The sequence below is a fragment of the Pseudodesulfovibrio sp. genome, from assembly GCF_028692895.1.
Taxonomy (GTDB): Bacteria; Desulfobacterota; Desulfovibrionia; order Desulfovibrionales; family Desulfovibrionaceae; genus Pseudodesulfovibrio.
In genome coordinates this window covers 1-57671 of the sequence record NZ_JAQUWN010000018.1, presented here as the reverse complement: position 1 = coordinate 57671, position 57671 = coordinate 1, and the positions used below count along the sequence as shown (strand labels likewise).

The following is a 57671-nucleotide window of genomic DNA, read 5'->3' as shown; positions in this document are numbered from 1 at the left end:
CGCGCGGGGCCACGGACATCTCCCGGAGCAGGGCGATGTGCCGGTCCGACTGCTCCGCCATGAGGCTCGCGCCCCGGAACAGTTTCTTGACCATGCGGGAGGAGCTCTCCCGCTCCAGCCCCAATTCCACCCCGGACTCGATCATGGTTTCGATGAGGTAGAAGATGAATGCCGGGCCCGAGCCGATCACCGCGGTAAAGACGTCGAACAGCGGCTCCGGCAGGACGTGGACGTCTCCCGTGTGTTGAAACACGGCCCGCACGCCCTCTTTTTGCCGGTCGGTCAGGCCGGGGTCGTCGAAGCACACGGCGGTGACGCCCTCGCCGATCAGGGCCGGGGTGTTGGGCATGGTGCGGACGACGGGGCAGACGCCGTCCACGCCGCGCCGCAGGTCCTCCTGGGTCAGGCCCGCCGCAATGGAAACCAGGCACTTGTCCTTTGTCAAGGCCGGAATGGCTTCGGGCCATACCCCCTTGGCGTGCTGCGGCTTCACGGCCAGGACGACGATGTCCGATTTCTCCGTCAGCTCCCGAATGCCGGCGCACGGGATGAGCCCGGTTTCCTTGGCCAGCGCCTCCAGTTTGCTTCTGGTCTGGTTCACCCCGAAGACGGTGACGCCCTCCATGTCTCCGAGCGTCCGGATGATGGCCCCGCCCATGTTGCCCGTTCCGATGAAGCCGATGTTCATTGCCGTTCTCCTTTTCGTTGGGCAAGAATCGTTTCCGCCGCGAACCGGATTCCTCCCGAGGGGCCGGCGATGCGGCGCAGCTCTTGCAATTTGTTGCGGATGTTCAGCAGCATGCCGGGGTCGTTCAGCCATGCCGCCATTTGCGCGTGGCAGTTGTCCGCCGTGGCGCGCTCCTGGAGGTATTCCGGGAACAACTCCTCGCGGAACAGGATGTTGGTAAGGCTGATCCATTTCGACGTGGCCAGCCTGCGCAGGAGGTAGGCCGCCGGGGGATCGATCTTGTAGGCGACGATGGTCGGAGTCCCGATCAGGCCGGTTTCAAGCGTCGCCGTCCCCGACGCCGCCAGCACCATGCCGGACCGCCGTATCATCTCGAACCGCTCGTCGGGCTCCACGATGACGGCGGGGACGCCGTCCGGCCAGAATCGGCGCAGATAGCGTCGGCTGATGCCCGGGGCCCTGGCGATGGAAAAGAAGATCCAGGGCATTTCGCGGTGGAGGCGCGCCGCCGCCTCCGCAAATTCGGGCAGGAGGAAGGCGACCTCCTTTTTCCGGCTTCCCGGCATGATGCCCACCTGGTAGCGGTCGGGCGTGATGCGATCCAGGCGTTGCAGGGGGATCACGTCCAGGAGGGGGTGGCCTCCATACGCCGACCGGCACCCCTTGCCGCGAAGGAACGAGGGCTCGAAGGGCAGGGCGCAGAGCGTGCTGCGCACGCAGCGCCGAAGGGTGTTCAGCCCCTGCTGCTTCCAGGCCCAGAACTGCGGGGCGATGAAGTAGAGAACCGGGATGCCCATGGCGTGGGCGGCCTTGGCCAGCGGCAGGTTGAAGTCCGGGCAGTCGATCATGACGACCACGTCCGGGCGGCTCCGTTTCCATGCCCGCACGATCTCGCGGTGCAGGCGGAAGATGCCGGGCAGACCGCGGAGCACGTCGATGAACCCGGCGAAGCACAGCCTGGTCATGGGAAAGTGCACCTTGGCGCCGCCGAGCGCCAGCATCCGCCCGCCCAGGCCGCCGATTTCGAGCTGGGGGTCCAGGCGGAGCAGCTCGCCCGCCAGGGCCCCGGCGTACATGTCGCCGGACGCCTCGCTGCAATTGATCCAGATGTTACCCGGCATGTCGGGCCCGCTCCGTGGCCAGGATCAGGACGGCGACGAGGATGAGGGAGAACCCTGCCCACCCCGCCGGGGTGAAGTTCTCGCCGAAGAACCAGCAGGCCCACGCCGTGCCCAGGATCGGCTCCAGGTTGCAGAGTACGGCCACATGCACCTGCGGCAGCCGCCGCAATCCCTGGCCGTAGGCCCAGAACGCGAGATAGCCCGTGAAGAACGCCATGAGCACGACCATCGACCACGTCTGCGGCGCGTAGGGCGTGTGAAAACGGACGAAGGGCAGCATGGCCAGGACGCCGCCGATTTCCATGTAGGCGTATATCGTCTCGGTCCTATGATGCTTCTGCCAGTATTTGAAGAACGGGTATTGCATGGCGTAGCACAGCCCCGAGGCCAGGCCGCAGAGGATGCCGACCGGGGAGAACCCGCCCCGGATGCTGCCGCCGGAGAAACAGACGAAGGCCACGCCGCAAAGGGCCATGGCGATGGCGGTCCATTTCCGTCTCGAGACGTTCTCGCCCGAGATGTACCGGGAGAAGACGGCCACCCAGACCGGAGCCGTGTAGAGCAGTATCTCCCCCATGGCCGCTCCGTTGTACTGGATGGACGTCAGGAATACGTAGAACAGCCCGGCGACGCTCAGCACTCCCCAGAGGATGAAAAGCAGCGCACGGGCCGGCGGAATCCGCAGCGTGCGGAGGGAGGCGGCGGAGGCGATGAAGCAGAGGCCGCCGATGGCCGCCCGCCAGAACGAGATTTCCATGGGGGAGAGGCCCGCCGCGAGCATGGCCTTTGCGAACAGGGTCATCAGGGACCAACTGAAGGCGGCCAGGACGGTGAAGCCGTAACCGGAGGAAAGTGTGGACAGGTGCATGGTCCGGGTGGACATGGATAGTGACTCCGAAAAAAGGCGATGTCCCCCGGAGGAAGGCGTGCCGGGGGACATCGTGAGGACGGGTCATGCCGGGGTTAAGACGTGCCCGGCATGCTAGACGGAGGTTGCGGGTGTGGCTTGGGAACGGGCTTTCATGAACCGGGGCGAGGTCTCGGGCGCCAGGATTTGGCAGACGATGCCGCCGATGACCAGGGTGGCGATGCAGCAGCCCAGGGTGACGGTGACGCCGTACTGCTCCATGACGACCGGCAGCATCCAGGTGCCCATGCCGGCGCCGATGCGGCTGGCGGCAATGGTCAGGCCCACGCCGGAACCCCTGAGTTCAGTGGGGAAGAGCTCGGGCGGATACAGCCATTCGGCCACGATGGAGATGGCCAGCACGGTGGAGAAGGCGCCCAGCAGGATCAACGCGAGGGTGGGCGGCATGTTCTGCCAGACGGTCATGACGGTCAGGATGGCCGCGGCGCCGTAGAAGGTCCACAACAGGAACGCGCGGCGGGAGATGACGTCGGCGATCAGGATGCCGATGATGACGCCGACCATGGTGAAGCCGTTGTACATCATGCCCGAGGCGTGGGGGTTGGCGATGTGCAGCCCCTCGACGACCACGGGGAGGAAGATGGAGATGGCGAAGAAGGGCAGGACCTGGCAGAGGAAGAAGGTGCAGGAGGTGATGGTGTTGCGCCACAGCTCGGGGCTGAAGAGGCGGAAGAACGAGGCGGAAGGCGCCTGCTCCTTCTTTTCCGGCAGGGCGTAGCCCTCGCCGAGTTGGCGGTGGATCAGTTCGAGGGCCGCATGGGAGCCCCTCTTGGCCAGCGTCCAGCTCGGGGATTCCGGGGAGCCGACGCGGACGATCAGAGTGAGCAGGGCGAGCACGGCGGAGGAGGAAATGATCCACCGCCAGCCGTTTTCACCCATGTCGCCGCCCTTGGAGGCGATGAGCAGACCGGCGAAGTAGGAGATGATGTAGCCGAAGGTCCAGGCGGCCATGAGCCAGCTCATCATTTTGGTCCGAATCCGTTCCGGGGTCCACTCGCTGAGCAGGGCCACGCCGACCGTGTAGTCCGCGCCCACGCACATGCCCAGCAGGAAGCGGACCGCCACCAGGGTTGCGGGATCGGACAGGAAAAACTGCAGGACGGACAGCGCCAGGCTGAAGACCGCAACAAAAGAATAGGCGGTCTTTCTGCCGACCTTGTCGATGATGATTCCGCCGAGCAGGCTGCCGAGCAGGATGCCGAAGAGCGCGCCGGCTCCGATCAGTCCCATCCAGAAGCCGTTCAGCCCGAGGGCTCCCGTGGCATAGGTCAGGGCAATGCCGACAATGCCCAGGATGTAACCGTCGCAGATCTGGCCCATGAAGGTCCCGACCGCGATTTTTCTATGCACGGGCGAGAACGGGGCATGGTCAAAATTAACACCTCTCTGTCCATTAGGCACCATCGTACACCTCACAGTAAGGGCAGTAGTTTGTTGAAAGGTTGAAAGGCCACAACGCGTTTGGCATCTATTCCTTGTAGGCGACCGCATCCATTTCCAGCAGGCAGCCGTGGGCGATCTCGCTGGCCCCGAGGCAGAGACGCGCCGGGCGGTGGTCCCCCATGAACTCGGCGTAGACCTCGTTGAAGTCGTTGAAATCATCCATGCTGGTCAGGAAAACGGTGGTCTTGGCGATGTCGGTGATATCGAGGCCCGCGGCGTCCAGAACCAGCTTCAGGTTGAACAGGGTCTGGAAGGCCTGTTCCTTGATCGTGGTGCCCACGACCTGGCCAGAAATGGGGTGGAAGGGCACCTGGCCGCAGATGTAGTAGGTGTTGCCGGCCTTCACGCAATGGCTGTAAGGGCCTATGACTTCAGAACATTCGGGCGAATTGATGAACTCCATGTCAAACTCCTTTGGGCGTTTGACTCCTGCGGAAAGGATGCCGGAGGGGCTTCACGGCATCCTTTCCATATTGCAGGAGTGGGCTAGGGTGGTGTTAGATTTCCGTCTTGGCGTTGAACTCTTCGAACATGAGCCGGGCCTTGGCCCCCATGGTCAGGAAGGGTTCGGGGGGCAGCCGTTTGGGCGTGGATATTCTTCTGAGGAAGTCGAGGTTCTGGCTGCTGATGCCGCTGACCCATTCCGCCAGGTAGTAGCCGAGGAGGCTGGTCTTGGCGACGCCCGCCCCCTCGCCGCTGGCCGAGGCGAACACGGTGGGATGCTGCTGCATCATCAGGGGGCGGTAGTTCATGGTCATGTTGATCATGCCGCCGTACACGAACTCGAAGTTGACGTGCTTGAGCTCCGGGAAGCGGTTCTCGTAGGCCTTCCGCAGCTTGGGGATGGCCCGCTGGATGCGCTGGTGCGAGGTCGTGAGGTGGGTGGCGAAGGAGAAGCCGTTGCGCACGAAGACGCGATTGTCGCGGGTGAAGCGGACGGTCGTCCCGGCCGGATGCCCGGCCGTGCAGCCCCAGGGCTTGACCCCGGCCAGATGCCGCATTTCCTCGTCCGTGAACCGGCGGGTGAACGCGCCGTAGGAGAGGACGGGGCAGAAGACCTTCTTGCCGATGCCGAACTCGGGGATGAACGGGCCGCCGGTCACCAGGACGAACTTGCCCTTGACCCGCTTGCCGCTTCTGAGGACGATGCTGCTCGGGCTGCCCTCGTCGATGCGCATGACCGGGCATTCCTCGAAGACGTCGACGTTTTCCGGCATGACGCTGAAGAGCCCGCGCAGCACGTCCGCGGGGTTGATGAGCACGGTGCCGGACGTGTAGAGGGCCTTCTTGTAGTACCGCGTGCCGGTGCGCCGGTAGAGCTCGTCGCCCTCGACCACCTCGTAGTTGCAGTTCATGCGCTTGAGCTCTTCGATCTCGTGGTCGATGAGCTTGAAGCTCTTGGTCTCGGAGCAGCACAGGTACTTGCCGCAGTGGTCCCAGTCCACGTCCTCGATGCCCTTTTCCTTGATCGTGTCCTCCATCCACTTGATGATGAAGGTGTTGAGCTGGAAGTATTTCTGGTTCTCCTCGAAGGAGGAGGCTCCCTGGTCGCCGAAGTCGTGGGGCACGTCGATGATGAAGCCGGCGTTCTTGCCGCTGTCATTGTCGCCGATCTTGATGGCCTCGAACACGGCGATCTTCGCATCGGGATGGAGCTCGGACAGGTGCCTGGCCGCCCCCTGTCCGCCGTAGCCTGCGCCGATGACGATGTAGTCGTACTCGTCGCGCAGCTCGGAGTGGTCCTTGAACTGGTGGGACTTGTACCCGGACATTTCCAGCCAGCTCTGCCCTGTCGTTGTGGGAAAACGCTTTACGTCTTTCATGGTCCGACCCTTTGAATATAAAGTTTATATGGTGTTTGTTACCCGTGTAAAATGATTCTTGCGTCGGCGATGGACAGACCCTTTTCCAACGCAAAGACCGGGTTGAGATCGACTTCCGCGATCTCGCGCAGCTCCGACACGAGGTGGGAGATGATGCAGGCCGCCTCGGCCAGGGCCTCCAGGTCGCACGCCTTGCTCCCGCGAGCGCCCTGGAGCATGCCCAGTCCCTTGATCTCCCGGATCATGCTCCGGCAGGCGGGCATGTTGACCGGGGCCACCCGGAAGGCGACGTCCTTGAGTATTTCCACGAAGATGCCGCCCAGGCCGAACATGACGGTCGGCCCGAAGGTGTTGTCGTGGCTCGAGCCGATGATGCACTCGACCCCGCCGGGGAGCATGGGGGTCAGCATGACGCCGAAGATGTCGGCGTCGGCCTTGTAGGTGCGCCCGTTTTTCACCAACTGCGTGAAGGTGTCCCGCGCCTTGGCCTCGGAATCGATGTTCAGCGCGACGCCGCCGGCATCCGTCTTGTGCAGGATGTCGGGCGAAACGATCTTCATGACGACCTTGCCGCCGATCTTGGCGTAGAAGGCCGCGGCCTCATCCGCCGTGGTGGCCAGGTAGTCGTCCGCGATGTCGAGCCCGTAGCAGCGGAGGACGCTGCGGGCTTCGGTCTCCACGAGGTTGGTGCGGCCGGACTCCCGGACGGTCCTGAGGATGGCGGCGGCCATTTCCCGGCGGTCGGCGGGCATGTTCGGCAGCTCGTTGCCGGACTCTTCCTTGAGGGCCTTTTTCAGGTCGCTGTAGGTGGAGAGGACGCCCATGGTCCTGACGGCCGTGTCCACGTCGCCGAACACGGGAATGCTGTGCTCGCTGATATAGTCGAGGCATTCCGGATGCTGCGGCTGGTAGATGGAGTGCATGACCACCGGCTTGTCGCCCGCGGTGATCTTATCCACCATGCTCTTGGCCACGTCCATCTCCAGGACCCGGAACTCCTCGGAGAGGTCGGCGTATCCGCCGTAGAGACCCACGATGACGATGCCGTCAACGTCCGGGTCCTTCATGAGGACGTCCAGGCAGCGGTCGAAAACCCACATGTCCGCCTCGGGCGTGCCGGCCAGGTCCACGGGGTTCTTGATCGGGCAGTGGGGCATGAGGATTTCCCGCAGCTTGGCCTGGGTGGCTTCCGAGAGGACCGGCGCTTCGAGCCCGTATTTTTCGGCGAAATCCGTGGCCATGACGCCGTGCCCGCCGCCGTCGGTCAGGATGGCGATGCGCTTGCCCCTGGCGGGCTTGCACTTGGAGAAGGCCTCGGCGGCGTCCAGGAGCTGGCCGGGGCTGTCCACCCGGATGATGCCCGCCTGGCGGAGGGCCGCGTCGAATATCTTTTCACTGCCGGCGAGGGAGCCGGTATGCGAAGCGGCGGCGCGGGCGCCCGCGGCGCTGCGGCCGATCTTGATGGCGGCGATGGGCACCCTGGCGGCCGTCTTCTTGGCAGCTTCCAGGAATTTCCGTCCGTCTTCCTCGCTTTCGACCCGCAGGCCTTCCATGTAGAGGAGGAGCACCTTGGTGTTTTCGTCCTCCTCGATGTACTCCACGAAGTCGTGGAAGCGCATGTCCATCTGGTTGCCGATGGTGGCCCAGCAGCTATAGCCGAGGCCGCGCGACTTGGCGTTGAAGTTGATGTCGATGCCGAAGTTGCCGCTCTGGAGGACCAGGCTCATGGGGCCGGGGGCCAGGTCGATGATGCTCGCGTTCATGCTCTTGGCCGAGCTGTAGGTGCCCATGCAGTTCGGGCCCTGGACCCGCATGTTTCCCTTGCGGGCTATCTCCAGCATCTTGCGTTCGAGCTCCTTGCCCTCCGGGCCGGTCTCGCCGAACCCGGTGGAGACGACGATGGCGCATTTGACGCCCTTTTCGACGCATTGCTCCATGATGGGCAGGATGTGCTTGGGCGCGATGGCGATGATGGCCAGGTCCACCTCGCCGGGGACGGCGAGGATGTCGGGATAGGTCGGGCGTCCGAAGATTTCCCCGCCGGTGCGGGAAACGAGGTGGATATCGCCCTCAAAACCGTTCTCGATAAGGCTTTTCGCCGTCCAATACCCGTATTTCTTCGAGTTTGAGGAAGCGCCGATCAGCGCGACGCTCCTTGGCTGAAACAGGGGAACAAGATCACTCATGAATATACTCCTTGAATGGCGCCCGCGAGGTGCGGGCGCCTTGGGCGTTTATTGGTCTACGACGACACCGATGGCCATGTCGGGGCAGATGGTGCCGCAAATGTCGCAAAGCACGCAGTTCTCGGGGTGTTCCTGGACGACGTAGTTGTACCCCTGCGCATTGATCGCGGCGCCGAGGGCAAGAACCGCCTTGGGGCAGTTGCTCACGCAAAGCCCGCAGGCCTTGCAGCGGCGGGCGTCGATGACATGATGTTTCTCACTCATTCTACGACTCCTTCTTCATGGCGGAATATCCGCTGCGCAAAGCCTCGATGTTCAGCTCCACCAGTTGAGGCTTCTTGTTTCCGATGGTTTCCCGCACGACCTCTTCGACGGTCTCCAGCTTGAGCAGGCCGGTTCCGGCCAGCACCGCGCCGAGCATCACCATGTTGGCGCAACGGACGGTGCCGAGCTGGACGGCGGTGTCGGAAACCGGGAGGAAGACCTGCTTGAACGCGTCGCTTTCCTTCGGGTTGTCGACCATCGAGCTGTTGGTGAAGAGCATGCCGTCGGGAACCACCCCGGCAAAGCAGTTGCCGTAGATGGACTGGCTGAGCGCCACCGCGATGTCGGCGTCGTTCTCCACGATGGGGCTGCCGATGGGTTCGTCGGATACGATCACGTAGGCCGTGGAGTCGCCGCCGCGCTGTTCGATGCCGTAGGTCTGGGTCATGACGACCTTCAGGTTCTCCTTGATCGCTCCCAGGCAGACCATCTTCGCCATGAGCGCGGACCCCTGGCCGCCCGACCCCGAAAACATGCACTTATGCAACATCGCTCTGCTCCGTTTCGTCTTTGAAGACCTGAGGTTTGAAATAGTCCGTCATTTCATTGCCGCACCGCGCATAGGAGTCCTTGACGTTCATCTTGAGGCCGGTGGGGCAGGGGACGATGACCTCCACGAAGGCGTAGCCGAGGCCCTTGACCTGGCATTCGAACGCCTTGCGGATGCTCTTCTTGGCCTTGCGGACATCCTTGGGGGTGGCCACGGACTCCCGGGCCAGGTACTTCACGCCCGGCATGGCGCGCATCATTTCGGGCACCAGGAGGGGGTAGCCCTGGTGAGGGACCGCGCGCCCCTTGGTCGTGGTGGTCGTGACCTGTCCCTCCAGGGTGGTGGGGGACATCTGTCCGCCGGTCATGCCGAACACCGTGTTGTTGACCATGATGGTGGTGATGGGCATGCCCTTGTTTGCCGCGTGCATCAAGTCGCCGAGGCCGATGGCGCAGGTGTCGCCGTCGCCCGCGTAGGTGAAGACGATGTTGTCGGGCCGGGCCAGCTTGTAGCCGATGGCGAAGGACGGAGACCGGCCGTGAGTGGCCTCGATGGCGTCGATGTCCATGTAGTGGTGCGAGAAGCCGCCGCAGCCGATGCCGACGATGGAGATGGTCCGGCTCATGATGCCCAGGCTCTCGATGGCTTCGGCGACCAGGCGGGTCACGATGCCGTGGCCGCAGCCCGGGCAGTAGCTGGTCAGCTTGTCGAGGTTCAGCGTTTTTCCGTATTTGGCGCTCAGATTTTCCATGTGATTACTCCCCCAGGATCCGGTTTGCTTCGGCAATCATCTCAGCCAGGGTGTTCATGGGCATGTCGCCGCCGGTCTTGCCGAGGAAGTGGACGGGAATCCGTCCATTCACGGCGAGCCGGACGTCGTCGACCATCTGGCCGTGGTTCATCTCGACAACGAGGATGTTTTTCACCGAGTCCGGAAGCCCGGCGAAGGCGAGTTCGGGGAACGGCCACAGGGAGATGGGCCGGATGAAGCCAACCTTCTTGCCCTCGGCCCGCATCTTGGCGACCAGGTCCCGGCACATGCGGCCGTGGATGCCGAAGGCGACGACCACGATCTCGGCGTCCTCGGTCTGTTCCTGTTCCCACAACTGTTCCTTTTCGCGGATGGTCGCGTACTTGGCGCGCAGCTTCTCGTTGAGGTCATAGCCGTCCTGGTGGGAGTAGCTGCCGGTGATGAGCGCCCGCTTGGGGTGGTCCTGCGTTCCGGTGAAGGCCCAGCCGGCGGTGTCGAACTCGGCGGAGTAGTCGTGGTAGGCCGGCAGGGTGGTGGATTCCGTTGTCTGGGCGCTCACGCCGTCGATCACGAAGAGGACCGGCGTTCTGTAGGTGTACGCCAGCTTGATGCCGGTGGGGACGATGTCCGCGATCTCCTGCCCGGAGGAGGGGGCGAGAACGATGGTGTGATAGTCGCCGTGGGCGCCGCCGCGCGTGGCGACGTAATAATCGCTCTGGGCGCCGAGGATGTCGCCGTCGCCGGGGCCGACGCGCATGGAGTCGACCAGGAGACAGGGCAGTTCGGCCGCGCACATGAAGCCGATGGCCTCATGCATGAGGGTCAGTCCGGGGCCGGAGCTGGAGGTGGCCACCAGCTTGCCGGTGCACGCGGCGCCCGCAAGGGCGCTGGACACGGCCAGCTCGCTTTCCATCTGCATCATTTCCCCGCCATAGGCGGGCAGGATGACCGCCATGCGCTTCATCACGTCCGTCGCCGGGGTGATCGGGTACGCGAAGTGGTATTTCACTCCACACCGGGCCAGGCTCTCGGCGAAGGCCTCCGTGTTTTTCAAGAACAAAGTTTCTTGGGCCATATGCACCTCAATGAAATTTGTTGCGGTTTGCTTCAGTGTTTGCCTCAATCTAAAAACCGTAATCCGGTACGGCGTACCACTATTGCAGCGAAACGTTTAGAAGCGATGGGTTTACGTTCCGGAATGCGGTACAGTGTTTTGTAAAATCAAAATAACCGGGGCTAGGGGCTGCGTCAACCCATTTCGAAGAAAAAGTTGTCAAAAATGAATTTTGGCATACAATCATCTGAAAATCTTGTTATTTTGCTGCAAATAGTTCGCGAATGTTTTTTGACGAATCTTTTGCGGGTCACGGATTGACAACATTCGATTCATGCGGTAGGCCTACCACAAAGTGGTACAACGTTTCATGAAAATCGAATCACCATAGCCTTGTGAGGCGTATATCGCATCGTGTAAAGACGTCAGGTCCACGACCCGAGCGGCGTTTTACAGGGAAATAGGAGGCTCCTATGCCAGATGGGAAAACGGATGACGACAGAAGGTCGTTGAATCACTATACGTTTTGGCCCGGTTTTGTCCTGCTGCTCGGCGGCATAGCCCTGGGATTGATCTACCATCAGCGGCTTGCCGATCTGCTGGCGTGCGCCATGTCATGGATCCATGTGAATTTCGGATGGCTGGAGGTCTCCCTGGGGATCATCATCGTCATGTTCACCGCAGGGCTGGCCTTTTCGCCCATCGGCAACATCCGGCTGGGCGGCAAGGACGCCAAGCCGGAGTTCTCTTTTTGGCAGTGGTTCGCGTTGTCCCTTTGCGGCTGCATCGGCATCGGCATTCTGTTCTGGGCCATGGGCGAGCCCATCTATCATATGATGCAGCCACCGCTCAGCCTGCATATCGAACCCGGAACGAAAGACGCGGGCGTTTTCGCCATCGCCCAGACCACGCTGCACTGGACCATCGCCCAGTACTGTTTCTATTCGGTCTGCGGCGTGGCCATCGCCCTGGTCAGCTACAACAGGCACTATCCCCTGTCCGTGGCGGCCGGCATGTATGCGCTCTTTCCGAAAAGGCTGCGTCCGATCCTGACGCCGATGGTTCACGCCATTTGCCTCTTCTCGTTGTGCTGCGCCGTCGCCACCAGCATGGGCGCGGGGCTCATGCAGATAGGGAGCGGCACGGGCAGGATCTTCGACTACACGCCGGGCCCGGTGACCTGGGGCGTCGCGGCGGCCGTCATCATCCCGATTTACGTGCTTTCCTCGTATTCGGGGTTGAGGCGGGGCATGTGCTATCTTTCCACCGGGACCACGCGGGCCTTTTTCTTTTTCATGGCCATCGTCCTTTTCGTCGGGCCGACGCTGTTCATCCTCGGCATCGGGGTCGAGTCGTTCGGCTATTTCGCCAACAACTTCTTCCGGAACAGCACGCTGCTGAACACCATGCAGGGGAATGACATCTGGCCCATGCAGTGGCTCGTCCCCTACATGGAGATCTTTTTCATCTTCGCCCCGCTGCTCGGCCACTTCCTGGCGCGCATGGGCAAGGGAAGGACCATTCGCCAGTTCATCCTTATCAACGTCATCCCGCCGACCGTGTTTTGCCATTTCTGGATATCCACCTTCGGCGGGACCGCCGTGTTCTTTCAGTGGAGCGGCCTGGTCGACGTTTGGTCCGGAATCCACAAGTTCGGCATGGAGTCCATGGTCTACATCATCCTCTCGCAGTTCCCGTACAGCAAGATGCTGATGGGATTGTTCGTCGTCACCATCGTGTTTTCCTTCGCCACGATGACCGACTCCCTCGTGGCGACGCTGGCGATCATTTCGACCAAGGGCGTCCGCGCGGACGAGGAGCCTCCCAAGCGGCTCAAGGTGCTCTGGGGAGTCATCGTCGGGCTCGTGGCGTATGTCCTGTGCATAGCGGGCGGGATCGAGCCCGTCCGGGGGCTCATCTCCCTTGCCGGGTTCCCCATGATGCTGTTCACGTTCGGCATGTGCGTATCGCTTGTAAAAGATGGAATATATTTATTAAAGAAACCGAATTGGCTGGACAGTGAGTCCGGTAACGGCTAATATTCAAATGCCCTTCTCTCAACCGAAGGGCATTTGAATTCCCTGCCCTGCAAATTCGCCGGATAAAGAGCCTCTGAGGAGACGATGGCAACAGACGACAAGTATTACATGGTGCGTTCCCTGGAAAAGGCGCTTTTCGTTGCCGAAACCATGGCCACAAAGAGCAAATGGGAGCTGAAGGACCTCAGCGCGGTCTGCTCCATGCCCAAGGGCACGCTGCAGCGAATTCTGAGAACGTACGAGGATCTCGGCTATGTGCGCCAGGTCGAACGAGGCGGGGCCTACGCCCTGACGCTGAAGTTCTACAAGCTGGGAAAGCAGATCACGTCGCGGAACGACATCGTGTCCATGGTGCGGCCCGTCATGCTGCACTTGCGCGACAGGGTCAACGAGACCGTCAACCTGAGCGTGCTCTCCGGCGTGGACATGGTGGTGATCCACCAGAAGACATCCTACCACGCCCTGCAAATGGATTCGATTGTGGGAACGTCTTTCCCGGCCTACCTGTCGGCTTCAGGCAAGGCCTTTCTGGCCTTTTTGCCCGAGGAGGACCTGCGCAGCTTCATCAAGGAGCTGCGGCGGACCGATGCGGGAGTGGACAGCGACAAGATCAACTGGCTCTACAGGGAGCTGGAAGTCGCCAGGGTGCGTGGAATCGGATTGGATTTCGAGGAGTTGTTCAAGGGCATCCGCTGTGTCGCCGCGCCGGTGTTCGACGATTCCGGGCGCATTCTGGCGACCATAAGCTGCTCGGTGCCCACCGTTCGCCTGGACAGGGGCTTGTCCCGGAAGCTGCTTGAGGATATCCCCGCGGCCGCGGTCGAGGCCTCCCGATTGTTCGAAGCTCCGGCCCGCACCTTCACGTTGGATATCGATGACATTGCCGGCCAGCTTGTCGGCTCCTGATCCGGAGGGCCGGTCCCGGCCCTCCGCCTAACGCCCGCCGCCCGTCATCTCGCCAGGCCTTGGGGGGGGCGGCCTTCCCCTTCGTGCCTGCGGCCTTCTGCCGGAGCCCGGCCCGCAAGGCCGGGAGGTGGACCGCGCCGTCCGTGTCCGCCGTCAGCCCGCTTCTTCGCCGACACCGCGAACGCGGCGACCTGGCGCGCTTTCCGAACAACATGCCTCGGCGTTTCCGATAGGCTTGGCGTGGAATACGGCCATCCCGTGGCGATGTTACGCCCGTTTGCCGGTCGCCCGTCGGTGCGGACGGCGCGCAGGGCCATGGTGGTTCGCGGGGAGTGCGGAGGCCGCGGTTGCCGGGCGGCCATGGGGGGTTGACTTTTCGATTCGCCGGTTGTTGTCATCTTCCGCGGCAGCGTGTAGCTATCGTCAATAGTTCCAAGCCGCGCGTAAAGGAAGAGCCATGCTATACGATTATCTGGTCTTAGGTAACTGCCAGTCTAGCCGAATAGCCACTAGATTGACGGGACGCCATTCAGTTAAGAATTACATTCTTTCCTACCCTGGTTTTTTCCCGAATGCTGGCATCGACATTCAGCGTGAATGTTTGATCGAGGCTTTTGGCGAAACGTTGTATCGGATTTATATGAAGTCTGGAATAGTCTTGCCTATTCCGTCGTTGGGCGATCTGATAAAACACGATTACAAAAACATTGTCATAACAATTCCTCACAAGCGGGTAATACATAAGATCGGCGATGCGTATCTCGGGAGTAATTTCAATGTTTCAAAGCTTGGCATCGAGTGCGACCAATATGAACCGCCGATGGGGTATGTGGACTCGTATGTCAATTTGATCGACCAGTTGAAATCGGCGTACCCCTCTTCCCGGCTCACGGTTGTTGTCAGGGCGTCCGGGAAATGGTTTCAGGACGGATTGTGCACGTGTTGGTTTGACGATTGGGCTGACCATGTTGAGGAATTCAATCGCAAGGTCCTGAATAATAGCCGTTTTGACGGATTGAGATTTGTCTTTCTGGACGATTTCATTCCCGCCTGTCCCGGTCGGGACAGTGAGTCGTATGAGACCATCTATGTCGATGGAAGAAAGGTCGTTGATGTAGAGCACTTGCCGGGCGCCATATGGGATGACGTGGTGAAGGAGATCGTTTCTTCAAGGCCTGCCGCGGGCCGTGAGGTGGCCAGGGAGCCTTATGACAAGTTTATCCCGTTGAAGGATTTCACTGAATTCAAGGCGACGTGTACGTTGGCGAGGCTGCTTGTCAATTCCGGGATGGCTGAAGAAGCCTTTCGTGTATATGAAATCGCGACGAGGTGCAGTTCTTTCAGGGTCATTGACCTGGCTGGGGCCACATGCGGCATTCTTCAATATTACAACTGGGACGCCTGTTGCGAGGCCTTGAGAGACGTCATCGGCAAGGTCGGCGAAGGGGATGCCGACTTTTTGTTCGAGCGGATTTATTCGTTTCTGATTGATGCGAATCGGTTTGAGGAGGCGGAAGCGGTGTTTTTGCGGGCGAAAGCCAGGAGCTTCAGCCTGTTGCAGTCGCGGGGAGTCTATTTCAGGAAGAACGGGCAGTATGATGAGGCGTTGGAAGCGTTCAATAAGGCGGAAAATGTAGCTCGGGATGTCGATTCCCGGAATACCGCCATACAGGAGCAGAGCGTGACGCTTTTCGAGAACGCCAGGTTTGATGCTTCATTGAGGAATCTGGAAAGAATCACCCCCAAGACGAGCCTGCTGGACGGTCATGCCGTTGTCTGGGTTGGAGGGGATGCCGCTGATGTGCGGGACTGCTTGTTGATAGGGACGGCGCCGACGCTTTTGACAGGTTTTCTGGTGGATCGTCTCATGGGGTTGGGCGGTCGGGTCTCTTTGCTCGGCAGCAGCAGGACGCCGGATTCCATTCGTGAAAAGGTCGACTTTTTTGCTCCGCTTCCCGGCGGGAAGATAGAGCGCGGGATGGCGCTCGACGCGTCCCTCTCCGCGCTAAGGGGAAAGGCGTTTACGGCAACGGTAATCGCGACATCCGGCATCAAGGTCGAGCTGTACGCGAATGTGCATGATTTCGCGGCAATGTTCAAAGCCGAATCCATATACTATTATTCAATGAGCCAACTCCTGCACAGGTATCGGCTGGATCATTTTTTCCGGCGCAGAGCCCTTTGCTGATCGGCGGGCCGGGCAGGCTTGCACAGGTTTGCGTGTTTCGCCCAAGTGGGATAGGACCGCTCCTTCCGCCGCGTGACGGCGGGGAGTCACCGCTACCGAGAGGAAAGGAATGGGAAAGCACATCCTGGAAGAGGCGTCGCGCTGCCTGCAGTGCAAGAAGCCGCTGTGCAGCAAGGGCTGTCCGGTCTCGACCCCGGCAAACAAGGTCATCGCGGCCCTGCTGGAGGGCGACCTGCGCAAGGCCGGGGCCATGCTGTTCGAGAACAATCCCCTGACCGCCGTCTGCTCGCTGATCTGCCCGCACGAGAATTTCTGCGAGGGGCACTGCGTCCTCGGCCGCAAGGGCGCGCCGGTCCAGGTCAGCGACATCGAGCAGTACATTTCCCGCTACTACCTGGAGCAGGTCCAGCCCCAGCGGCCGGTCAACGGGAACAACGGCAAGCGCATCGCCATCGTCGGCTCGGGCCCCGCCGGAATCACCGTGGCCTTCCTCCTGGCCGGGCAGGGGTTCGACATCACACTGTTCGAGTCCAAGGAGCGCATAGGCGGCGTGCTTCAGTACGGCATTCCCGACTTCCGCCTGCCCAAGGACATTCTGGAGAAGCTCAAGGAAAAGCTCCTGGGCCTGGGCGTCAAGATCCGCCCCAACACCCTGATCGGGCCGGTCATCGGCATCGACGACCTGTTCCGCGACGACTACAAGGCCGTGTTCATCGGCACGGGCGTGTGGAACCCGAGGCCGCTCAAGCTCCGGGGCGAGACCCTGGGGCACGTCCATTACGCCATCCACTACCTCAAGAACCCGGGCGTCTATTCCCTGGGACGCAAGGTGGCGGTCATCGGCGCGGGCAACGTGGCCATGGACGTGGCCCGCACCGCCCTGCGCAAGGGCGCCCAGGAGGTCACGATCCTGTACCGCCGGGGCGAGGACGACATCTCGGCCACCCGTTATGAATACCAGTACGCCAAGATCGACGGCGTCCGCTTCCGGCTCCACACCATGCCCGTGGAGATCACCGACAAGGGCGTGGTCGTCATGGACACGCGAAACGTGGTGGGCGAGGACGGCCGAACCCGCGTGGAGCCCGTCGAGGGGTCCGAGTCCCTGTTCGAGGCCGACTCCGTGTTCATCGCGGTCAGCCAGGCCCCGCGCAGCAACCTCGCCGGACTGGAGGTGGGCAAGACCGGCCTGGTCATCACCGACGAGGAGGGCCGCACCACCCGCCCCGGCGTGTTCGCCTCGGGCGACGTGGTCACCGGGGCCAAGACCGTGGCCGAGGCCGTGAGCCTGTCCAAACGCTCTGCGCGGGCCATCATCGACTACGTGGCCGGGCTGGACGGCTGATTTTCGGCCCGTTTCCGCTTTGCCGACGCACCCCAGGGGGCTCCGGATTTTCATCCGGTGGCCCCTTTTTCTTGGCCGCGTCCGGGGAGCGGTCCGCCATCCCTGGCGGAACCCGGCAACTGTGCGCGGGGTTGAACAGGGACGAAAGATATTGTGCGGCATGGCGCACACATGAGGTGGGCGGCCCGAGAAGGGGTGGCGCATAACACATTGAAAAGATTTGAATGAAGCGCAGGCAGCGCGCTTGGTACGCTTCTTGTTTCCCTGGGGGCACGATGTCCCGTGGATTTTGGAATCACCTTTTAGGGAAACAGGAACATGCAACACGCACTCAGACTTCTGGCCATCACACTGGCCGTACTGTTCGCGCTTCCGGGCGCGGGCTGGGCCGCAACCGATCCGCACGGCCTTTCGCCGTCGGCGGACATGACCTTCCTGCCGCACCTGGCGGGACTGCGCAACAAGACCTACAAGAATCAGTACGGACAGAAGAAAAGCCTGTCCGAGGCCATCGTGCTGCGCGGCAGCGAGATCAAGGACGGCGCGGCCACGGTACAGCCGGGCGGCCTGTTCTACCTCTCCGAGACCTCCCATGACGCCCGGCCGCTCATGCGCGACCCGTTTCTGGTCCTGGGCGAGCACGCCTGCCTGGTGGACCTGAAGACCGCCATGCGCGAATACCGCGACGTGGCCCTGAACAAGGGCGACCGCGCGCCGCTCGGCGACTCCGGCTACCGGCTCTGGTTCGACTACTCCACCGACCACTACGAGGTCCCCTACGCCGAGTTCGCGGTCATTTCGCCCTCGGGCGGGTTCCCGCTGGAGTTCCCCATCGCCTCGGAGTTCCCGAAGCGCGAGGAGGTGCGCGACATCCATCTCGAAGAGGGGCTGAACCCGCAGTTGGAGAAGTTCTACCTGGACAACACCTATTATTTCGGGGCCAGCCGCTACGTGGCGAGCAAGGTCGGGTTCGACGACGCCGAGTTCTCGTCCATCGCGTTCCCGGAGATCACCGAGGCGACCTTCTCCCTGCAGCGGCCCGTGATCCTGGAGGTCCGGCAGGAGGACTACCGCTTCTATCTGAACAAGCGGATTTACGCCTTCCGCCGGCCGGACGGCTTCCTGATCCGGGTCACCAACTTCACGGGCGGCCAGGTGCTGGCCGAGAAGCTGGTCAAGCCGGTCACGGCCCAGGAGTACAAGACCCGGCCCGACCAACTGGACAAGTACCACCTGACCATCCCCGAGCTGGACATGCGCGTGGAGATCGTCATGGACCCCGCCTTCCTCAAGGACTCGGACTTCGTGCCCTGGTCCACGGGCAAGGCCCACGGCTATTCCTCGGGCTACTTCTCCTTCGTGGTCTACCGCGACCTGGTCACCGTGAAGAACGGTCAGCCCTGGCCCCTGGACAAGCGCTACAACGTGGTCCTGGAGCCCAACCTCAAGACCGGCATGCTTCAGCGTCTGGTCCTGGAGAACAACGAGCCCGTGACCTTCGACAAGGACCACGACGCCTACGCCGGCCCGGTCAAGTATTCCGACGTCTGGAACCGCACGGCCTTCAAGGTCGTGGTCAAGGACCTGGACGGCGACGTGGCCCGGAACATCTACGTGCGCGACTACTATGGGATGCGCACGGACAACATGGTCATGTGGCCCAATGAGGGCAAGGCCGACATCGACTTCTTCCTGGGCTCCTCGCCCGTGCTGGAGCCGATCATCGAGCGCTCCTTCCTGACCCGGCTGGCCGATTCCTCCTACGGCACCGTGGTGGAGGAGTCCCGGTTCAGCTCCTATCCCAAGGTCATCTCCGACGCCTCGTTCTATGAGCCGGACCACACCGCGCCCTTCGTGCCCCGCCTGGGCGGGCTGATGCGCAAGGTCTCGCGCAACCGCAACAACGAGCGGCTGCTCTCGGCCGAGGCCGTGGTCATCCGCGGGTCCTACGTGGACTACCGCAACGGCCGCATCGTCATCCCGCCCGCCGGGCTGTGCTACACCTCGCGCAACGCCCGCAACATCCGCACCCTGGCCGGGGAGAGCTTCTTCCTGCTCGGCCGCCGGGCCTACCTGACGACCTTCTCGTCCGGCACCTTCGTGCGCAAGGACTTCGACCTGGACTTCTGGAAGAACCAGCCCATGGGCGACGGCAACCTGATGTACTGGCAGGACGAGCTGCTCGGCGAGCGCAACAAGGCGCTGCGCTACACCGGCGAAACCTACCTGGACGACCGGCCCGTGGCCTCGCTCTCGCTGATGAAGTACTCCGGCAACCGCTGGGGCGCGCACTTCTACCTGGCCCAGGGGTTCGACAAGGAAAAGGAGGCGGGCGACCGCTACTTCATGCCCGACCTCTTCTCCGAGGGCGCGACCTACATCCAGCCCGAGTACATCGGCTCCAACTACGTGAAGATCAGGGAGTTCGGCACGCCGTCGCTCCAGAGCATCAGCTACACTTACAACAAGCCCAAATCCCTGGCCCTGGGGGCGGGGGAGAGCGCCGGGCTCGGCACGTTCACCCTGCGCTGCGACGCGGTGGACCCGCAGGCCGGGACCCTGAACCTGGCCCTGCTCGACAAGTCCGGCGCGGTGGTCGGCTCGAAGACCGTCGGTCCCCTGGACGACGCGGCGCGCAGGCTGCTGCCCCAGCACATGGAGACGGCCCGCAGGATGCAGTTCAAGGTCGGCGCGGTCATGGCCGAGCTGGACGTGAAGCATCCCTTCAAGGACGGCAAGGCCAACCTCTGGCTCTACACCGGCATCCAGGAGCTGGAGCGCGACACCCCGTTCGAGTTCGACCCGCGTTTCATGGTCCGGCCCGACGTCTGCGGCCACTGCTACCAGCTCAACGAGGTCCTGCTGGACAACCCCGAGCCCATCGTCCTCGACAGGGAACACCCGGTCTTCGAAGGACCGAAGAACGCCCAGGGCGAGCCGCTGTTCCGCATCGTCATCGACAGCTTCGACGGCGAGATGGTCCAGGCCTGGCACATCGAGACCGGGGAGAAGGACGAGCTCCAGCGCACCGACAACCTGGCCTTCCGTCCGCGCAACAACGTGGACGTGCTGGTGGGCGTCAACGGCACCATCGAGGGCTTCCTGCGCCTGTCCATGCTGCCGCGCCTCGGGTTCATGGACCACTGGCGCGTGGGCTCCAGGGCTCCGCACGAGAAGTTGAGCGGCTCCGTGAACACCGGCGGCTCGGCCCACATCCGCCGCTAGCCGACGGTCAAGAGAAATCACGAGGAAAACAATGAATACCAATAGCATGGCAATAAACTACGATCTGAACCGAAAGTCCTGGTTCAGCTCGCTCTATGGCCTGCGGGAGGTCCTCCCCGGCCTGCTGGCGATGTTCTTCATCGCCATCTTCAGCAACAACCTGGCGGGCGTGCCCAACCCGTTCACCCTGGAGAACCTCTTCGCCTGGCTGGACGGGGTCATCGGCCCGCTGCACCACCAGTCGTTCTTCCAGATCATGAACTCCAACTTCGTCTGGAACCCGCTGCTCCTCGGCCTGATTCTCGGCAACGTGTTCGGCGTGCCCGACTGCTGGAAGCGCGGCCTCTCCTACATCCACATGCTCATGCCGCTCGGCATCATCATGCTGGCCCCGCACTTCATGGTCGGGCACGCCTTCAAGCTCGGCGCGGCCCCCATCCTGATCTGCACCGCCTTCCTCTTCCTGACGGCCACGGTCACCCTGTGGGTGTCCCGGCTGCTCCGGCTGGACGACCGGCACGGGTCCATCATCGCGGGCGGCCTGGCCACCGGCGACCCGCACGCCTGCGCCATCCTGATGCCGCTCATCAAGGCCAAGGGCGGCCAGGTGGTGCACGCCACGGCCTGCGTCATCGTCTTCGGCCTCATCGCCATGCAGCTCCTGCCCGTGCTCGGGGAGTGGGTCGGCATCCCGCCCAAGTACCTGGGCCTGGCCTCTGTGGTCGGCGTGGGCAACGGCTCGCAGGCGCTCTACGCGGCCTTCGGCGGCGGCTACGAGGCCGGGCGCTGGGCCACCTGGTTCGATGTGGGCCGCCACGTCATCATGCCCGCCGGGTTCCTGTACGTGTTCATCGTCATGTTCGTGCGCAAGCTGCGCCGCCGGAACGACCCGGAGGTGCTCGCCACCCGGGGCGTCAAGACCTTCCCGGTCTGGCTCGGCGTCTTCGTCTTCCTGTGGGTGCTGGCCTGCCTGCACGTCTTCAAGGAGCCCGCGCACCACGCCGTTTTCGCCATGGTCAAGTGGGACTTCTCCCTGGCGGCCGCCGCTCTGGGCCTGTCCCTGTCGTTTCGCGAGATAGCGGGGCACGGCTTCAAGGGGTTCGCGGTGACCTGCATCGCCGGGCTGATCCGCATCGCCCTGCTGCTGGCCGCCATCCTGGTCTGCGTCAAAACCGGCCTGCTGCCGGCCTAAGGGGAGGGAACAATGAGCCGACATCCGCACACCACCGACGAACACGGCTTCGACTTCATGGCCAACACGGGCCGGGAGGAGCAGGACCGGGACTGCCTCGGCATCCTCTTCGCCCTGGCCGTCATGGCCTGCGTCACCGTCAGCCAGTACCTGGGACTGCTGTAGGAGGAGATCATGCACGGCATCTACTACGTCATCCTGCCCCTGTTTGCGGTCCTGCTGGTCCTCCTGACCACGGCCGCCCTCTACATGGGCGTTTTCCGGGCCCATCGCGACGGCGCGTCCGCCGCCAGGAAGGCCCTTTCCGGAGTGGCCAGCGGGGCCCTTGCCTGCCTGGCCTGGTTCTTCATGTACAGCCACCAGTATCTCGGCTGGTAAACCTTTGAGGAGTTCTTCCATGAAAAAACTGATTATCGCCCTTACCCTGCTGCTGGCCATGGCCATCGCCGCCGCCCCCGCCTTCGCGGGAGGCAACGACGGCAAGCTCAACCTCAACGTGGCCACGGTGCAGCAACTGGAGGCCATCGACGGCGTCAGCCACGAGCTGGCCGAGAAGATCATCGCCCTGCGCAAGCAGAACGGCGAGTTCGTGGACATGTCCGAGCTGCTGGACGTGGAGGGCGTGGACAACACCCTGCTGCGCAAGCTCGACAAGGTCCTCTACATCGAGCCCGCCTCGGATTGTAACTGCTAGGGGAGCGCCATGAACCGCCTGCTCCTGATTGTCGCCCTGGCCTGTTTCGCGGTTTCCCTCGCGGCGGCCGTGGTTCGCGCCGAGCTGTTCGGCGACTACATGGGCTACACCGCCTGCGCGGAGTGCCACGCCGACGTCGTCAAGGGATGGAAGACCACCCCCCACGCCAACGCCTTCGATGACCTGAAGCAACAGGGCGAGGAAAAACAGTCCGTGCCGGGCTGCGTGCGCTGCCACGTGGTGGCCATGGACGCCGACGGCGGGTTCATCGACATGGACCTGACCCCGGAGCTCAAGGACGTGCAGTGCGAGGCCTGCCACGGCCCCGGCCGCAAGCACGCCGCGTCGCAGGACCCGGCCGACATCGTCGCCAGGCCGGGCGAGGCCGCCTGCCGGACCTGCCACACCGAGGGCCAGGACCGCAACTTCGACTACACGGTCAAATCCCGGCTCGTGCACGGGGAAAAGTGAGGAAAAGGAATATGAAACTTCGCATCATCGTCCCGGTCTGCGCCCTGGCGCTCTGTCTGGCGGGGGCCGCCTTTGCCGGCCAACTGAAGATCAGCGACACCCAGGTCATGTTCGGCAACATGAAGGAAGGGCCGGACGCGCAGAAGACCATCACCCTGACCAACGTCTCCGGGGAGCGGGCCGTGGTGGCCAACGTCTCCACAAGCTGCGCCTGCACCACCACCCGCATGGACCGGACCGAACTGGCCCCCGGCCAGACGGCCACCATGGTCATCACCTACCATACCTTCAAGTATCCCGGTAAGTTCGACAAGACCGTCCATGTCTTCACCGGCCCGGACGGCAAGACCGAGGACGTCATCCACATCCTGGGCTACGTGGACCCGATCCCCATGGGCGTCATGGAGGTGGAGCCGCGCAAGGTGGACGTCGGCGTCCTGGCGGCGGGCAAGGCCAACCCGGTCTCCGTGCAGGTCAGGAACGCGGGCGACGCGCCCCTGAAGGTCACGGCCGTCAAGTCCCAGAAGACCGGCGCGACCTACTGGTCCGGCGACCTGACCGTGGCCCCCGGCCAGTCCGCGCCCTTGGGCTTTTCCGTGGCCCCGGCCTCTGCCGGGCGGTTCCTGGACGTGGTCATGATCCACTCCGACGCCCGCAACGACATCGGCAAGGGCTACAAGGCGGTGCTTCTGGGCAAGGTCGAGTAATTTCATGCAAAACCTCCTCAACTGATGAACGCGCAAGCGTCATCGAACCCCCTCTCCTCGAATTCCCCCGGCGCTACGCCCGCCGGGGGAATTCGTCGCGCCGGAAGTCCGGCCCGCATGGCGCTGGCGCGTCGGGCCGGATTGCTATACCTTCGCGCCATGAGCAGGTTGGTCCGGACATTTTTCCTGTGCGCGGCGCTCCTCGCGGCCGTGCTTGTCGGCCGGGGCGAGTGCCGCCAGGTCTATCGCGTCGGCATCCGGGCCATTTCGCCGCCGTTCTCCTTTTTGGCGGTGAAGAATGGGGAGCAGGGCGTGCGCGGCTATTCCGTGGACGAGATGGTCATGCTCGGCCAGATCATGGGCGCGGACATGGAGTTCAAGCCCCTGCACGACCTGGGCGAGCGGCAGGACATGTTCCTGAACGGCTCGGTGGACATCCTTGCCCACGATTCGCAGTTGGTGGCCAGGGACCTGAACGCCCTGTTCATCCCGGTGGGCATCAGCCTGCGCCACCACCTCTACGTCAACAAGAACTGCCGTTCAGTGACCTGCCTGCGCGACCTCACGGGCCGCAAGGTGGTGGCCATCACGGCCGCGCCCTACAGCCCGGAGATCCAACTGGGCCATGACGTGGTCTGGCTGGCCTCGCCCATGGAGGCGCTGAACATGGTCAGCCAGGGGATCATGGACGTCTTCGTGGCCCCTTCCGAGCGGGTGGCCGACGACCTCATCGAGCGCTATCAGATCCCGAACATCATCAAGAAGGGCGTGGTCCTGGGCGAAAGCCCCCTGGGCATCCTGGTCTCCAGGGACCGGCCCGAGCTGGCCGAGCGGGTCCGCAAGGCCTTCGTGCACCTCCAGGAGACCGGGCTGGCCGCCCAGCTCCGCGACAAGTGGTTCGGCAAGCCGACCATTTCCGGGGACATCCGGGCCTTCGTCCGGTACGCGGGCATCGCCTCGGGCGTGGCGGGCGTCATCTTCGTCGTCATCGTCATCTGGAACGTCTCGCTCAAGCGGCGGGTGGAGCGGGTGACCACGGACCTGCGACGGACCGAGCAGCGCTATCGCGACCTGATCGAGTCCTCGCCCGACATGATTTTCCTGGTCAACGAGCAGGGCGACATCCTGCACGCCAACGAGCGGGTTCACGCCTTCCTCCGGCCCACGGGCCCGGTGGTCGGCGGCAACCTCAAGCAGGTCGTCACCCGCGAGTACGTGGACGAGATCAGCGCCTTCCTGGACAAGGTCTTCAACGACGGCTGCGACAAGCACGAGCTGGTCATGCAGGGCGCGTCCTCCCGCCCCATGGAGGTGGAGGTGGCCGGGCGGATCATCCAGGGGTCGGACCGGGCCGAGCTGCTGGCCTGCCTCTTCGCCCGAGACGTCACCGAGCGCAACCGCATGGAGGAGGAGCTGATCCAGTCCGAGCGGCTGGGCATCATCGGCAAGATGGCGGCCAGCCTGGCCCACGAGATCAACAATCCCCTGGGCGTCATCCAGGCCAACGCCGAGGATCTGGTCTTCGAGGAGGGGCTCTCCCCGGATGTCAAGGAGGGGCTGCTCGCCATCCAGCGCAACGCCATCCGCGCGGGCGAGATCACCAAGGGGCTTCTGGAGGCGGCCACGCCGAGGCCCATGAGCATAGAGGTGCTTGAGGTCGGCGCACTTGTCCGCGACGCGCTTCTGCTGCTGGGCAGCCAGAGCAAGCGCCAGCGGGTGGAGGTGCTGGTTCCGGACGAGCCGATCCACCTGCGCGGCGACGAGCGCGCCCTGCAGCAGGTCCTGATGAACCTGGTCTTCAACTCCCTGGCCGCGTCCGAGGCCCATCAGCCCATCCGCATCCTGGCCGCCCGGGACGGGGGGGAGGACGGTGGCACGGTCCGCATCGAGGTCCGCGACAGCGGCAAGGGCATCCTCAGGGACAAGCTGACGCAGATTTTCGAGCCGTTTTTTTCGTCGCGCAAGGGCGGGTTCGGCCTGGGGCTGTTCATCACCCGCCGCATGGTGCAGCGGATGGATGGCCTGATATTCGCCGAGTCCGAGCCGGGCAGGGGCACCTCCATCTTCCTGGAGTTCCCGTCGGCGCGGCCCAAGGAGGATTGAGCCATGCCCGAAAAGATATTGCTGGTCGACGACGAGCAGGACCTGCTGGTGGCGCTGAAGCGCTCCCTGGCCCGCCATGGGTACGTGGTGCACACGGCCGCCACCGGGGCCGAGGGCTGGCAGGCCCTGGCCGAGACGGCCTACGACCTGGTCATCAGCGACCTTGCCATGGAGCCCATGAGCGGCCTGGAGCTGCTGCGCCAGATTCGGGCCATCGACCACATCCTGCCGTTCATCATCATGACCGGGGCCGGGTCCATCGAGACCGCCGTGGAGGCCATCAAACTCGGGGCCTACCATTACATCACCAAGCCGTTCAAGACCCAGGAGCTGGCCCTGCTGGCCAGCCGGGCCATCGAGCACGGGCAGCTCCACCGCAAGCTGGAGAGCTTCAACCTCCAGTCCCAGGAGTCGGACTCCGAGTCCATGGTCATCGGCAACAACGCCGTGATGCAGCAGATGATGGCCGTGGTGGAGAAGGTCTCGGACTCCGACGTCTCCATCCTCATCCAGGGCGAGACCGGCACCGGCAAGTCCCTGTTCGCCAAGCGCATCCACAACGCCAGCTCGCGCTCGGGAAAGCCGTTCTTCACCATCGACTGCGGGGCGCTTTCCGAAAACCTGCTGGAGAGCGAGCTCTTCGGCCACGTCAAGGGCGCGTTCTCCGGGGCCGTGCGGGCCAAGCGCGGCCTGCTGGAGGAGGCCCAGGGCGGGACCATCTTCCTGGACGAGATCGGCGAGCTGACGCCCACCACCCAGGTCAAGCTGCTGCGGGCCATCCAGGAGAAGGAGATCAAGCCCGTGGGCGGCAACATCCCCATCAGCGTGGACGTGCGCTTCCTTTCGGCCACCAGCCGCAACCTGGACGAGGCCGTGGAGACCGGCGAGTTCCGCAAGGACCTCTATTACCGGCTGGCGGTCATCCCCCTGCGCCTGCCCGCCCTGCGCCACCGCCAGGAGGACATGGTCCTGTTCGTGGGCCACTTCGTGCGCAAGTTCAACGCGCGCTACAACAAGTCGGTCCAGTCCCTGACCCCCGGGGCCATGCAGACCCTGATGGATTCGCCGTGGAAGGGAAACATCCGCGAGCTGGAGAACGTCATCGAGCGGGCCGTGCTTCTGGCCGAGGGCAAGACCATCAGCGTCGAGGACCTCTGCGCCCATCCCATGTGCTTTCCCGAAACGCCGGGGGAGGACGGGCAGGGCGCGGTTTCCCTCAAGCAGGCCGTGGAGAAGGCGGAGATCAACGCCATCCGCCAGGCCCTGACCGCAGCCGACGGCAACCGCTCCAAGGCGGCGAAAATCCTGGGCATCGGCCGCCGGACCCTCTACGACAAGATCGACGCCTACAACCTGTGATCCGCGCCGCCGGGTCGGGAGGGAGGCCGGTTCGGGGAACCGGCCTCCGGTGTTTGTCGCCCGGCCCGATCAGTCGAACAGGGCGCCGAGGTTGAAGGCCTTTATCAGCTTGAATTCGAGCCGGAAGTCGTCGGAGCCGACCTTGTTGCTCTCATACCAGCGATGGACCGGGGCCTTGGCGACCAGGCCCATGTTCAGCTTCCAGGGCTTGTACTTGTAGGCCACCTTGGGACCCGCGTACCATTCCACGTAGGCGTCGCGCTGGCCGTTGTGCAGGTATTTGGACTCGTCGCTCATTTCCCAGGACGACTCCACGCCCAGATCCCAGTATTCGTTCAGGGCGTATGCGTAGCCCAGGTTCCAGCGGTACCTGTCGCCCTTCTGGTAGTCCCGCGCGCCCTCGGTGAAGGTGGCGGCGTTGACCTCGGTGTCGAAGCGGTTGGCGCCCAGGAAGTAGGTGGCGCCCACGCCCGCCATGACGCCCCAGGCGTCGTTGCCCGCGGAGTTGGAGGAGTGGGGCCCCACCGTGCCGGTGGGCACGATCCCGCCGAAATCCACGCCCACGGAGAACCAGTCCCCGGCCTTCTGGTCGAAGAGCCGTTTGTGCAGCAGCACGGCGGTGTCGCCGACGCCGTACACCTCCCGGTTCGAGGTGGTCGTGTTCTGCATGCGGACGTTGTAGATCGGGGTCGCGGTGCGGATGTCCAGACCGTCGATGATCCCGTAGCGGGTCTTGAAGACCTCGTTGAGCTTGGTGGTCTTGGTGTTGCCGTTGACCCGGCTGTCGCTCTCCCAGATGCCGTTGCTCTTGGCGTAGGACACGTTGCCGCCCACGGCGAAGACGCCCGCGGGAATGCTGAGGCCGCACGGGCCGAAGCTCGCGCCCACGGGCCCCCAGGCGGTGGGCGCGGCCTCCTCGGCGTGGGCCGGGCCCAGCAGCAGTGCGAGCAGCAGGCCAGTCACCGCTCCCATTCGTAACCAGTTCATCCTCATTCTCCTTTTGGTCGGCGCGGACGGCGGGGGGACTGACGCACGGGCCGGGGTTGCGCGCCCGCCGCCTGAAGCCTCGGATCCCCGTGATCGAACTGGGCGGCGGGTCCGTCGGCCGGTATCGCCAACGGGTTCGCGCCGTTAATCAAAATTCGTTCCATGATGCGGTGCGATGGCGGCGGCCGTTTGCGGGCAGGACGCGCGGCGCGGACCGCAACGGGCGGGAAAACCGCATCGGGCCGTGCCATCCGGGCGGGAGGGGGAGGGCGGCGAAAACAACTCGGCCGGAGCGCCGGTTCGGGCCCGGGGCCGCCCGGTTGCGCGGGGGCGGCCGCTTGAAGGACCGGTTTGTGCGGGGGGCGGCACAGTGTGTGCGCGCATGCGCCCGGAGCGGCTGGGCGGCTCCGGTGTTTCATGTTTGTAACAATGCGGATTAACCGTATTTTTTTACGGCGACGCCAGTGGCATGAAACTTGGTTTACCCCAGGTGCATTTCGTGAGGTCACAGCCGGGAGGTCGCCCGGCCGCATTGGCGGCGACGGCGACCCGTGATTCCGGCGCCGACCCGTGGCGGAACGCTCTCCCGAGCGGCCGCCCTGGGGGGAAACGGCGGCGGTGCGGACCGGACGGGATGTCCGTGTCGACAACAACCGTGTTTGGAAACAGAAAGGAGGAAAGAGTGCGAAAACTGCATCGATGGCACATGGCTCTCCTGCTCGGGATCATGCTGATGGGACTGAGCGCGCAGGCCTTTGCCTATGAAGCCATCACCGGCCCGACCGGTGTATTGTTCTATGATCGGGCCAAGGCCTACCAAGGCTACACCCTGTTCGATCCCACGGTGGCCAGCAAGACCACCTACCTGATCGACATGCAGGGCAACATCGTCCACACCTGGACCAGCGAGTACACCGCGGGCCTGCACTCCGTGCTGCTGCCCAACGGCCACCTGCTGCGCGCCGGCGCGGTGCCCAAGAAGGCCGAGGAAGGCTACTGCGGCATCGGCGGCGCGGGCGGCATCATCGAGGAGTTCGACTGGGACGGCAACAAGGTCTGGGAATACAAGCTCTTCACCAAGGGCAAGGAGATCCAGCACCACACCTTCTGCCGCATGCCCAACGGCAACACCATGATCCTGGGCTGGGAGACCATCTCCAACCGCGAGGCCATCAAGCTGGGCCGCAACCCCGTGACCGTCCCCCGCAAGCCGATCATGTCCAAGGGCATCCCCACCGACAAGTTCTGGATGGACTTCGTCCGCGAGGTGAACCCCGAGGGCAAGACCGTCTGGGAATGGCACGTCACCGACCACATCGGCACCGGCCCCAAGAAGCTCGACTTCAACTACATCCTGCCCGAGCCCATGGGCGGCACCTACGCCAACTACGACTGGTCCCACTTCAACACCGTCAACTACATCCCCGAAACCGACACCGTGGTCCTGAACTCGCGCAACCTCTCCGAGTTCTACTTCGTCAACCACAAGACCGGCGAGATCGAGTACCGCTGGGGCAACCCTTCGGCCTGGGACACCACGGCCCGCAAGCCCGGCTACTGGGATGACGGTTCCCAGAAGATGTTCGGCAACCACTGCGCGACCCCGCTCAAGAACGGCCACATCCTCCTCTTCGACAACGGCTCCGAGCGTCCCCAGGACCGCCGGTCCCGCGCCCTTGAGGTCGATCCCAAGACCGGCGAGATCGTCTGGCAGTTCGCCACTCGGCACACCAACAGCTTCAACTCGCACCGCCAGGGCGCCGTCCAGCGGCTGGCCAACGGCAATACCCTTATCACCTCCACCCACGGCGGCCACATCTTCGAGGTCACCATGGACGGCCAGGTGGTGTGGGAGTTCATCAGCCCGATATTCGCGGGCAAGATCAAGGCCGTGGTCAACAACAACGACGCCTTCGCGCCCGACGCGCACCTTGACGCCATGACCAATATGGTGCACCGCGCCTATCGCTACGGCGAGGACTACCCCGCCTTCTACGGCAAGTCCCTCACCCCGCAGGGGTACATCGGCGGCGACGACTGCCCGCGGTTCTTCCGCGACTATCACGCGGGCGCAGTGGTCGCCGCGCCCGTCCAGGCCCCGGCGGCGGCCGCCAAGGCTCCGGCCAAGGCAGCCTCCGACGACGGCGGCGACGGACCGGCCATGGTCGCCTACTAGTTGATGATCGGCGACGGGTTCCGGCCGCGCGCCGGAGCCCTCCGCGCCGGGGCAGGGGGCATTCCCCCGGACCCGGCGGCAACAGAACACAGCCCGAGCCGCACCCAAGGAGCGGCAAAGGAGACGAGATGAAACGACGCGAGTTTATCACCGGCGCGGCCGTGGCCGTCACGGCGGCGCTGATAAATCCGGTGAAGGCGCTGTCCTTCCCCACGGTCTTCCCCCACGGAACGACCATCTATCAGCCGGACAAGTGCTTCAACGGCTACACCGTGTTCGGCACCGAGGTCGAGTCCGAGGGCACGGTGCTCATCGACATGAACGGCAACGTGGTCCGGCAGTGGAAGGACATCTGCCAGGCCGAGCACCCGCCCAAGCTGCTCAAGGGCGGCTTCCTGGCCGGTTCCAAGCGCCCCGCCCCCGAGAAGAAGGGCCGCGTCTGGGCCGATCCGGACTCCACGGACCTGGTGGTGGTGGACTGGGACGGCAAGGTGCTGCGCAACATCCCCAGGGCGGGCATGCACCACGACTACCAGTTCGAGGGCAACCCCGTGGGCTACCATGTGCCCGGAATGCCGCTCGACAACTTCAAGGGCAACCTCCTGATCCTGTCCCACAAGTTCACCCACAACCAGTTCATCTCCGACAAGGAGCTGTATGACGACTATCTGGTCGAGGTGGACGCGAACGGAAAGGTGATCTGGGACTGGACGGCCTCCGAGCACTTCGACGAAATGGAGTTCCCGCTGGAGTTCAAGAAGACCATGTACAAGTTCCCGACGTTCTCCATGACCCGCACTCCCGGCAGGAAGGGCGGCGACTGGATCCACGTCAACTCCGCCTCCTACCTCGGTCCCAACAAGTGGTGGAGCGAGGACAAGGAGAAGTACGCGGCCTTCAATCCCGAGAACATCATCATCTCCTGCCGCCAGACCAACACCAACTTCATCATCGAGAAGAAGACGGGCAAGGTCGTCTGGCAGGTCGGACCCGAGTTCTACAACGACTCGGTCTGGAAGTTCGGCGGCAAGGAGTACAAGCGCGCCCTGTCCAAGCTCGGACAGATCATCGGCCAGCACCACACCCACATGATCCCCAAGGGGGTGCCGGGCGAGGGCAACATCCTGGTCTACGACAACGGCGGCTACGCGGGCTACGGCGCGCGCAACCCCGGAGCGCCCGTGGGCTGGTCCGACGCCCGCCGCGACTACTCCCGCGTGATCGAGTTCGACCCCTGCACCCTCAAGGTGGTATGGGAGCACTCGGCCAAGCAGATGGGCCTGCGCAACAAGTACCAGTTCTACTCGGACTACGTCTCCTCGGCCCAGCGCCTGCCCAACGGCAACACGCTGATCACCAACGGGGCCGTGGGCCAGTTCCAGGAAGTGACCCCGGATCACGAGATCGTATGGGAATACATCAGCCCGTACTACACGCAGAACGGCAACTACAACCTGGTCTACCGGGCCATGCGCGTGCCGTATGACTACGCGCCGCAGCTCAAGGCTCCCCAGGAGATCAAGGTGACGCCTCCGGACAACACGACCTTCCGGGTCCAGGCCGGTTAAAAGGACACCTCCCACAAAGGACGGGGCGGCCTCCCTCCCGAGGCCGCTCCGTCCGCCACAAGAGAAAGGAAAGAACATCATGAGAAAGACCGCAATCATCGTTTGCCTGGCGGGCCTGTGCCTGCTCTTCGCCGCCTCCGCCTTCGCGGGAGGCGTCGTCAGCTTCAACAAGGCCACCGTCGAGCAGATCATGGCCATCGAGGACATCGACATCCCCGAGGAGCTGGCCAAGGCCATCGTGGACTACCGCAAGGCCAACGGCGACTTCAAGAGCGCCGAGGACATGCTCAAGGTGCCGGGCATGACCCAGGACTTCATGGAGGAGCTCAACCCGCAGGTCACCAAGGACGGCGACGTGATCTTCGATCCCAACGCCGAACCCGCGCTGGCTCCGTCCAAGTGCTAGCGGACCATCCATGGCGCACGCGGGGGCCGCTCCGGAAGGGGCGGCCCTTTCCGTGTCCGCCTCGTCGCCCACCGGTCGCTTCCGCCTGGACATAGTCGCCGAATTCTGCTCAGGTGGAAGTAATCGGGAAAGTCCCGCCTTTCCTTGACGGGGCGCAACGAATTCGGTTCAGCCGGGGGACGGCGGTTGCGGCGGAGCGCCGAAACGGCCGCTGGTCTTGGCCCTAGGGCCGGGCAGGTAACCTATGAGGCACTTGAAAACAGTTATTTCCGGCGCCATCATGCCTGGGCCGTGGCCGCGCCGTGCGCGGCTGGCCGCCCTTGTCCTGCTCGCCTGCTGCCTGTTGGCGGCCGTTACGTCCGCTGCCGCCGGGCCCGACCCGGCCCTCCGTCTCACGCCCGAGGAAAAGGCCTGGCTCGCCGAAAACGGGAAGGACATCCTCTACGCCCCCAATCCCAACTGGCCTCCCGGCGACTACGTGGAGGACGGGGAGCACAAGGGCGTCGTCGCCGACTACATCCAGCTATTCGAGCAAAAGCTCGGGGTCCGGTTCCGGCGCGTTCGCTACAGCGATTGGGAGAGCCTTTACCACGGCATGATGACCGGCGAGTTCGACCTCGTCGGCGCGTGCCAGCAGACCGAGGAGCGCGAGAAGGTCTTTGTCTTCACCAAGCCATTCCTGGTGACGCGGCTGGTGGTGCTGACCCGGACGAACCGCCCGCGCATGAAGTCCCTGGACGACCTCAACGGCATGACGGTGGCGGGCATCGAGGGCTATTCCAGCCTGGATTTCGTGAGGGCCGACTATCCGGGGGCCCGGATCGTCGACTGCGATGACGACCTGACCGTCCTGCTGAAGGTGTCGGCGGGCGCGGCCGACGGGGCCGTGGTCGACTACATGGCCGCGAGCTACCTGGCCGACAAGTACGGCATCACCAACCTGCGGTACGACACCGAACTCAACCAGCACTGGGACCTGCGCTTCGCCATCAACAAAAAGAAGGCGATGTTGCGGGCCATCCTCGACAAGGCGCTCGGAACCATCGGCGACAGGCAGCGGCGGGAGATCTACAACCGGTGGGTGGGCATCCGGCTCGAACACGCGCCGGGCTTTTTCGAACGCAACCTGCAGGCCATCCTGGTCCTCTCGGGCGTGCTTCTGGTCCTGCTGGTGGGCGTGGCGTTCTTCAACCGTTCCCTGCGGCGGCAGGTCGAGGCGCGTACGCGGGAGCTGCGCCGAAGCGAGCGGGTCCTGCGGGACGCCAGGGACGCGGCCGAGGCCGCCAACCGGGCCAAATCCGAGTTCCTGGCCAACATGAGCCATGAAATCCGCACCCCGCTCAACGGCATCGTGGGTATGCTCAAACTCATTGAGACGACCCCGCTGAACGGGGAGCAGGCGGACTACGTGGGGACCGCCATCCAGTCCAGCAACCGGCTGACCCGGCTGCTTTCCGACATCCTGGACCTCTCCCGGGTGGAGGCGGACCGGCTCGAAATCGTGCGCGAGAGCTTCGACCCCGGGGACGCCATGGCCGCCATCGGCCAGCTTTTCGGGCCCAGCGCCAGGGAGAAGGGGCTTGAGTTCCGCGTCCGCATGGCCCCCGACATGCCCGCGCGGGTGCTTGGCGACGCCGTCCGGTTGCAGCAGATCCTCAGCAACGTGGTGGGCAACGCCATCAAGTTCACCAACGAGGGGAGCGTCGAGGTCGAGGCCAGCCTCCTGCCGCCGGCGCGGCCCGAGGAGCGCCGGTTGCTGTTCACGGTCCGGGATACCGGGATCGGCATCGGCGACCAGGCGCTGGGGACGCTGTTCTCCCCGTTCACCCAGGCGGACGGCAGCTATTCCCGCCAGTTCCAGGGGGCCGGGCTGGGGTTGGCCATCACGGCGCGCCTCACCAGGCTCATGGGCGGGGCCATCTCGGTGGAGAGTGCGGAGGGCGTCGGGTCGACGTTCCGCATCGACATCCCCTTCGGCAGGACGGAGGACGCTTCGGTCGCCGAGGTCGCACCAGCGTCGTCCGAGATCCGGTCCCCGGCCCCGCAGCGGGTGCTGATCGTCGAGGACGACCCCGTCAACCGTTTCGCCGCGTGCCAGATCGTCAAGCGACTGGGGTACGAGGCCGTGGCCGTGGCCGATGGGCGCGAGGCCCTGGAGGCGCTGCGCAGCCAGCCGTTTGACAGCGTGCTGATGGACGTGCAGCTCCCGGTTATGGACGGGGTGGAGGCGACCCGGCGCATCCGCGGCGGCGAGGCCGGGGCGCAGAGCCGGGCCATCCCCATCATCGCCATGACGGCCCACGCCATGAGCGGCGACCGGGAACGCTTCCTTTCCGCCGGGATGGACGACTATCTTTCCAAGCCCGTGGACATCGAGCTGTTGCGCGCGGCGCTCGCCCGGGCGGCCCGGACGGCGTAGGAATCGGCTCGGGCGTCGGCGCGGTTTGCGGCCACCGGCGAATGCGGTTATGGAGGGGGGACGCAAACCACCCGATCCGCCAGGACAGGAGACCATGCCCGCAACCAATTCCGGCTCCGGACTCTCGGAGCGCCTCAAGAAGCAATTGTTCCTGTACGTGGCCGGGGCCCTGCTGGTCCTCGCCCTGGGCGTGGGCGTGTCCTTCGTCGCCACGCTATTCGGCCAGCTCAAGCAGGCCGAGGAGGACGGGCTGGCCCACATCGCCAGGACCCGCGCCCAGGCCGTGGGGGAATGGTGCTGTCTGGCCCGGAGCCTCGCCCTGCAGGTGACCAGCCGGACCCGCATCCGCGAGGAGCTGGCCGCCTACAACGAGGGGCGGATTCCCATCGGGGAACTGGCGGCCTTCACCCGGCCCAAGCTTGAGGACGCCATGAACCTTTCCCGCGAGCTGATGGGCGTCACCCGGCTGGACCGGGAGGGGCGGCAGGTCGTTTCGGTCGGCGCGGCGGTGCCGGAGGCCCTGCGGACGCACCTGCCCACGGCCGGGGACGGTCCCCGCTTTTCTCCCCCGGTCCGGCTGGGGGACGCGCCCTGCCTCGTCATCGCCGCGCCGATCCTCGATCGCGAATCCCGGCCCGTCGGCACCGACCTGGTGGTCATGAACATCGGCCGCCTGCTGGAGATCGTGCACCGGACCGGGAGGACCCATCGCGGGGGCGACGCCAATCTCGGCTATGCGGCGGACGGCGGCGCGGCCCTCTTTCCCGACCCGGCGGGCGGGCTGCCGAAGCCCACGTCCAGCCGGCGCGAGGCCCTGGCCCTGGCCGTGGCCGGGAATGCGGGCATTCTGGGCTCGGGGGACGAGGTCACGGCCTATCAGCCCGTCGACGACTCCGGCTGGGGTCTGGCCATCTCCATCGACGAGCGGGAGCTCTACAACCCGCTGCGCCTGCGCCTGATCCAGCTATCGCTTTACTCGCTGCTCATCTACGCGGTCTGCCTGATCGTCCTGTGGCGGGTGCTCCGGCCGCTCACCGGGCGGCTCCTGGTCCATGCCTCGGAGCTGGAGTCCGAGATCGACGCCAAGACCGCGGACCTGACCGCCGAGCTCGACGCACGGCTCAAGGCGGAGCGCGCCCTCCAGGAGGCGCACCAGCAGTTGGAGGACCGCGTCCGGGAGCGGACCCGCGAGCTGGCCGAGGCCAACGAGGCCCTGCGCCAGACCCACGGCCGCCTGGAGCAGGAGCACGAGCAACGCAAGCTCCTGTCGCGCAACCTGATAAACCTGCTGGAGGAGAGCCGCATGGACGTGGCGCGCGAGCTGCACGACCACACCGGCCAGCTCCTGACCACCCTGCGCCTGGACCTCCAGGCCGCCCTGGAGCGGACCCCGGCCTCGCCCGGCGACGGCTGCCGCCTCCAGTTGGAGAGCGCGGCCGACAAGGTCACCCTGGTCCAGCGCGACATCAAGTCCATCTCCAAGGGGCTCCGGCCCGACACCCTGGAATACATGGGGCTCGCCCAGGCCGTGGGCACGCTGCTCGACGAGTACCGCGCCGCCACCGGCCTCGACATCCACTTCTTCCACAAGGGCGTGCCCCGGCGCTTTGACAGCCGCAAGGAGCTGGCCCTATACCGGATCACCCAGGAGGCCCTGACCAACGTGGCCAAGTACGCCCACGCCCGGAAGGTGCACGTCAGCCTCATCCTGCGCGACCACCGGCTGGGCCTGACCATCGAGGACGACGGCGACGGGTTCGATCCCGAGGCCGTGTCGGCCCAGGCCGGGAGCTCGGGCAGCCTGGGGCTGACCCTGATGCGGGAGCGGATGGTCCAGCTCGAAGGGACCTTCCACCTGGAATCCGCGCCGGGCCGGGGCACGCAGATCCTGGCCGAACTGGACATATCGGAGGCCGACGATGCCTAGACGCACCCTGCTCATCGTGGACGACCACCGCGTGGTCATCGCGGGCATCCGCAGCCTGCTCGACTCCCTGGCGGACGTGGAGGTGGCGGGCGAGGCCACGGACGGGGCCGAGGCCGTGGAGCTGGCCCGCAGGCTGCGGCCGGACCTGGTCATCATGGACATCTCCATGCCGGGCATGGACGGGGTGGAGGCCGCGGGCCTGATCCGCGAGGTCTCGCCCGGGACCCGGATCGTCATCTACACCATGCACTCGGACCAGCGCTTCATCCTGGAGCTGTTCAAGGCGGGCATCTCCGGCCACGTCCTCAAGGAGGGGCCGCCCTCGGACCTGTGCGCGGCCGTGGAGGCGGTCATGCACGGCGGCACCTACTTCACCACCATCGACCCGGCCGCGCTCCTGCGCCAGCTCGCACCGGAGCGCGACGGCAAGGCCCCGCTCCTCGACCTGCTCAGCCCGCGCGAGCTGGACGTCTTCCGGCTCCTGGCCGACGGCCTGTCCGTCAAGGAGGCGGCCGCCCGGCTCAACATCTCCCCCAAGACCGTGGAGACCCACAAGTACAACCTCATGGAAAAGCTCGACGTGGCCACCACCACGGACCTGACCAAGCTGGCCATCCGCCACGGCCTCATCTCGGTCTGACGCGCCGTCGTCACACGCCCTGGGGAAATTCCCCACCCCCGGCGGTCCGCCGCGCCGTCCGGCTGCGATCCTGTTTTGCAATCCGTTGAATTAACGCTATAAATTTTTGCGAGTCCTGTCCGGGCGCGCCGAATTTGAACCGTCAAATCAGAAGTCTCCCGATTGTTCGCGTCACGGTTTCGCCGCATGGTGAGGGCACTAGCGAACAACACGGAGGCGTCATGGACAGAAGGAAATTTCTCAAGCTGGCCTGCGCGGGCGCGCCCGCCCTGGCCGGGCTGGTTCCGGCGACGGCCGGCGCCGCCGGGGAGCGAAAGCCCCGGTACGGCATGGTCATCGATCTGCGGCGATGCGTGGGCTGCCAGTCCTGCTCGGTCTCGTGCTCGGTGGAGAACCGGGTGCCGGTGGGCCACTTCCGGGCCACGGTGGGCGAGTTCTTCGTGGACGAGGACGGGACCCCGACGGTGGCCACCCTGCCGAGGCTGTGCAACCATTGCGAGGAGCCGGCCTGCGTCCCGGTCTGCCCGGTGCATGCCACCTTCAAGGCGGCGAACGGGCTGGTGCTGGTGGACAGCGCCAAGTGCCTGGGCTGCGGTTTCTGCGTCCAGGCCTGTCCCTACGACGCCCGCTACCTCAATCCCGCCACCGGCACGGCGGACAAGTGCACCTTCTGCCTTCACCGGCTGGAGGCCGGGCTGCTCCCGGCCTGCGTGGAGAACTGCGTGGGCGGGGCGCGCGTCTTCGGGGACCTGAACGACCCGGAGAGCCTGGTCCGCCGGACCCTGGACGCGCACAAGGACGACGCGCGGGTCCTGGCCCCGGAAATGAAGACCAAACCCAACGTCTATTACATCAACCTGGACGCCTTCCTGGCCAGCCCGGCCAACGTCGGCCTGCCCATGGCCGAGGGGGCCCGCCCGGCGGGAGGTGAACATGCCTAAGGTCATCGAACTGGTCAACGCGCCCCCGGCCGTCACCTGGGGCGTCATGGAGCCGCTGGCCCTCGCCCTGCTCACGGCGGCGGCAGGGGCCGTGCTCCTCGCCGGAATCCTCTCCCTGGCCGGTCGCGGCGCGGACGTCCGCCGCCTCCTCCTCTCGGCGGGCGCCGCCGCGACCGTCATCGGCATGGGGGCCCTCGCCCTGTCCCTGGGCAGCCCGCTCCATCTCTACATGTTCCTGGTCTCGCCCTCGTTCAGCTCCTGGACGACCCTCGGGACCTTCCTGCTGCCCCTGTTCCTGGCGGCCACCTGCCTGGCCCTGTACCTGGACGCGACCGGCCACGCCCGGCGGAACGCGGCGGCCCTGGCCCTGCTGCTGGCCCTGGGCGTGCTGACCTACACCTCGCGAGAGGTGGGCTATCTGCAGGGGCGGGTCATGTGGCATTGGAAGCTCCTGCCCGTGGCCTTCGCCATGGCCGGGCTGGCGGGCGGGGCGGGGCTGGCGGCCCTGCTCGGCGCGCTGCGCCGCCAGGCGGTCCCGGCCGGGCTGCTGGCCCTGGCGGCCGTGGCCTCCCTGTTCTGCGCCGGGGCGACCGGCCTGTTCGCGCCGCCCACGGGCTTCGTCCCGAGCCAGCCCGCGTTCTGGGCCGGGCTGGCCGTGGTCGGCGTGGTCGCGGCCGCGCTCTGCCTGGCGGCCCTGCGCCTCGGCGCGCTCGCGCCCGTGGCCGGGCTGGCGTCGTACCTCGCGGGTTTCGCCTTCTACGCCAAGGTGATCTTCCTGGGCCAGTCCATCCCCCGCAACGCGTTCACCCCGGTGGACGCGGAGGCCGTGGCCCGTCTCGTCTCCGTTCCGTCCGTCCTGGCCGTGCTCGGCAGCCTTGCGTTCCTGCTGGCGCTCGGCGCGGTCCTGTCCGGACTTTTCACCAACGCCGTCGCGGCGCAGGGAGGGCATTCCCATGGATAAGAAACGTCGTGTTCTCGTGAAGGCCGGGCTCTTCGCCGCCGGCATGGCCGGGATCGGCATCGGCGCGGCCGTCAGGGCCGGGGCGGCCCCGGCCGCCGAACCGGAACGGCTCGACCCCGCGCGCCTCTCGCCCCGGTCCCTGGCCCCGGAATACCGCTGCGCGGCCGACGGCTCGGTTCAGGCGGAAAAGGGCCGGCGCGTAGCCTTCAACCAGTGCTGGGGCTGCACCACCTTCTGCGGCGTGCGCGTGCACATCGACGAGGCGAGCGGCGAGGTGGTCCGCATGGCGGGCAACCCCTACAACCCGCTCTCCCACGAAAAACACTTTCCCATGTCCCTGCCGGTCAAGGACGCCCTGGCCCGCCTCTCGGCCCGTGACGACGCCGGGCACGCCGGGCGGTCCACGGTCTGCGGGCGCGGCGCGGCCATGTTCGAGGCCGCGGCCAACCCGTTCCGCATCACCCGCTGCCTCAAGCGCGCGGGCAAGCGGGGCGAGAACAAGTGGACGACCATCTCCTTCGAGCAACTGGTGGAGGAGGTCGTGGAGGGCGGCGACCTGTTCGGCGAGGGGCATGTGGACGGCCTGCGCGCCATCCGCAACCTCAAGGAACCGGCCAATCCCGAGCGCCCGGAGTTCGGTCCGATGAGCAACCGGCTGCTCCTGACCTACGCCGTGGACGACGGCCGCAGCGAATTCTTCTACCGCCGCTTCGGCATGAACGCCTTCGGCACCAAGAGCTTCGGCAAGCACGGGGCCTACTGCGGCCTCTCGTTCCGCATCGGGTCCGGCATGTTCATGGACGACCTGGCCAAGAACGCCCACGTCAAGCCGGACTACGAGAACTGCGAGTTCGCCCTGTTCTGGGGCACCGCGCCGACCCAGGCGGGCAACCCCTTCAAGCGCGCGGCCCGGCTGGTGGCCGAGGCCCGGACCTCGGGCAGGATGCGCTATGCGGTCATCGACCCGGTCCTCCGGCTGCCCGCGTCCAACGCGGCCCGGGAGCGCGCCCACTGGGTGCCCGTGGTGCCGGGCATGGATTCGGCCCTGGCCATGGGCATGATCCGCTGGATCATCGAGAACGAGCGCTACGACCGGAACTTTCTGGTCCGGCCCAATCCCGAGGCGGCGAAGAAGGCGGGCGAGATCAGCCTGTGCAACGCCACCTGGCTGGTGGCCCTGTCCGGCGAGGGCCGGGGCAGGTTCCTGCGCGCGGCGGACCTGGGCCTGGGCGGGGCGGAGGAGTACGCGGTCATGGACGCGGCGTCCGGCAAGCCCGCGTCGGCGGCCGGGAGCGACGAGGGCGTCCTGGAATTCCGGGGCGAGCTGACGCTGGCCTCGGGCGGGGCCGTGCAGGCGGCCACGGCCTTCTCGCTCCTGCGGGAGCAGGCCGATGCCCACACGCTGGAGGAACTCTCCGGCCACTGCGGCGTGCCCGTGCAGCGCATGATCGAACTCGCCCGCGAGCTGACCGCCCACGGCAAGCGGGCGGCGGTGGACGTGCACGGCGGCATGATGAGCACGTCGGGCGCCAACGCCACCTTCGCCTGCCTGACCCTGAACACGCTCATCGGCAACATCAACGCGAAGGGCGGCATCTCGGCCACGGCGGGCAGCTTCCACGGCCCGGCCATGCAGGGGCCGAAGTATGATCTGGCCGCCTTCCCCGGCCAGATCAAGCCCAAGGGCTTCCCGGCCATCCGCTGCCGCGCGCCCTACCAGAAGTCCACGGAATTCAAGCGGAAGCAGGCGGCGGGGCAGAACCCGTACCCGGCGGCGTACCCCTGGTATCCCTTCACGCCGCCGAACATGCCCGCCGAGCACCTGCTCTCCCACGTCAACGACCATCCGTTCCGCTACAAGTGCTGGATCAACTGGACGGGCAACGTCATCTACGGCCACGGCGGGCTCCAGCGGGCCGTGGACGCGGAGCTGAAGGACCCGAAGAGCCTGCCGCTCATCGTGGGCGTCGACACCTTCCACAACGAGACCAACGCCTATGCCGACTACCTGGTGCCCGACCCGTGCATGTTCGAGGGGTGGGGCGGGTTCTCGGGCGCGTGGTCCGGCGTGCTGACCAAGATGTCCACGGCGCGCTGGCCGTGCGTGGAGCCCCGGCAGGAAAAGGCGAAGAACGGCCAGCCCGTGTGCATGGAGCTCTTCGTCATCGAGACGGCCAGGCGGCTCGGCCTGCCCGGCTTCGGCGACCGGGCCATCCCCGGCGCGGACGGCGCGGTCCATCCGCTCAACGCGCCCGAGGACTACTACCTGCGGCTCGCCTCCAACATCGCCCACTTCAAGGGCCAGGTCCTGCCCGACCCCACGGAGGAGGACGTCCGGCTCTCCGGCATCGCCCGCATCCTGCCGGACATCGAGCGGGTCCTGCCGCCCGAGGAGCGCGGGCCCGTGGCCTGCGTCTACAGCCGGGGCGGCCGGTACGCGCCCTACGCCAAGAGCTATGACGGCGACTGGCTGGGCGGGCAGTGGAAAAAACCGCTCCAGATCTACAACGAGACCGTGGGCGCGTCGGTCAACTCACAGACCGGCGAGCCCTATGCGGGCGTGGCCTGCTTCAAGCCGCCGCTGTTGTGCGACGGCCGCGAGCTGCGCGCGGTCTGGAGCGAAAAGGATTACCCCTTCCTGATGACCTCGTTCAAGTCGAACCTCATCAACTCCTATTCCGTGGTCCTGGACCGGCTGCTGGCCATCAAACCCCTGAACATGGTCATGCTCAACGGAAAGGACGCCGAGAGGCTCGGCATCGCCCACGGCGACGAGGTGGAGATCGCCAGCCCGGCCGCCAGTGTCCGGGCGCGCGTCGTGGTGGGCGACGTGGTCATGCCCGGGGTCGTGGCCGTGGAGCACGGCTTCGGCCACCGGGCCCTGGGGGGCTCGGACGTGGTGGTGGACGGCCGGACCATCAAGGCGCGGGAGCGCGCGGCGAACGGCTTCAACCTCAACGACCTGGTCCCGAACGATCCGACGCGCCGGGGCGCATCCACCCTCCAGGAGCACGAGACCGGGGCCTCCGCCCGCCAGGGCATCCCCGTGCGCATCACCAGGGTGGGCTGACCGGGCCGGACGCAAAACCGGACGACGCAAAAAAAGGCCTGCGGGAGACCGCAGGCCCTTTTTTCGCGGCCGGGACGCCTCAGCTTTCCCGGCAGGGCACCGTGAAGTTGAACACGGTGCCGTTTTCGCGGCTTTCCTCAAGCCAGAGGTGGCCGCCCATGAGCTCGACCAGCCGTTTGGAGATGGACAGGCCGAGTCCCGCGCCGCTGTATCGCTTGGTCATGAAGTTCTCGCCGATGACGAAGGGCTCGAAGATGTGCTCCCGGTACTCGGGGGCGACTCCCACGCCGGTGTCGGCGACCGAGAAGAGCATCTCCAGGTTGCAGGTCCCGGCGTCGCGCGCTTCGCCCCAGGCGTTGACCGAGAGGCTCACCGACCCCTTGTCCGTGTACTGGATCGCGTTGTTCAGCAGGTTCATGAGCACCTGGCGGATGCGGGCGCAATCGAGGCTGATCCGCTCCGGGACGTTGTCGCCGAAGGACACGTCCAACTGGAGCCCCTTGGCCTCGGCCCGCTCCCGGTAGTGGGCGACCAGGGAGGCCAGCCCCTGCCTGAGCTTGCATTCCGACGGGGAGAGGCGCAGCTCGCCCGCCTCGGCGGAGGAAAGTTCGAGCAGGTCGTTGACCATGGTCAGCAGGCGGGTCGAGGAGGCCCGGGCGTCCTCCAGGAACTCTCGCTGCTCCTCGGATGGGCTGGACGAGAGGAGCAGTTGGGTCATGCCGATGATGCCGTTGAGCGGGGTGCGCAGCTCGTGGCTCATGTTGGCCAGGAAGACGCTTTTCGCCTTGTTGGCCGCTTCGGCGTCCAGTTGCGCCTTGCGCAGGGCCGACGTGCGCCGGTCGACGGTGTCCTTGAGGAGCCGGGTCTGGTCGTGCAAGGACAGGTGCGTCCTGACGCGGGCCAGGACGAGGGATGGAATGACGGGCTTGACGATGTAGTCCACGGCCCCGAGGTTCAGCCCCTTCTCCTCGCTGATGGTCCCGGTTCTGGCGGTGATGAAGATGATGGGGATGCACCGGGTCTCGTCCTTGGCCTTGAGGGCCTCGCAGACCTGGTATCCGTCCAGTCCGGGCATCATGATGTCGAGCAGCAGCAGGTCCGGCCGGGGCTCGGTGGAGGCCAGGCGGATGGCGTCCAGTCCGTTGACCGCGAACTGGACATTGTAGAGCGGCTTGAGCAGCTCCCCCAGGATCGCCAGGTTGGACGGGCTGTCGTCCACGACGAGAATGCGCGCCTTATCCATGGTTTTCCTCCCGCGGGCTTCGGTCCAGAAAGGCTCCCAGCGCCTGGTTGGCCCGGGCGAAATCGAATTTGTCCAGGGCGCGGCCGATCTCCACCGCAAGGCCGGGGGACGCCGCCTCCAGCGCGCCGCGCAGGACGCCGAAGGCGTCGATGGCCTTGATGTCGTGCTGCCCGAGCAGGATGCGCAGTTCCTCCAGCCTGGGCGGCAGCCCTTCCATGACGGCCGGGTCCACGGGGACGGATTGGCTGCCGGGCTCGTCGGGTCGGCCGAAGGCGCGGAAGACGGCTGTCGCCAGCGCGTCGCACTGGTCCAGGAGATCACGGACCGTTTCGCTGCCGGGACTCTCGTCCCGGTCGAGCCGGGCCTCTATCCGGACGAGCAGGGCGTGCAGGGCCTGAGCCCCGAGGTTGCCCGCCACCCCCTTCAGGGCGTGGGTCGCGGACCGGGCCTCGTCGTGGTCCGGCCCGGCGAGCAGGTCGGGCAGGGTCATCCGCGCCTCCTCGCACTCGCGGGCGAAGTCGACGAGGAGCCTGGTGTACAGGGATTCGTTGCCGCGCACCCGAGCCAGTCCCTTGTCCGTGGCTACGCCCGGCAGGTCCGGGAAGCCTGGGGGAGGACCGGCCAGTTCGGCCGGTCCGGCCTGTTTCGCCGGTTCCGGCGTGGGGCGGCCGCCGTCGGGCAGCCATGCCGAAATGGTCCGCAGCAGCAGGTCCGGGTCGATGGGCTTGGTGATGTGGTCGTTCATGCCGGAGAGCAGGCTTTTCTCCTTGTCGCCGGCCAGGGCGTGGGCAGTCATGGCGATGACGGGAAGCGTCTTGAGCCTGGGATTCTTGCGGATGGACTTGACCGCTTCCAGGCCGTTCATGACCGGCATCTGGATGTCCATGAGGACGAGGTCGTACTCGCTCTTTTCCAGGTGGGAGAGCGCCTCCAGGCCGTTGTTGGCGATGTCGACCTTCATGCCTGCGGATTCGAGAATCTCCCGCGCCACCTGCTGGTTGATCTCGTTGTCCTCGGCCAGGAGCACCCTCGCTCCGGCCACGTTTTCCGGGAGGCCCCGCCTGGCCTCGGGGGTGCGGCGATGCACGGTGCCGCCCTCGCCCTCGGCGAAGATGTTCATGATGGTGTCGAAGAGCAGGGACCGGTTGAAGGGCTTGAGGATGAAGCCGTCGAGGCCCATCTCGTCCGCGCGGTGGCGCACCTCCTCCTGGCCGAAGGCCGTGAAGAGGATGGTCTTGGGCCGGGTGGTCAGGCCCGTCTCCTCCCGGATCTTGCGGATCAGTTGGAGGCCGTCCATGCCCGGCAGCCGCCAGTCCGTTATCACGAGCCGGTAGGGCGCGCGCCGGTCGCTGTCCAGGATCATCTGGAGGGCCTGGTGCCCGTTGGTCGCGGTCTGGGTGTCGAAGGAGAAGGAACGCAGCGTCCTGGCTGTGATCTCGCGGGAGAGCTTGCCGCCGTCCACCACCAGGATGCGGATGCCGCGCACATGGCGCGGATAGGCATGGTAGGGGGGCTCGCGGTTGGCCTGCAGCTCGAAGGGGAGTTCCATGGTGAACGTGCTCCCCCGGTCGGGCTCGCTCGCCACCGAGATGGTCCCGCCCATCATGTTCACCAGCCGTTTGGTGATGGCCAGGCCGAGGCCCGTTCCACCGTACTTGCGGGAGATGGAGACGTCGGCCTGGTTGAACGGCTCGAACAGGTCGGCGAGCTGCTCCGGACTCATGCCGATGCCGGTGTCCTGGACCCAGAAGCGGATGGTGGCCCGCTGCTCTTCCTCGGCCACGACCTCCGCCCCGATGATCACCTGCCCCGACCGGGTGAACTTGATGGCGTTGCCGGTGAGGTTGAGCAGGATCTGACCCAGACGCAGCGGGTCCCCGACCAGGTGGTTGGGGACGGAGCTCTCCACCATGAGGAGGAATTCGAGCCCCTTCTTCTCCGCCTGCAGGCCCAGCATGTTGATCGTGTTGTTCAGCACGTCGTCCAGGACGAAGTCGATGGTCTCGATATCCAGCCGGTCCGCCTCGATCTTGGAGAAGTCGAGGATGTCGTTGATGATGCCGAGCAGGGACTGGGCCGAGGCGTAGGTCTTGGTCAGGTAGTCGTTCTGCTTGGGCGAGAGGTCGGTCTGGAGCGCCAGGTGGGTCAGGCCGATGATGGCGTTCATCGGGGTCCGTATCTCATGGCTCATCCGGGCCAGGAAGTCGCCCTTGGCCCGGTTGGCCTCCTGGGCCTCGGTCCGGGCCTTCTCCAGCAGGGCGGCGGCGGCCTTTCGGCCGTGGACGAAGCGCGCGCGGGTTACCGCGCCGAAGAGGACGAGGGTGAGGACGCCCAGGAAGATGCGCAGGTAGTTGGCCCGCAGCGGGACTATGTTCGCCTCGACGGCGCTTTGCGGCAGCAGGCAGAGGACCTTCCATTTGCGGATGGACGCGTCTTCCCGTAAGCGCACGATAAACCCCTTCTTACAGCACCACTCCATCAATGCCATGATGCCCTTCAGATCAAGGAGGAGAATTCATGGCCAAGGCATCCCGACAACAGAAGAAGCACCGTTCAGCCGATTTTTGGCGTAAGCATGTCGATGGTTGGCGTGCGAGCAAGCTGACGCAAGCCGAATACTGCCGCAGACATAAGCTTTCGGCAGGCGCGTTTTATCACTGGAAGCGGCGTTTCCTAGAGCAAAGCGAAGATGTTTCCGGCAACACGCCGGACATCGTTGCGATTCCGGTTCAGCAGATCACGGTCAAGGAAATCCAGCAACCGATCATTTTGCATGCTTCAGGCTACCAGGTAGAGCTGGCAGGCGACTTTTGCCAGGGCACCCTCGTCAAGCTCCTTGAAACCCTTGGCCGGTTCGCATGATCCTGCATTCAAACACACGGGTCTACCTCGTGCTGGGCTCAACTGATTTGCGCAAGGCCGTCAACGGCCTGTCCCTCCTTGTCGCCGGTCTTCCAGAGATGGATGTTTTCAGCGGGCAGCTGTTCGTCTTTTGCAACAAAAGCCGGACGCTCATCAAAATCCTCTACTGGGATCGCAACGGGTTTTGTCTATGGCAGAAGCGGTTGGAGAAGCATCGCTTCTTTTGGCCCGAGTCCAGGGAGCAGGCCCTGGAGCTTGGGGCACGTGAGCTTTCGTGGCTCCTTGAAGGACTCGACCCCACGCGGATGCAGGGCCATCCGAGTCTGAAATATTCGACTATTTTTTGACTATTATCTTTACATTTCAGTATATTATATGTAAAAAACCTCCATGAGCAACGCAGTCCTGCCAAATGATCCCAAGGCTTTGAAAGCCATCCTTGCCGACCGGGACGAATACATTTCCGAGTTGCAGGAGCAGGTCCGGTGGCTCAAGGCCGTCATTCATGCGGCGACTTCGGAACGTCGAGCCAAGCCCAATGCCAATGAACGGCAGTATTCGTTGTTTGACGAGGCGGAGGCTGTTGCTGCTGAGTTTCTGAAAGCCGACGACAGCACCGTCGCCGTGCCCAGCCATACCCGCAGGAAGAGAGGTCGGCGTCCCATTCCGCCAACTTTCCCCCGTGTGGAAGTTGTTCACGACCTGCCTGAAGAGGACAAGACGTGCCCCTGCGGCTCTCCTTTGACCCGCATCGGTGAAGAGGTCAGCGAAAAGGTGGACTTCATTCCGGCAAAGATTCAGGTGGTGCGCCACGTCCGGCCCAAGTACGCCTGCCGCGAGTGCGAGGGCGTGGAGGACGACAGCCCCACCGTGAAGATAGCCCCTATGCCGCCGCAGGTAATTCCCAAGGGCATCGCCACACCTGGTCTCCTGGCCTATGTCCTGGCTTCCAAGTTTGTGGACGGGCTGCCGTTTTATCGCCAAGAGCGCATGTTCGCCAGGTTGGGCCTGGATGTTTCCCGGAGCACCATGTGCGGCTGGGCTCTGCGGGTCGCCGAGGCTTGTGAGCCGATCATGGGCCTTCTGCACGAAGAGATTCTGTCTGGGCCGGTCTTGAATCTGGATGAAACCACGGTGCAGGTGTTGAAAGAACCTGGCCGGAAGAACACGAGCAAATCGTATATGTGGCTCGCCCGAGGCGGACCTCCTGGAAAACCCGGCGTACTCTTTCATTATTCGCCCTCGCGTTCCGGCAAGATTGCCGAGGAGTTGGTGCGCGATTTTTCAGGCTACCTGCAAACCGACGGTTATGCGGGGTACAACGCACTGGGAGAGCGGGAGGGCATCATCCATGTGGGCTGCATGGCGCACGTGCGACGCAAATTCATGGACGTGCTCAAGTCCGGGACAAAGAAACGCGGCACGGCTCAGGAGGTGGTCGATCTTATTGCTCAACTCTACGGCCTGGAAAAACAGGCCCGGCAAGCGGGCTTTGATGCGGATCGCATCCTGGCCATGCGTCAGAACCAGTCCCGTCAGATCATGGACACCATAAAGGCCTTGCTTCTGGAGCGGGGACAGCCCACGCCGCCCAAAAGCCTTCTCGGGCGGGCTATAGCCTATGCCTTGGGACAGTGGGAACGAGTTGAAACGTATCTTGAAGACGGAATCTTGCTGCCAGATAACAATTTGGCCGAAAACGCCATCCGTCCCTTTGCGGTTGGTCGGAAGAACTGGCTCTTTTCAGGTTCACCCAGAGGCGCTGCAGCAAGCGCGGCCTTGTACAGCTTGGTCGAGACGGCGAAGGCCAATGGACTGGAACCATTGCGATATCTGCACTTTCTCTTTGAAGAGCTGCCGGGCGTGAAGTCGGATGATGAGAGAAGAAGCTTGTTGCCGCAGTATCTTGCCCCTGAAGAACTGGTGTGATAGCTAGATGGTGAAGATTGGAAGAGGCTAAGAAAATTTACGCTTACAAAGCTGTTTCCGCTCACGTCTTCCCGGCCGTGAGCGCCGGGCGTCACCTGGATGGTGGAAAAGGTGTAGATTCCTTCGGGGGTGGTGAACTGCCCGGACTCCTCGGCGGCGATCCGCTTCCAGGCCTCGGGATGGAGGGCGGCGAACGAGACGGATTTCCTGTCATCGAACATGAAGGTCCACTCCTGGCTCTTGTCGGGCGAGAGCAGCCAGTAGCCGTCCATGTTCAGGAGCATGGTGTGGTCCCGCTCCCCCGCGTCTCTGGCCACTTCGTCGAGGATGCGCTGGCCGAGGTAGTTGAGGATGATGATGCCGCGCCGTTTCCCCGCCTGGTCATAGAGCGGCGTGCAGACCCGCAGCATGGGCTTGAGCGGGCGCTCCAGCTCCCCGTTCTCAATGTTCAGGTCAAAGGGGGAGACGTAGATTTCGCCCTTGCCCAGCTTCATCGCCTCGATAAAGTAATAGCGGTCCCGCTTGTCCTGGAGTTGCGAGGCCGGGACGGCCGCCGGACGGCCATTGTTGTTGTTCACCCGGATCAGCTCCATGCCGTCGAGGTCGAGGATGCGGACCTGGTCGTACACCTTGCTGATGTTGCACAGGCTGACGAATTCGCTCTGGATGTCGTGAAAGCTCGTTTCGTCCCGGTCGTTCAGGTAGTTCAGGAGCTCTACGTGGTGCGAGGCCAGTTGGAGGTCGATGAACAGGTCCTTGAGCCCGATGCCGACGACCTTGGAGCCAAGGTTGTTGTGCATCTGTTCGTTCAGGCGCAGGGATTTGCCCTCGGCGTCGACATCGATCTTGTACATCTGGTGCAGGGCCAGGCCGCTGGCCAGGGAGAACACCAGAACCGTGGAAAGGAAACTGCGGATATCGAGAAGCCACCAGTCGATTCTTTTCATGGTTCCGCCATGTTGTTCGTGAGCGTCCCCTTCCGTTGCGGACCGCCGCAGGCCGCTCCGGACGGCCGGGCTTGGGACGGCCCGGCCGTTCCCGGAGCCGACGCCTTTTGGGATGGGCCGTATTCTGTCTCATACGTGATAATTCATGACTTGGTAACAATTATGCTTTTTATCTTCATATTTATAATGCCGACGGAAAAAGAACCCGGGAAAACAAGGAGGCGGCTTTTCACTTCATCCGGCCCGTCTCCCGTTTTCACGAGGCGAGGGCGGAATCCGGCTCAAGGACGATGACCGGCCCAGGCAATCCCGCCGCCCCGTCATCGGCGGGCCGCGCTCCCCTGACGCAGCCGTTCGTCAGGTCGCTTCTTTTTGTCGTCTCATTCCTGCGGTCCGCCTCTTCCGGTTCCGGCGCCAGACGCTCCCGGTTCGGCGACCCGAATCCCCGACTTCGCTCACCTGGTTTTTCCGGTTCGGCTTCCGGTTTTGGGCGTTCCCTTCCTCCCCCGGACGCCATGGCGGGGGAGACGCTCTTTTCCACGAGGCCGGGAACGGATTGATTGATCGTACGGTCAATTTTGATTAACCAATCAATCAGTTTGCAAACTTTTTTAAAAAATTATTTAATTACAGCATATTATGGCTCAACATTTTTCTTGAGCAAAGAAAAAAACGTGATACTTAAGAGGCGTGACCGGGGAGGACCGGCCGCGAGACGAGCAAAAAACCAAAACTTCGGGGATAAAATTATGAGACACTTTACCGCTTTCATGATCGTGATGGCCATGGTCGCCGCCTTCGCCTTTTCCGCTTCCCAGAGCATGGCCGCCGGCCACCCGGTGTCCACCACCGTGTCCGACGCCAAGGCTTCCGCCGTCGATTCCGACGTCCGGCTGGACGGCCGCGTCATCAAGCACATCAACGGCAACGAATATCTCTTCGACGACGGCACCGGCGAACTGCTGGTCTACATCACCGATCCGGCCCAGCAGCGGATTGCCGCCAACGGCCAGAACGTCGAGATCAAGGGCAACATCGTCCGCAACTTCATGTACACCGAGGTGCAGGCGGAGTCCGTTTCCGCCCGTTAACCGATAGCTCCGCCCACGAGGGCGAAAGGGAGGCTGTGGCAGCAGCCTCCCTTTTTTCATGCCCGGCTTGCGGCGTGATCCGGCGACGTGGAGGGAGCGCAGCAGGATCGGACCGGGGCTTGGCTCGACGATCCGCACGTGTAAAAAGGGGAGACTGTGGCAGCAGTCTCCCCTTTTACTTCGGGGTGGGTCCCGGCCGGAGCCGGGACCCGGTCAGGTCCATGCGGTCCTTGGGGAGGCCGTGGTCTTGCGAGTTGCGGTCACCAAAACCGGGCCTGACGAGCTATGGGTTACCGTCCGTCGTCGCAGGCGTCGCCTCCGCCGGGACGGGAATGTTCGGCCGTGCTGGTCGATTCGCACGCCTGGAGGGGCTCCTCCGGGGCGGGCGCGGCGTCCTCACGGGCCAGGTACTCGTACTGGGCGTACCGCTTGGCGTAGTCAGCCTCGATGCGCTTGCGCAGGGTTTCGGCCGCCTCGGGGTGGAACTTCTCCAGCATGGCGTAGCGGTTCTCGCCGGAGAGGAATTCCTGGAGGGTGCCGTCGGGCGCCTTGGAGTCCAGGGTGAACGGGTTCCTGCCCTGGTCGGCCAGCGCCGGGTTGTAGCGGTAGAGCGGCCAGTAGCCCGAGGCCACGGCCAGCTTCTGCTCCAACTGGGTCTTGCCCATGCCCTTCTTGATGCCCTGGTTGATGCAGGGGGCGTAGGCGATGACCAGGGACGGGCCGGGGTAGGCCTCGGCCTCGGTGAAGGCCTTCAGCAACTGGTTCTTGTCCGCGCCCATGGCCACCTGGGCCACGTAGACGTAGCCGTAGGTCATGGCCATGCGGCCCAGGTCCTTCTTGCCGGTGCGCTTGCCCGCGGCCGCGAACTTGGCCACCGAGCCGAGGGGCGTGGCCTTGGAGGACTGGCCGCCGGTGTTGGAGTAGACCTCGGTGTCGAGCACCAGGACGTTGATGTCCTCGCCCGAAGCCAGGACGTGGTCCAGGCCGCCGTAGCCGATGTCGTAGGCCCAGCCGTCGCCGCCGAATATCCACTGCGAGCGCTTGGTGTAGAGGTCGGTCATGGCCGCGATCTCGCCGAGCACGCCGTCGGTCTCGCCCCGCAGGGCCTCCTTCAGCTTCGCGCCCCATTCGGTCGATCCGTCGGCCTTGTCCTTGTTGGCCAGCCAGCCCGCCAGGGCGATCTTCCGCTCGCCGTCCACCCCGGCTTCCAGGGCGTCCAGGGCGAGCTGGGCCAGCCGCTCGCGCCGGTTGGCGTATGCCATCTGGATGCCGAAGCCGAACTCGGCCGCGTCCTCGAACAGGGAGTTGCCCCAGGCCGGGCCGTGGCCGTCGCGGTTCACGCAGTATGGGGTGGAGGGGGCCGACGCGCCCCAGATGGACGAGCAGCCCGTGGCGTTGGCCACGACCATGCGCTCACCGAAGAGCTGGGTCAGCACCTTGACGTAGGGCGTCTCGCCGCAGCCCGCGCAGGCCCCGGAGAACTCCATGAGCGGCTGGCGGAACTGGGAGCCCTTGACCGACTCGCGCTTGAAGGCGTCCTTGTAGGCGACGGTCTCTGCGAAGTCGAAGTTGGGGACCTGGTCGCCGGTCTGGGTGGCCAGGGGCTTCATGACCAGGGCCTTTTCCTTGGCCGGGCAGATGTCGGCGCAGTTGCCGCAGCCCAGGCAGTCCAGGGTGTTGACCTGGAGACGGAAGCGCATCCCCTTGACGTCCTTGCCCGTCGCGTCCAGCGTTTCGAAGGCGGCCGGGGCCCCTTTGAGCTCGTCGTCCGTGGCCAGCACGGCGCGCAGGGCGGCGTGAGGACAGACAAAGGCGCACTGGTTGCACTGGATGCAGTTTTCCTTGATCCACTCGGGCACAAGGATGGCCACGCCGCGCTTCTCGTACTTGGCGGTGGCGGCGGGCATGGCGCCGTCCAGGCTGAAGGCGGACACGGGCAGGGTGTCGCCCTTCTGGGCCAGGACCGGGCGCATGACGTTCTTCACGTAGTCGGGCTCGTCGCGGACCACGGCCGGGTCGTCGGCCAGGGTCTTCCAGGCATCGGGCACCGGGATTTCCACGATGGCGTCCACCGCGTTATCCACGGCGGCGTTGTTCATGTTGACGATCTTGTCGCCCTTCTTGCCGTAGGCCTTCTTGATGCCGTCCTTGAGCAGGGCCACGGCCTGGTCGAAGGGAATGACGTCGGCCAGCTTGAAGAACGCGGTCTGCATGACCATGTTGATGCGGCCGCCCAGGCCGGCCTCGCCCGCGATCCTCACCGCGTCCACGGTGTAGAACTTGAGGTGCTTCTCGGCGATGGTCCGGCGCATGGCGGCGGGCAGCTCCCGGTCCATGTCGGCGGCGGTCCAGGCGCAGTTGAGCACGAAGGCCCCACCGTCCTTGATCCCTTCCAGCACGTCGTAGAGGTGGACGTAGCTCGGGTTGTGGCAGGCCACGTAATCGGCCGAGGTGACCAGGTAGGTGGACTGGATGGGTTTGTGCCCGAAGCGCAGGTGGGAGATGGTGATGCCGCCGGATTTCTTGGAGTCGTAGGCGAAGTAGCCCTGGGCGTACATGTCGGTGTTGTCGCCGATGATCTTGATGGCCTGCTTGTTCGCGCCCACCGTGCCGTCGGACCCCAGGCCCCAGAACTTGCACTGGACCGTGCCCTCGGGGGTGGTGTTCAGGGTCTTGCCCACGGGCAGCGAGGTGTGGGTCACGTCGTCGACGATGCCCACGGTGAAGTGCTCCCTGGGAGCGGGGGCGTCCATGTTGTCGAACACGGCCTTGGCCATGGCCGGGGTGAACTCCTTGGAACCGAGGCCGTAGCGGCCCGCCAGGACCGTGGCGGAGAGGCCCTCCTGCTTGAAGGCGGTGCAGACGTCCTGGTAGAGCGGGTCGCCCAGTGCGCCGGGCTCCTTGGTCCGGTCGAGGACCGTGATCCGGGAGGCGGACCGGGGCAGCACGTCCAACAGGCGTTCGACCGAGAAGGGACGGTAGAGCCGGACCTTGACCAGGCCGACCTTCTCGCCCTTGGCCGTGAGCTGGTTGACCACCTCCTCGATGGTCTCGCAGGCCGAGCCCATGGCCACGACCACGCGGTCCGCATCGGGCGCGCCCACGTAGTCGAAGGGCTTGTAGCTCCGGCCGGTCAGGGCAGAAACCTTCTTCATGTACTCCTCCACGATGCCGGGCACGGCGTCGTAGAGCGCGTTGACCGTCTCGCGGCCCTGGAAATAGATGTCCGGGTTCTGGGCCGTGCCACGGATGTTCGGGGTCTCGGGGTTCATGGCCCGGGCCCGGAACGCCTTGATCTTCTCCATGTTGACCAGGGGCTTCATGTCCGCGTAGTCGATGACCTCGATCTTCTGGATCTCATGGGAGGTGCGGAACCCATCGAAAAAGCTGACAAAGGGCAGGGAGGCCTCGATGGCCGAGAGGTGGGCGACCAGGGCGAGATCCATGACCTCCTGGACCGAGGCCGAGGCGAGCATGGCGAAACCGGTCTGGCGGCAGGCCATGACGTCCTGGTGGTCGCCGAAGATGGACAGGGCGTGCCCGGCGATGGCGCGGGCCGAGACGTGGAACACGCCGGGCAGCAGCTCGCCCGCGATCTTGTACATGTTCGGGATCATCAGCAGCAGCCCCTGGGACGCCGTGAAGGTGGTGGTCAGCGACCCGCCCGCCAGCGCGCCGTGGACCGCGCCCGCCGCGCCCGCCTCGGACTGGAGCTGGCGCACCTTGACCAGTTGGCCGAAGACGTTGCGGCGGCCCTGGGAGGCCCATTCGTCGGCGATCTCGCCCATGGTGGAGGAGGGCGTGATCGGGTAGATGGCCGCGGTCTCGCTCATGGCGTAGGCGACGTGCGCCGCGGCGGTGTTGCCATCCATGGTCTTCATTTTCTTGGACATGACTGTCTCCATTGTGTGGTTTTGCGCCGCCGGGGGGGACGGCTATGCGTTTTGCCGGACGATGGCCACGGTGGACCGGGCGATCTCCAGCTCTTCGTTGGTGGGGACGATGAGGATCTTCACCGGGCCGCCGTCGGCCTGGATTTCGCGTATGCCGGAGGCGCGTTTTGCGTTCTTCACTGGGTCGATGCGGATGCCGAGCGGTTCCAGCCCCTTGCAGGCCTCGGCCCTGACGTCGGCGTCGTTTTCGCCGATGCCCGCCGTGAAGACCAGGGCGTTGACCGTGCCGAGCACGGCCAGGAACGAGCCGATGAATTTCTTGACCCGGTAGGCGAACATCTCGAAGGCCAGGCGGGCGTTGTCGTCGCCCCCGGCCCTGGCGGCGTGCACGTCGCGCATGTCGCCCGTGCCGCTGATGCCGAGCAGGCCGCTCCTGAAGTTCATGGCCGCGTCGATCTCGTCCAGGGTCATGGAGGCGTGCTTGGCCAGGAAGGGCAGGATGGCGGGGTCGATGTCGCCGCAGCGGGTGCCCATCATCAGCCCGGCCAGGGGGGTCAGGCCCATGGTGGTGTCCACGCACTTGCCGGCCTTGACCGCGTCCATGGAGCAGCCGTTGCCCAGGTGGATGGTGATGAGGTTGACCTCGGACGGGTCCTTGCCCAGATACTGCGCGGCCTTGCGCGACACGTACTTGTGCGAGGTGCCGTGGAACCCGTACTTGCGGACCTTGAGGTCCTTGTAGAACGAGAGCGGCAACGGGTACATGAACGCGTAGTCGGGCATGGTCAGGTGGAAGTCGGTGTCGAAAACCACCACGTTGGGCGTGTCGCCGAAGATCTTGCGCGCCTCCACGATGCCCGTGGTGTTGGAGCTGTGGACCGGGGCCAGGGGGATGTTGGCCCGGATGGTCTCCACCACCCGGTCGTCCACCAGCTCGGGGTGGGAGAAGGACTCGCCGCCCTGGACCACCCGGTGGCCGATGGCGTCGATCTCGTCCAGGGACGAGACGGCGCGGGCGAGTAGCTTTTCCACCATCAGGCGCATGGCCTCGACGTGGTCCGGGATGGGCCTCTCCTCGGCGTGCTTCTCGGCCTCGTCGGCCTCGGGCAGCTCGGTGTGGGTGATGCGGCCCATGGGCTCGCCGATGCGTTCGACCACGCCGCTCGCCAGGACCGATTCATCGTCCATGTCGCGCAGTTGGTACTTGAGGGACGAGCTGCCGCAGTTGATGACCAGTACCTTCATGCTAGAGCTCCTTTTCCGCCTGGGCCTGGATGGCGGTTATGGCCACGGTGTTGACGATGTCGCGCACGCGGCAGCCCCGGCTCAGGTCGTTGACGGGCTTGTTCAGGCCCTGGAGCACCGGGCCGATGGCCGTGGAGTCCGGCACGGCGCGCTGCACGGCCTTGTAGGTGTTGTTGCCGGTGTTCAGGTCCGGGAAGATGAAGACCGTGGCGTGCCCGGCGATCTTGCTGTCGGGCAGCTTGGTCCGGGCCACCTCCGGGTCCACGGCGGCGTCGTACTGGAGCGGCCCCTCGATGGGCACGTCCAGGCCGCGTTCGGCCGCCAGCTTCTTGGCCAGCTCCGTGGCCTCGATGACTTTTTCCACGTCCTCGCCCTTGCCCGAGGTGCCGGTGGAGTAGGAGAGCATGGCCACCTTAGGCTCGATGCCGAAGAGGCGGGCCGTGGCCGCCGAGTCCAGGGCGATCTCGGCCAGTTGGGCCGCGTCCGGCTTGGGATTCACGGCGCAGTCGCCGAAGCAGACCACCTTGTCGTTCATGCACATCAGGAAAACCGAGGAGACGATGGAGCTGCCCGGCCGGGTCTTGATGAACTCGAAGGCCGGGCGGATGGTCTGGGCCGTGGTGGTCACCGAGCCGGAGACCATGCCGTCGGCGTCGCCCATCTTGACCATCATGGTCCCGTAGTAGGTGGGGTCGCTCATGCGGTCGCGGGCGTCCTCCATGCGGATGCCCTTGTGTTTGCGCGTCTCGAAGTAGGCTGTGGCGTACGCCTCGAACCGGTCGGACTCCGTGGGATTGATGATCCGCGCGCCGCCCAGTTGCACGCCCAGGCGGCTCGCGGCCTGGCGCACCTCCGCCTCGTCGCCCAGGAGGATGATCTCGGCCACGTTGCGCCGGACAAGGATTTCGGCGGCCTGGAGGACGCGGTCGCTCAGCCCCTCGGGCAGGACTATGCGCTGCCGCCGGGACTTGGCCTTTTCGACGAGGTTGTATTCGAACATGAACGGCGTGATCTTGTGCGAGACCGTGGTCACCAGCCGCTTGCGCAGCTCCTCGGTGTCCACCCTGGATTCGAACAGGGCCAGGGCCGAGGCGATCTTGGCCGTGTTCTCCGGGTCGATGGTGCCGTGCAGGGCCTGGAGGATCTGGGTGGTGCGGAAGGTGTGGTCCTTGACGCTCAGGATGGGCACGGGCACGCCGGTCCAGCCCTCGATGAGCCGGTGCAGGCTTTCGGTGGGCTGGATGCCGCCGGTCAGGACCATGCCCGCGATGTTGCCGTATGCCGACGACTGGCGGGAGGTCAGGGCGGCCAGGATGATGTCCGAACGGTCGCCGGGGGTGATGATCAGGCTGCCCTCGGCCACGTAGTTGAGAAAGTTGGCGATGTGCATGGCCGCCACCAGGAAGTTGTCCACGGGCTGGCCGAGCTGGCCGTGGCCGTAGAGGACCGTGGCGTCCAGCCACTTGATGACGTCGCGGATGGTCGGGTCGCCCAGCCGCTTGTCGTCGGGGATGATGTATGTCAGCAGCGGGTGGGTGCTCGCGGTCCGCTCGCGGATGGTGTCGAGCAGGGTGGCGGGCATGTCGGGGTCGGCCCGGTTGACGATCAGCCCCAGGATTTCCAGGCCGCGCTGCTCGAAGGTCTCCACGGTGCGCTGGGCCGTGTCGCAGAGGTCGGCCTCGTCCTGGCCGCAGCCGTTGACCACCAGCAGGACCGGGCAGCCCAGGTTGGAGATGATGGCGATGTTCATCTCGTATTCCAGGGTCGCGTTCTCGCCGATGTAGTCGCTGCCCTCGCAGAGCACGAAGTCGTATTCCTTCTCCAGCTCCTTGAACTTGTTCAGCGTGGTTTCCAGCAGCAGCGCCTTCTTGCCCTGGTTGAGCAGGCGGCGCGCCTCGCTCAGGGTGTAGGCGTGGGTCCGCTCGTAGGGAATGTCGAGCTTGAAGTGGCGGACGGCCAGGTCGATGTCGTGGTCCGGGACGTCCTTGAGCGGGTCGTTGATGATCGGGCGGAAGATGGCCACCCGCTTGACGTGGGCGCGCAGCAACTGCATGACGCCCAGCAGGATTGCCGACTTGCCGCTCCGGGGCTCGGTGGCCGCAATGTACAGGCTCTTCGACATGGTTTTCGTCCTTTTCTCCCCCAGGGAGGGAGGGCTTTCCGGGGAAAGCCCTCCCGCGTCGCGTTCCATTGGGGGTTGGGGGTGGTGGTGGGGCGGAACGCGACCTCTTGGGGCTGATTCTTTGTTCCCTACAGGTCCGCCGGGTTGATGAAGTGGCGGGCCTCACCCGCCGAGTCGCGGTCGTAGCAGACCAGGCCGCAGCGCAGG

43 protein-coding genes (1 of these 43 running past the window's edge) are annotated in these 57671 nt (G+C 64.9%); 26 read left to right on the top strand and 17 right to left on the bottom strand.

What is annotated here, in order from left to right:
* From proC to PHP91_RS06525, 11 genes are all read right to left on the bottom strand, one after another.
* A protein-coding gene (gene proC / locus PHP91_RS06575; protein WP_300138667.1) for a pyrroline-5-carboxylate reductase crosses the window boundary here: on the bottom strand, window positions 1-688 show its 5' portion. Its footprint begins 119 nt before the window's first position; 688 of the gene's 807 nt are visible here — the first part of the coding sequence; it begins with the start codon at window positions 686-688; the stop codon falls past the left edge of the window.
* Window positions 685-1809, bottom strand: a complete 1125-nt coding sequence (gene lpxB, locus PHP91_RS06570) for a lipid-A-disaccharide synthase (protein WP_300138665.1) — start codon at window positions 1807-1809, stop codon at window positions 685-687. The genes proC and lpxB overlap by 4 nt, the downstream gene beginning before the upstream one ends.
* A complete protein-coding gene (locus PHP91_RS06565; protein WP_300138662.1) occupies window positions 1799-2692 on the bottom strand; it encodes a DMT family transporter in 894 nt (297 codons plus the stop codon). The genes lpxB and PHP91_RS06565 overlap by 11 nt, the downstream gene beginning before the upstream one ends.
* A 99-nt stretch (window positions 2693-2791) precedes the next feature.
* Entirely contained in the window at window positions 2792-4057 is a 1266-nt protein-coding gene (locus tag PHP91_RS06560; protein WP_300138659.1) for an MFS transporter, read from the bottom strand.
* A gap of 148 nt (window positions 4058-4205) precedes the next feature.
* Window positions 4206-4583: a Rid family detoxifying hydrolase gene (locus PHP91_RS06555; protein ID WP_300138656.1), complete on the bottom strand. Its 378-nt coding sequence runs from the start codon at window positions 4581-4583 to the stop codon at window positions 4206-4208.
* 94 nt (window positions 4584-4677) lie between these two features.
* The gene (locus PHP91_RS06550) at window positions 4678-6003 is read right to left on the bottom strand and encodes an FAD-binding oxidoreductase (protein ID WP_300138653.1); all 1326 of its coding nucleotides are present in this window, start codon (window positions 6001-6003) and stop codon (window positions 4678-4680) included.
* A 38-nt stretch (window positions 6004-6041) separates the two neighbouring features.
* Complete coding sequence (locus PHP91_RS06545; RefSeq protein ID WP_300138650.1) at window positions 6042-8189, bottom strand: acetate--CoA ligase family protein; 2148 nt, start codon at window positions 8187-8189, stop codon at window positions 6042-6044.
* Between the two features lie 48 nt (window positions 8190-8237).
* Window positions 8238-8453, bottom strand: a complete 216-nt coding sequence (locus tag PHP91_RS06540; protein WP_300138646.1) for a 4Fe-4S binding protein — start codon at window positions 8451-8453, stop codon at window positions 8238-8240.
* 1 nt (window position 8454) lies between these two features.
* Entirely contained in the window at window positions 8455-9003 is a 549-nt protein-coding gene (locus PHP91_RS06535; protein WP_300138644.1) for a 2-oxoacid:acceptor oxidoreductase family protein, read from the bottom strand.
* A complete protein-coding gene (locus tag PHP91_RS06530) occupies window positions 8993-9754 on the bottom strand; it encodes a thiamine pyrophosphate-dependent enzyme (protein ID WP_300138641.1) in 762 nt (253 codons plus the stop codon). Before PHP91_RS06530 ends, PHP91_RS06535 begins: the two co-directional genes overlap by 11 nt.
* Window positions 9755-9758: 4 nt before the next feature.
* Entirely contained in the window at window positions 9759-10808 is a 1050-nt protein-coding gene (locus tag PHP91_RS06525; protein ID WP_300138638.1) for a pyruvate ferredoxin oxidoreductase, read from the bottom strand.
* A gap of 473 nt (window positions 10809-11281) precedes the next feature.
* Here PHP91_RS06525 and PHP91_RS06520 point away from each other — a divergent pair, with 473 nt between their 5' ends.
* The 13 genes from PHP91_RS06520 (at window position 11282) to PHP91_RS06460 (ending at window position 27037) form a co-directional block, all read left to right on the top strand.
* A complete protein-coding gene (locus PHP91_RS06520; protein WP_300138635.1) occupies window positions 11282-12847 on the top strand; it encodes a BCCT family transporter in 1566 nt (521 codons plus the stop codon).
* A gap of 84 nt (window positions 12848-12931) precedes the next feature.
* Window positions 12932-13753: an IclR family transcriptional regulator gene (locus tag PHP91_RS06515; RefSeq protein WP_300138633.1), complete on the top strand. Its 822-nt coding sequence runs from the start codon at window positions 12932-12934 to the stop codon at window positions 13751-13753.
* 457 nt (window positions 13754-14210) lie between these two features.
* On the top strand, window positions 14211-15941 hold the full coding sequence (locus PHP91_RS06510) for a tetratricopeptide repeat protein (protein ID WP_300138630.1): 1731 nt from the start codon (window positions 14211-14213) through the stop codon (window positions 15939-15941).
* Between the two features lie 109 nt (window positions 15942-16050).
* The gene (locus tag PHP91_RS06505) at window positions 16051-17286 is read left to right on the top strand and encodes an NAD(P)-dependent oxidoreductase (RefSeq protein WP_300138627.1); all 1236 of its coding nucleotides are present in this window, start codon (window positions 16051-16053) and stop codon (window positions 17284-17286) included.
* Between the two features lie 318 nt (window positions 17287-17604).
* Window positions 17605-20511: a hypothetical protein gene (locus PHP91_RS06500; RefSeq protein ID WP_300138626.1), complete on the top strand. Its 2907-nt coding sequence runs from the start codon at window positions 17605-17607 to the stop codon at window positions 20509-20511.
* A 31-nt stretch (window positions 20512-20542) separates the two neighbouring features.
* The gene (locus PHP91_RS06495; protein WP_300138623.1) at window positions 20543-21703 is read left to right on the top strand and encodes a putative sulfate exporter family transporter; all 1161 of its coding nucleotides are present in this window, start codon (window positions 20543-20545) and stop codon (window positions 21701-21703) included.
* A gap of 12 nt (window positions 21704-21715) precedes the next feature.
* On the top strand, window positions 21716-21868 hold the full coding sequence (locus PHP91_RS06490) for a hypothetical protein (protein WP_300138620.1): 153 nt from the start codon (window positions 21716-21718) through the stop codon (window positions 21866-21868).
* Window positions 21869-21877: 9 nt separating this feature from the next.
* Complete coding sequence (locus PHP91_RS06485; RefSeq protein ID WP_300138617.1) at window positions 21878-22081, top strand: hypothetical protein; 204 nt, start codon at window positions 21878-21880, stop codon at window positions 22079-22081.
* A 19-nt stretch (window positions 22082-22100) separates the two neighbouring features.
* Window positions 22101-22397, top strand: coding sequence for a helix-hairpin-helix domain-containing protein (locus PHP91_RS06480; RefSeq protein WP_300138614.1), 297 nt, complete (start codon window positions 22101-22103; stop codon window positions 22395-22397).
* Between the two features lie 9 nt (window positions 22398-22406).
* Window positions 22407-22868: a cytochrome c family protein gene (locus PHP91_RS06475; protein WP_300138611.1), complete on the top strand. Its 462-nt coding sequence runs from the start codon at window positions 22407-22409 to the stop codon at window positions 22866-22868.
* 11 nt (window positions 22869-22879) lie between these two features.
* Entirely contained in the window at window positions 22880-23575 is a 696-nt protein-coding gene (locus PHP91_RS06470; RefSeq protein ID WP_300138608.1) for a DUF1573 domain-containing protein, read from the top strand.
* 159 nt (window positions 23576-23734) lie between these two features.
* A complete protein-coding gene (locus tag PHP91_RS06465; protein ID WP_300138605.1) occupies window positions 23735-25678 on the top strand; it encodes an ATP-binding protein in 1944 nt (647 codons plus the stop codon).
* 3 nt (window positions 25679-25681) lie between these two features.
* A complete protein-coding gene (locus PHP91_RS06460; protein WP_300138602.1) occupies window positions 25682-27037 on the top strand; it encodes a sigma-54 dependent transcriptional regulator in 1356 nt (451 codons plus the stop codon).
* A gap of 69 nt (window positions 27038-27106) precedes the next feature.
* On the opposite strand, the gene PHP91_RS06455 is transcribed toward PHP91_RS06460, so the two are convergent.
* Window positions 27107-28024: a transporter gene (locus PHP91_RS06455; protein WP_300138599.1), complete on the bottom strand. Its 918-nt coding sequence runs from the start codon at window positions 28022-28024 to the stop codon at window positions 27107-27109.
* Between the two features lie 682 nt (window positions 28025-28706).
* On the opposite strand from PHP91_RS06455, the gene PHP91_RS06450 reads away from it, so the two are divergent.
* From PHP91_RS06450 to PHP91_RS06410, 9 genes are all read left to right on the top strand, one after another.
* Window positions 28707-30200 (top strand): aryl-sulfate sulfotransferase, encoded by a 1494-nt coding sequence (locus PHP91_RS06450; protein WP_300138596.1) that lies wholly within the window; start codon window positions 28707-28709, stop codon window positions 30198-30200.
* Window positions 30201-30328: 128 nt separating this feature from the next.
* Window positions 30329-31768, top strand: a complete 1440-nt coding sequence (locus tag PHP91_RS06445; protein WP_300138593.1) for an aryl-sulfate sulfotransferase — start codon at window positions 30329-30331, stop codon at window positions 31766-31768.
* A gap of 79 nt (window positions 31769-31847) precedes the next feature.
* Window positions 31848-32174 carry a helix-hairpin-helix domain-containing protein gene (locus PHP91_RS06440; protein ID WP_300138590.1) on the top strand — a complete coding sequence of 109 codons (327 nt, stop codon included), beginning with the start codon at window positions 31848-31850 and terminating at the stop codon, window positions 32172-32174.
* A 280-nt stretch (window positions 32175-32454) separates the two neighbouring features.
* Window positions 32455-34593 carry a transporter substrate-binding domain-containing protein gene (locus PHP91_RS06435; protein WP_300138587.1) on the top strand — a complete coding sequence of 713 codons (2139 nt, stop codon included), beginning with the start codon at window positions 32455-32457 and terminating at the stop codon, window positions 34591-34593.
* 94 nt (window positions 34594-34687) lie between these two features.
* Complete coding sequence (locus PHP91_RS06430) at window positions 34688-36520, top strand: ATP-binding protein (RefSeq protein ID WP_300138584.1); 1833 nt, start codon at window positions 34688-34690, stop codon at window positions 36518-36520.
* A complete protein-coding gene (locus tag PHP91_RS06425; RefSeq protein ID WP_300138581.1) occupies window positions 36513-37160 on the top strand; it encodes a response regulator transcription factor in 648 nt (215 codons plus the stop codon). The genes PHP91_RS06430 and PHP91_RS06425 overlap by 8 nt, the downstream gene beginning before the upstream one ends.
* 221 nt (window positions 37161-37381) lie before the next feature.
* Window positions 37382-38101, top strand: a complete 720-nt coding sequence (gene dsrO, locus PHP91_RS06420) for a sulfate reduction electron transfer complex DsrMKJOP subunit DsrO (RefSeq protein ID WP_300138578.1) — start codon at window positions 37382-37384, stop codon at window positions 38099-38101.
* On the top strand, window positions 38094-39062 hold the full coding sequence (gene nrfD, locus PHP91_RS06415) for an NrfD/PsrC family molybdoenzyme membrane anchor subunit (RefSeq protein WP_300138576.1): 969 nt from the start codon (window positions 38094-38096) through the stop codon (window positions 39060-39062). Before dsrO ends, nrfD begins: the two co-directional genes overlap by 8 nt.
* The gene (locus PHP91_RS06410; protein ID WP_300138574.1) at window positions 39055-42132 is read left to right on the top strand and encodes a molybdopterin dinucleotide binding domain-containing protein; all 3078 of its coding nucleotides are present in this window, start codon (window positions 39055-39057) and stop codon (window positions 42130-42132) included. Before nrfD ends, PHP91_RS06410 begins: the two co-directional genes overlap by 8 nt.
* Window positions 42133-42211: 79 nt before the next feature.
* Here the strand turns inward: PHP91_RS06410 and PHP91_RS06405 are convergent, their stop codons facing one another.
* Both PHP91_RS06405 and PHP91_RS06400 read right to left on the bottom strand, forming a co-directional pair.
* Window positions 42212-43375: an ATP-binding protein gene (locus PHP91_RS06405; RefSeq protein ID WP_300138571.1), complete on the bottom strand. Its 1164-nt coding sequence runs from the start codon at window positions 43373-43375 to the stop codon at window positions 42212-42214.
* Window positions 43368-45824, bottom strand: a complete 2457-nt coding sequence (locus tag PHP91_RS06400) for a response regulator (protein WP_300138568.1) — start codon at window positions 45822-45824, stop codon at window positions 43368-43370. The genes PHP91_RS06405 and PHP91_RS06400 overlap by 8 nt, the downstream gene beginning before the upstream one ends.
* A gap of 68 nt (window positions 45825-45892) precedes the next feature.
* Between PHP91_RS06400 and PHP91_RS06395 the strand changes: the two genes are divergently transcribed.
* The 4 genes from PHP91_RS06395 (at window position 45893) to PHP91_RS06380 (ending at window position 50204) form a co-directional block, all read left to right on the top strand.
* The gene (locus PHP91_RS06395; protein ID WP_156939755.1) at window positions 45893-46237 is read left to right on the top strand and encodes a hypothetical protein; all 345 of its coding nucleotides are present in this window, start codon (window positions 45893-45895) and stop codon (window positions 46235-46237) included.
* Window positions 46234-46584, top strand: a complete 351-nt coding sequence (gene tnpB / locus PHP91_RS06390; protein WP_028588654.1) for an IS66 family insertion sequence element accessory protein TnpB — start codon at window positions 46234-46236, stop codon at window positions 46582-46584. The genes PHP91_RS06395 and tnpB overlap by 4 nt, the downstream gene beginning before the upstream one ends.
* A 43-nt stretch (window positions 46585-46627) precedes the next feature.
* Window positions 46628-48166 carry an IS66 family transposase gene (locus PHP91_RS06385; RefSeq protein ID WP_300138557.1) on the top strand — a complete coding sequence of 513 codons (1539 nt, stop codon included), beginning with the start codon at window positions 46628-46630 and terminating at the stop codon, window positions 48164-48166.
* 1696 nt (window positions 48167-49862) lie between these two features.
* Entirely contained in the window at window positions 49863-50204 is a 342-nt protein-coding gene (locus PHP91_RS06380; protein ID WP_300138554.1) for a NirD/YgiW/YdeI family stress tolerance protein, read from the top strand.
* A gap of 290 nt (window positions 50205-50494) precedes the next feature.
* On the opposite strand, the gene nifJ is transcribed toward PHP91_RS06380, so the two are convergent.
* Genes nifJ through pta form a run of 3 tightly spaced genes read right to left on the bottom strand, consistent with a single transcriptional unit; the run spans window position 50495 to window position 57464 of the window.
* Entirely contained in the window at window positions 50495-54097 is a 3603-nt protein-coding gene (gene nifJ, locus PHP91_RS06375) for a pyruvate:ferredoxin (flavodoxin) oxidoreductase (protein ID WP_300138551.1), read from the bottom strand.
* Window positions 54098-54139: 42 nt separating this feature from the next.
* On the bottom strand, window positions 54140-55342 hold the full coding sequence (locus tag PHP91_RS06370; protein ID WP_300138548.1) for an acetate kinase: 1203 nt from the start codon (window positions 55340-55342) through the stop codon (window positions 54140-54142).
* Window position 55343: 1 nt separating this feature from the next.
* A complete protein-coding gene (gene pta / locus PHP91_RS06365; protein WP_300138545.1) occupies window positions 55344-57464 on the bottom strand; it encodes a phosphate acetyltransferase in 2121 nt (706 codons plus the stop codon).
* Window positions 57465-57671 lie beyond the last annotated feature (207 nt).

What these genes read in the sequence shown, in the direction of transcription:
- lpxB (WP_300138665.1), bottom strand. Translation starts at nt 1,809, where the DNA reads ATGCCGGGTAACATCTGGATCAATTGCAGCGAGGCGTCCGGCGACATG.
- PHP91_RS06565 (WP_300138662.1), bottom strand. Translation starts at nt 2,692, where the DNA reads ATGTCCACCCGGACCATGCACCTGTCCACACTTTCCTCCGGTTACGGC.
- PHP91_RS06560 (WP_300138659.1), bottom strand. Translation starts at nt 4,057, where the DNA reads ATGGGCCAGATCTGCGACGGTTACATCCTGGGCATTGTCGGCATTGCC.
- PHP91_RS06555 (WP_300138656.1), bottom strand. Translation starts at nt 4,583, where the DNA reads ATGGAGTTCATCAATTCGCCCGAATGTTCTGAAGTCATAGGCCCTTAC.
- PHP91_RS06550 (WP_300138653.1), bottom strand. Translation starts at nt 6,003, where the DNA reads ATGAAAGACGTAAAGCGTTTTCCCACAACGACAGGGCAGAGCTGGCTG.
- PHP91_RS06545 (WP_300138650.1), bottom strand. Translation starts at nt 8,189, where the DNA reads ATGAGTGATCTTGTTCCCCTGTTTCAGCCAAGGAGCGTCGCGCTGATC.
- PHP91_RS06540 (WP_300138646.1), bottom strand. Translation starts at nt 8,453, where the DNA reads ATGAGTGAGAAACATCATGTCATCGACGCCCGCCGCTGCAAGGCCTGC.
- PHP91_RS06535 (WP_300138644.1), bottom strand. Translation starts at nt 9,003, where the DNA reads ATGTTGCATAAGTGCATGTTTTCGGGGTCGGGCGGCCAGGGGTCCGCG.
- PHP91_RS06530 (WP_300138641.1), bottom strand. Translation starts at nt 9,754, where the DNA reads ATGGAAAATCTGAGCGCCAAATACGGAAAAACGCTGAACCTCGACAAG.
- PHP91_RS06520 (WP_300138635.1), top strand. Translation starts at nt 11,282, where the DNA reads ATGCCAGATGGGAAAACGGATGACGACAGAAGGTCGTTGAATCACTAT.
- PHP91_RS06515 (WP_300138633.1), top strand. Translation starts at nt 12,932, where the DNA reads ATGGCAACAGACGACAAGTATTACATGGTGCGTTCCCTGGAAAAGGCG.
- PHP91_RS06510 (WP_300138630.1), top strand. Translation starts at nt 14,211, where the DNA reads ATGCTATACGATTATCTGGTCTTAGGTAACTGCCAGTCTAGCCGAATA.
- PHP91_RS06505 (WP_300138627.1), top strand. Translation starts at nt 16,051, where the DNA reads ATGGGAAAGCACATCCTGGAAGAGGCGTCGCGCTGCCTGCAGTGCAAG.
- PHP91_RS06500 (WP_300138626.1), top strand. Translation starts at nt 17,605, where the DNA reads ATGCAACACGCACTCAGACTTCTGGCCATCACACTGGCCGTACTGTTC.
- PHP91_RS06495 (WP_300138623.1), top strand. Translation starts at nt 20,543, where the DNA reads ATGAATACCAATAGCATGGCAATAAACTACGATCTGAACCGAAAGTCC.
- PHP91_RS06490 (WP_300138620.1), top strand. Translation starts at nt 21,716, where the DNA reads ATGAGCCGACATCCGCACACCACCGACGAACACGGCTTCGACTTCATG.
- PHP91_RS06485 (WP_300138617.1), top strand. Translation starts at nt 21,878, where the DNA reads ATGCACGGCATCTACTACGTCATCCTGCCCCTGTTTGCGGTCCTGCTG.
- PHP91_RS06480 (WP_300138614.1), top strand. Translation starts at nt 22,101, where the DNA reads ATGAAAAAACTGATTATCGCCCTTACCCTGCTGCTGGCCATGGCCATC.
- PHP91_RS06475 (WP_300138611.1), top strand. Translation starts at nt 22,407, where the DNA reads ATGAACCGCCTGCTCCTGATTGTCGCCCTGGCCTGTTTCGCGGTTTCC.
- PHP91_RS06470 (WP_300138608.1), top strand. Translation starts at nt 22,880, where the DNA reads ATGAAACTTCGCATCATCGTCCCGGTCTGCGCCCTGGCGCTCTGTCTG.
- PHP91_RS06465 (WP_300138605.1), top strand. Translation starts at nt 23,735, where the DNA reads ATGAGCAGGTTGGTCCGGACATTTTTCCTGTGCGCGGCGCTCCTCGCG.
- PHP91_RS06460 (WP_300138602.1), top strand. Translation starts at nt 25,682, where the DNA reads ATGCCCGAAAAGATATTGCTGGTCGACGACGAGCAGGACCTGCTGGTG.
- PHP91_RS06455 (WP_300138599.1), bottom strand. Translation starts at nt 28,024, where the DNA reads ATGAACTGGTTACGAATGGGAGCGGTGACTGGCCTGCTGCTCGCACTG.
- PHP91_RS06445 (WP_300138593.1), top strand. Translation starts at nt 30,329, where the DNA reads ATGAAACGACGCGAGTTTATCACCGGCGCGGCCGTGGCCGTCACGGCG.
- PHP91_RS06440 (WP_300138590.1), top strand. Translation starts at nt 31,848, where the DNA reads ATGAGAAAGACCGCAATCATCGTTTGCCTGGCGGGCCTGTGCCTGCTC.
- PHP91_RS06435 (WP_300138587.1), top strand. Translation starts at nt 32,455, where the DNA reads ATGCCTGGGCCGTGGCCGCGCCGTGCGCGGCTGGCCGCCCTTGTCCTG.
- PHP91_RS06430 (WP_300138584.1), top strand. Translation starts at nt 34,688, where the DNA reads ATGCCCGCAACCAATTCCGGCTCCGGACTCTCGGAGCGCCTCAAGAAG.
- PHP91_RS06425 (WP_300138581.1), top strand. Translation starts at nt 36,513, where the DNA reads ATGCCTAGACGCACCCTGCTCATCGTGGACGACCACCGCGTGGTCATC.
- dsrO (WP_300138578.1), top strand. Translation starts at nt 37,382, where the DNA reads ATGGACAGAAGGAAATTTCTCAAGCTGGCCTGCGCGGGCGCGCCCGCC.
- nrfD (WP_300138576.1), top strand. Translation starts at nt 38,094, where the DNA reads ATGCCTAAGGTCATCGAACTGGTCAACGCGCCCCCGGCCGTCACCTGG.
- PHP91_RS06410 (WP_300138574.1), top strand. Translation starts at nt 39,055, where the DNA reads ATGGATAAGAAACGTCGTGTTCTCGTGAAGGCCGGGCTCTTCGCCGCC.
- PHP91_RS06405 (WP_300138571.1), bottom strand. Translation starts at nt 43,375, where the DNA reads ATGGATAAGGCGCGCATTCTCGTCGTGGACGACAGCCCGTCCAACCTG.
- PHP91_RS06395 (WP_156939755.1), top strand. Translation starts at nt 45,893, where the DNA reads ATGGCCAAGGCATCCCGACAACAGAAGAAGCACCGTTCAGCCGATTTT.
- tnpB (WP_028588654.1), top strand. Translation starts at nt 46,234, where the DNA reads ATGATCCTGCATTCAAACACACGGGTCTACCTCGTGCTGGGCTCAACT.
- PHP91_RS06385 (WP_300138557.1), top strand. Translation starts at nt 46,628, where the DNA reads ATGAGCAACGCAGTCCTGCCAAATGATCCCAAGGCTTTGAAAGCCATC.
- PHP91_RS06380 (WP_300138554.1), top strand. Translation starts at nt 49,863, where the DNA reads ATGAGACACTTTACCGCTTTCATGATCGTGATGGCCATGGTCGCCGCC.
- nifJ (WP_300138551.1), bottom strand. Translation starts at nt 54,097, where the DNA reads ATGTCCAAGAAAATGAAGACCATGGATGGCAACACCGCCGCGGCGCAC.
- PHP91_RS06370 (WP_300138548.1), bottom strand. Translation starts at nt 55,342, where the DNA reads ATGAAGGTACTGGTCATCAACTGCGGCAGCTCGTCCCTCAAGTACCAA.
- pta (WP_300138545.1), bottom strand. Translation starts at nt 57,464, where the DNA reads ATGTCGAAGAGCCTGTACATTGCGGCCACCGAGCCCCGGAGCGGCAAG.